Below are 57671 nucleotides of genomic sequence, written 5' to 3'. Positions count from 1 at the left end.
GGGGGGAGTGTCAGGTGAGGGATGTTTAGATTTGTTAAGGTCAATTCGCGAAAAGTGTCAACCGGCCTCCTAAGATTTCCTAAGGTTAAATGCGAGTTTTCCCGGAAAGTGTCAACCTATCCCAATCCGGAAAGATCCGCGCTGGTGGTATGTATGTCCTGCTGGCAAAAAGCAAAAGGTGGTGTGTGCTCCTGAATGCGCTTGGTGCTTGATGTAAATCAATCTGTTGCTCTGGAATGGCTTAATATTGGCCGTTATGATTGCCCTTTGCACAAAAAAAGGAATTGGCTGTGGATACGGTTGAGGAATTAAACGGAACATACTTCTACGCTGGAAAGTCGAATTTAAGTGCTGCCGAACTTCTATTTATGATTTTTTGTGAGAATACCGCTAGCCAATTTGGGATCGGCGTGGCTGATTTTGGTGCGGTGGTTGCCCTCGTATCGGGAAGAAACAATTTAGGTACGAGGGGCAAATTTGCCAATGCGACGAAAGGAACCTCTTACGCTTCAAAGGCTGCTCGAGCGGTATTTAAGAAAAGCAAATTCCCCTTTGGTATCTCGCTTCCTACTTGGTTAGGAGGCTATACACCGTGGACGGCTCGCCGTGTTATGGTTCGTAACATTGCGCCGTTTGTTGGGCGTTCAATTCCCCTGATTGGTCAAATTATCCTTGCTTCTGATGTGTCGCAAATCACCTACCGCACCATACGCGATTACAACACCATAGCGCGAGGTAACGATAAGTTATGGTAGACAGCATTGAGCAGCGCATTTATGAGCTTGTACGGCCTTACGCTGGAACGTATCTGTTCAATATAAAACGGGTGACATTAACGCCTGAGACTGATCTCGATACTGATTTGAGCATTGACGAACTTGAAGCCGAAGACCTGATGAATGACTTTTTCAAGAAATTCAATGTTGAACGGGGAGGGTTTAAAATCGAAACTTACTTTCCGAACCTTCCTTTTTCGTGGAATCCGTTCAAGAAAACGGAACCTGTCCCCGTACCTGATTTCACTATTGGCATGCTGATCGAATCAGCTAAAGCCGGGAAATGGTTATACGACTAATCGTAAGCAAGGAGCTTTATAAATGGCAGTACCAGTACACTTGTTTTTGACCGACGATGGCGGTGCAATGATCCGTGGATCTTCCGATGTACAAGACCGTGAAGGAAGTGTTGAGCTTCGAGGGTTACACCATATTTAACTATCCCTACCGACCCAATGACAGGGAAGGTGACGGGAACACGCCAGCATTCACCTTTCCAGTTTACCAAAGAGCTTGATAGCGCATCGCCGTATCTGTTTAAGGCGGCAGCGACCGGTCAGACGCTCAAATCAGCCGAATTCAAGTTTTATCACATTAACTACGCCGGACAAGAGGCGGAGTATTACCGGATTACTCTGGAAAATGTGAAAGTTATTTCGGTCAGTCCAGCTATGCATGATACGCGAGGCTGTCCGGGAACCGGCCATATGGAAGAAGTGGCCCTGAACTATGAAAAAATTACCCATCTGTATAAAGATGGTAATTTACTGGCTCATGATGCTTGGAATGAACGCCCTACCGCGTAGCGTTTGGAATTGATTAAAAATAGAGCGAATTAAGTAAGCACTTTGTTTTTTAATGTACACACGGGTGTACACAATTAGATGTGTTTATTAAAAAACTCTTTTATAACAATCGATAACTGGCTTATTTGCCATTCACATTAAAAAGCAAATAATCGTCGCTGACGTTGATAAAACCCGCGCCTGTCGCGGGTTTTTTGTTTTGCTCCAGCCGATGGTTTCCCTGTGTGATGTCAATGACTATTCGTTTTCTTCCAACTTTAAATCTAAGAAAGTAGACAATTGTCGAATTTTCATCTTAAAGTCCAGGGGTTGGTACTAGACAAAACTGGCTCCAGGTTATCAAATGGTTAAATAACCCTTCGCCGCATGTAAAAAAATCGGCCAGATACGTAACTGGTCGGCGTGCATTGCGGTGTTTATAAGCACAACGACATACCTTTTCGGGAGAATTATGCAATCCTCTGTTAATCAAAAAGAAAGCCGAACGTTCTTCGGCCATCCTTATCCGCTCGGTTCGCTGTTCTTCACCGAGATGTGGGAACGTTTCTCGTTTTACGGCATCCGTCCGTTACTGATCCTGTTTATGGCTGCGACCGTCTATGACGGGGGCATGGGACTGGCGCGTGAAAACGCCTCTGCGATTGTCGGTATCTTTGCCGGTACGATGTATCTCGCGGCATTGCCGGGCGGCTGGCTGGCGGATAACTGGCTCGGCCAGCAGAAAGCGGTCTGGTACGGCTCGATTCTGATTGCGCTCGGCCACCTGTCGATTGCGCTCTCTGCCGTGATGGGCGACAACCTGTTCTTTATCGGCCTGATGTTTATCGTGCTCGGTTCTGGCCTGTTCAAGACCTGTATCTCGGTCATGGTGGGGACGCTGTATAAAAAAGGCGATGCGCGTCGTGACGGCGGTTTCTCGCTGTTCTATATGGGCATCAATATGGGGTCGTTCATTGCGCCGCTGATCTCCGGCTGGCTGATTAAAAGCCACGGCTGGCACTGGGGCTTTGGTATCGGCGGCATCGGGATGCTGGTGGCGTTGATCATCTTCCGCGTGTTTGCCGTTCCGGCAATGAAACGCTACGACAGCGAAGTGGGGCTGGACTCCACCTGGAACAGCCCGGTAGTGAAGAGAAACGGCGTGGGCGCATGGCTGCTGGCGCTGGCAGTAGGCGTGGTGGTTATCGTTGCGCTGATCGCTCAGGGCGTGATTGTGATTAACCCGGTCGCGGTAGCCAGCATGCTGGTGTACGTGATTGCGGCGTCTGTTGCGCTCTACTTTATCTACCTGTTTGTTTTTGCGGGCCTGAACCGTAAAGAGCGCGCACGACTGCTGGTCTGCTTTATCCTGCTGGTTTCAGCCGCATTCTTCTGGTCTGCGTTTGAGCAAAAGCCGACCTCATTCAACCTGTTCGCCAACGACTACACTAACCGCATGATCGGCGATTTTGAGATCCCGGCCGTATGGTTCCAGTCGATCAACGCCCTGTTTATCATCCTGCTGGCGCCGGTGTTCAGCTGGGCATGGCCAAAGCTGGCGAGCATGAACATTCGCCCGAGCAGCATCACCAAGTTTGTTATCGGTATTCTGTGTGCGGCGGCGGGCTTTGGCCTGATGATGCTGGCGGCGCAGAACGTGCTGAATAACGGCGGGGCGGGCGTATCACCGTTCTGGCTGGTAGGCAGCATTCTGATGCTGACGCTGGGCGAGCTGTGCCTGAGCCCGATTGGTCTGGCGACCATGACGTTGCTGGCGCCGGAAAGAATGCGCGGTCAGATGATGGGGCTGTGGTTCTGTGCGAGCGCGCTGGGTAACCTGGCTGCGGGCCTGATTGGCGGCCATGTGAAGGCCGATCAGCTCGATATGCTGCCGGACCTCTTCGCGCGTTGCTCCGTCGCCCTGCTGATTTGCGCTGCGGTGCTGATCGTGCTTATTGTTCCGGTTCGTCGTATGCTGGAAAATACACAGACTAAAAATGAGCAGAAGCCGGTTACTAACGCCTGATGCAACATCCGACCTGGCCGGGGCGTGAGTGACGCCCCGGCAGTTCAACGAACGAGACGGGAACAGGCGTTCAGGGATTTATTGGTCATGGGCTTTGATGCTCAGCCCGCAACATATCAAAGGAGTTACCGTGTCGATTATCTGCCCGGGTTGCCATACAGAGCTGGAACCGCAAAACGGTGCGGCGCATTGCGACAGCTGCAATAAAGATATTGAACTTGAAGCGCGCTGCCCGGAGTGCCATAGGCCGCTCCAGGTGTTAAAAGCCTGCGGCGCGGTGGATTATTTCTGCCAGAATGGTCATGGGCTGATCTCTAAAAAGCGCGTGGAGTTTGTGCCGCTTTAATCCGTCTTTTTCCTGCGCGTTTTCTTCGCGGTCGTCACGCCTTTCACTTCGCTTTCCACCCAGCCGTCTGACAGCCGGGTGGTGAGCACATCACCGGCTTTCACCTGTCTGGTTTGCTTCAGCACCTTGCCGTCCGTCGCCGTGGTTACGCTATAACCGCGCGCCAGCGTGGAGAGTGGGCTGACGGCTTCAAGATGCGTTACCGCATTGCCAAAGCGTTCGCGTGTGGCGCTCAGACGTGCGCGCACGTTCTCGGCCAGACGATACTCCAACTGCTGAATACGCGTTTGCGCGCGATAAATTCGCGGCTGCGGGTTTTGCTGGTTTAAACGCTGGAGGACACGTTGCTGGCGCGAGGCCGCGCGCTTGAGTTGATTATCCAGCGCGAAGTTCATCCGCTGGCGCAATCTTTCCAGCATCGTCTGCTGGCGCGCCAGGCGCAGTTGCGGGTGTTGCTGCTGTAACCGGTGGAAAAGCTGCGTAAAACGGCGGTTGCGGTTTGCCAGATAGTAATCCATCGCCATCCCGAGGCGTTGTTGCGCGGACTGAATCTGGCGCAGCAACTCCTGCTGATTACGGCTGACTATCTCGGCGGCTGCGGAAGGCGTCGGCGCACGCAGGTCGGCAACAAAATCGGCGATGGTGACGTCGGTTTCATGGCCGACGGCGCTAACGACCGGAATGCGGCTGGCGAAAATCGCCCGCGCGACGCGTTCATCGTTAAAGCTCCACAGATCTTCCAGTGAACCGCCGCCGCGCCCGACGATCAGCACGTCGCATTCATTTCGGGCGTTAGCCCGTTCAATGGCGCGAACAATCTGGCCCGGCGCGTCATCACCCTGAACAGCGGTCGGGTAGATGATAACCGGCAGGGAGGGATCGCGGCGTTTCAGGACATGAAGAATGTCATGTAAAGCGGCACCGGTTTTTGAGGTGATCACCCCGACGCAGTGAGCGGGCGAGGGGAGCGGTTGTTTATACTGCTGATCGAACAGCCCTTCAGCCTGCAATTTTGCTTTCAGTAATTCATACTTCTGCTGGAGCAGGCCTTCACCCGCAGGCTGCATGCTTTCAACGATGATCTGATAGTCGCCGCGTGGCTCATACAGGGTGATATTGGCGCGAACCAGCACCTGTTGCCCGTGCTGCGGGCGAAAAGTGACGCGGCGGTTGCTGTTACGGAACATCGCGCAGCGTACCTGGGCGGTGTCATCCTTTAGCGTAAAGTACCAGTGACCGGAGGCGGGCTGCGTGAAATTAGAGATTTCACCGCTGATCCATACTTGCCCCATTTCCTGCTCAAGCAGCAGACGAACCGTCTGATTAAGGCGGCTTACGGTAAAGATTGAGGAGGTCTGAGAGGATAACATGTGAGCGGGATCAAATTCTAAATCAGCAAGTTATTCAGTCGATAGTAACCCGCCCACAGGGGATCGCAAGCATTATTTGCAAAAAAGTGTGGATGCAATCGGTTTCGCTCTGTATAATGCCACGGCAATATTTATCCACCCCCAGGTTAGAGATATTGCCCATGCTACGTATTGCTAAAGAAGCTCTGACGTTTGACGACGTCCTCCTCGTTCCCGCTCACTCCACCGTTCTGCCGAATACTGCCGACCTCAGCACGCAGTTGACGAAAACCATTCGTCTGAACATCCCTATGCTCTCCGCAGCAATGGATACCGTGACGGAAGCGCGCCTTGCAATTGCCCTGGCACAGGAAGGCGGCATCGGTTTTATCCACAAAAACATGTCTATCGAGCGTCAGGCGGAAGAAGTTCGCCGCGTGAAGAAACATGAATCCGGCGTGGTCACCGACCCGCAAACCGTTCTGCCAACCACCACGCTGCGTGAAGTGAAAGAATTGACTGAACGTAACGGTTTTGCTGGCTATCCAGTTGTTACCGAAGATAACGAGCTGGTCGGTATCATTACCGGTCGTGACGTGCGTTTTGTCACCGACCTGAGCCAGCCTGTCAGCGTGTATATGACGCCGAAAGAGCGCCTGGTCACGGTGCGCGAAGGTGAAGCGCGTGAAGTGGTTTTTGCCAAAATGCACGAAAAACGCGTTGAGAAAGCGCTGGTTGTGGATGACAGCTTCCATCTGATCGGCATGATCACCGTAAAAGATTTCCAGAAAGCGGAACGTAAACCGAACGCCTGTAAAGATGAGCAGGGTCGTCTGCGCGTTGGCGCGGCAGTCGGCGCGGGCGCGGGCAACGAAGAGCGCGTTGACGCGCTGGTTGCCGCAGGCGTTGACGTACTGCTGATCGACTCCTCTCACGGCCACTCCGAAGGCGTTCTGCAACGCATTCGTGAAACCCGCGCCAAATACCCGGATCTGCAAATCATCGGCGGTAACGTAGCAACCGGCGCAGGCGCGCGCGCGCTGGCAGACGCTGGCGTCAGCGCGGTGAAAGTGGGTATCGGTCCAGGCTCTATCTGTACGACCCGTATCGTCACTGGCGTAGGCGTTCCGCAGATCACCGCGGTTTCTGACGCAGTTGAAGCGCTGGAAGGTCTGGGCATTCCGGTTATCGCCGATGGTGGTATTCGTTTCTCCGGCGATATCGCCAAAGCGATCGCCGCAGGCGCAAGCGCGGTAATGGTCGGTTCCATGCTGGCGGGTACTGAAGAATCCCCGGGTGAAATCGAACTGTACCAGGGCCGTTCTTACAAATCCTACCGTGGTATGGGTTCTCTGGGCGCGATGTCCAAAGGCTCCTCTGACCGTTACTTCCAGAGCGATAACGCGGCAGACAAACTGGTGCCGGAAGGTATCGAAGGCCGCGTAGCGTATAAAGGTCGACTGAAAGAGATCATTCACCAGCAGATGGGCGGCCTGCGCTCCTGTATGGGTCTGACCGGCTGTGGTACTATCGACGCGCTGCGTACCAAAGCGGAGTTTGTACGCATCAGCGGTGCGGGTATTCAGGAAAGCCACGTTCATGACGTGACCATCACCAAAGAGTCCCCGAACTACCGTCTGGGCTCCTGATTTTCTTCGCCCGACCTCGTGTCGGGCGATTTATTTAATCTGTTTCACTTGCCTCGGAATTAGCGTCAATGACGGAAAATATTCATAAACATCGCATTCTCATCCTGGATTTTGGTTCTCAGTACACTCAGCTGGTTGCGCGTCGCGTGCGTGAACTCGGCGTTTACTGCGAACTGTGGGCGTGGGATGTTACGGAAGCACAAATTCGCGAATTCAACCCAAGCGGTATTATTCTTTCCGGCGGCCCGGAAAGCACCACTGAAGAAAACAGCCCGCGCGCGCCGGAGTATGTGTTTGAAGCTGGCGTGCCGGTATTCGGCGTGTGCTACGGCATGCAGACGATGGCGATGCAACTGGGCGGCCATGTTGAAGCATCCAATGAACGTGAATTCGGTTACGCGCAGGTGGAAGTGAGAACCGACAGCGCGCTGATTCGCGGCATTGAAGACTCCCTGACCGCAGACGGCAAGCCGCTGCTGGACGTGTGGATGAGCCACGGCGATAAAGTTACCGCTATCCCGTCTGACTTTGTTACCGTTGCCAGCACCGAAACCTGCCCGTTCGCCATTATGGCTAACGAGGAAAAACGTTTTTACGGCGTGCAGTTCCACCCGGAAGTCACGCACACCCGTCAGGGTATGCGCATGCTGGAACGCTTTGTGCGTGATATCTGCCAGTGTGAAGCGCTGTGGACTCCGGCGAAGATCATCGACGATGCGGTAAATCGCATCCGTGAACAGGTTGGCGACGACAAAGTGATCCTCGGCCTGTCTGGCGGCGTTGACTCTTCCGTTACCGCGATGCTGTTGCACCGTGCCATCGGTAAAAACCTGACCTGCGTATTCGTTGATAACGGCCTGCTGCGTCTGAACGAAGCCGAGCAGGTAATGGACATGTTCGGCGATCATTTTGGTCTCAACATTGTTCACGTTCCGGCGGAAGAACGTTTCCTGACCGCGCTGAAAGGCGAAAACGATCCAGAAGCGAAACGTAAGATCATCGGTCGCGTATTCGTTGAAGTCTTCGACGAAGAAGCGTTCAGACTGGAAGACGTGAAATGGCTGGCGCAGGGCACTATCTATCCTGACGTTATCGAGTCCGCCGCTTCCGCCACCGGTAAAGCACACGTCATCAAATCTCACCACAATGTGGGCGGCCTGCCGAAAGAGATGAAGATGGGTCTGGTTGAGCCGCTGAAAGAGCTGTTCAAAGACGAAGTGCGCAAGATTGGTCTGGAACTGGGCCTGCCGTACGACATGCTGTACCGTCACCCGTTCCCGGGGCCGGGTCTGGGCGTACGCGTACTGGGCGAAGTGAAGAAAGAGTACTGCGACCTGCTGCGTCGTGCGGATGCAATCTTCATCGAAGAGCTGCACAAAGCGGATCTGTACAACAAAGTGAGCCAGGCGTTCACCGTGTTCCTGCCGGTTCGTTCCGTTGGCGTAATGGGCGATGGCCGTAAATACGACTGGGTTGTCTCCCTGCGTGCGGTAGAAACCATCGACTTTATGACCGCGCACTGGGCGCACCTGCCGTATGATTTCCTCGGCCGCGTCTCTAACCGCATCATCAACGAAGTCAACGGCATCTCCCGCGTGGTGTATGACATCAGCGGTAAGCCGCCAGCAACGATTGAGTGGGAATAACCTCCCGCTTCATGACCACTGCGTTGTAATGAATAAAGACCCTCTGCCTGTGCAGGGGGTTTTTCTTTACCAGACTGAGGCACAGCGCTATCTGTCCGGCGAATGCATATGCAATCCAGAAAACAGTATGTTTATGTGAGCAGGAAAAGTTTAGCGTTGAGCAGGCGTCTCGACTGAGAGAGTGGACTGTTGAGCTTCTTTTTTATCCTGATGATGATGCCAGGCACCGATAGAAGAGTAGACGAAGCGTCCGAAGAAGAAGAGAAAACTGATAAACAGTACGATACGGGTCATTCGACTGTTAAATCGATGTCGTTTTCGCATACTGGTTGCCTGACTCACAAAAGGTTCCTTAGGGTATGCCCAGCATAGTGGGCGATGGGTACATTAAGGCACATTGTAAAGGAATGGTCAATTGTCGATTATGTAAAAATACGTCAGTTGATTTATCTCTTATTGTTATGGAAGATAATTTTAGTATTTACATTAATAATAAATTAATGATAACGAAGCAGAAAAAACGTAATTATTAGTTAATGAGAAGGAAATTGATTGATATATATCAAATGTTGCTTCCCGTTGATAACTAGAATCAAGACACATATTGTGACGTTGTTTTTATTATTATTTTAAAGTCAGGTGGGATGCCTGTCTGAAGCACCTTGCAGGAAGCGAGGGTTTTTGCTGAGCATCTATGAAACTAAATCAGACCTATATCAAAATCAGAGATAAATGGTGGGTGCTACCTCTCATTTTACCCTCTTTGCTGTTGCCCATATTAAGCATTGCCAATACCTACGCGCATACCAATACGGGTTCCGGCAATGTCACGCTTTTTTATCTTCCCTTGGCATTCACCATTAGCCTGATGTCATTTTTTGACTGGGCGGCATTACCAGGCATTGCGGTCGCAATCTTCTGGAATCGTTATCCGATAGTGGGATTGTATGAGACGCTCTCCATTATCGGACATTTCATTATCCCGGTCGTGCTCTGCTGGGGCGGGTATCGCGTGTTTACTCCCCGGCGTAATCAGGTGTCTCATGGCGATGCTCATCTGATGTTTCAGCGGATGTTCTGGCAGGTGTTTTGCCCGGCGACGTTATTTCTGGTGCTCTTTCAATTTGCCGCCTTCCTGGGAATGTATGCGAGCAAATCAAGCATGATGGGCGTAATGCCTTTTAATATCAATACATTGATTAACTATCAGGCTTTGCTGGTGGGAAATCTTATCGGCGTTCCGCTGTGTTATTTTATTATTCGCACTGTCCGCAATCCGCTATATCTGCGTGGATATTATGCGCAGCTGAAACAACAGTTTGATAAGAAAGTCACAAAGAAAGAGGTTGTTATCTGGTTGCTCGTGCTGACATTGCTCATGACAATGCTTTGCATGCCATTGAATGAAAATAGTTCAATATTTAGCACTAACTATACCTTGTCATTATTATTGCCGGTAATGCTATGGGGAGCGATGCGCTACGGTTATCGATTTATTTCGCTGATATGGTCGGCTGTTCTCATTACCGCAATTCATTATTACCAGAGCTACATGCCTTATTATTCCGGGTATGACACACAACTCACTATTACGTCTTCAAGCTACCTGGTTTTCTCTTTTATTGTGAGCTATATGGCGGTGCTGGCGACGCGCCAGAGAATCGTCAGCGGTCGGGCGCGTCGGCTCGCGTATCTTGATCCCGTCGTGCATTTGCCTAACCTGCGGGCGCTAAATCGCGCGCTGAAAAATTCGCCCTGGTCAGCACTCTGTTTTTTACGCGTGCCCGGCCTGGAATTACTGGGGAAGAACTATGGCGTTATGCTGCGGATTCAGTACAAGCAAAAGCTCTCCCACTGGATAAACACCTTGCTGGCGCCCGGTGAATGCGTGTATCAGCTGTCGGGGCATGATTTGATTCTGCGTCTGAATATGGAGTCGCATCAACAGCGCATTGAAGCGCTGGACAACCATATCAAGCAATTCCGTTTTATGTGGGATGATATGCCGCTCCAGCCGCAGATTGGGGTCAGCTACTGCTATGTGCGCTCTCCGGTCAGCCATATCTATCTGTTATTAGGCGAATTAAGCACCATCGCCGATCTTTCCCTGATGACCAACAAACCGGAGAATATGCAGCGGCGTGGCGCAATGCATTTGCAGCGGGACCTGAAAGATAAAGTGGCGATGATGAACCGCTTGCAGTATGCACTGGAGCACGATCATTTTTGCCTGATGGCGCAGCCGATTTCAGGCATTCGCGGCGATGTTTACCATGAAATACTGCTGCGACTGAAAGACGATAATGGCGGCATGATCAATCCCGATGGTTTTCTGCCCGTTGCTCACGAATTTGGCCTGTCGTCCAGCATCGATCTGTGGGTGATTGAAAATACCCTGCGCTTTATGGCGCAGAATCGGGATAAGCTGCCAGCCCACCGGTTTGCCATCAATCTGTCACCAACGTCGGTATGCCGCGCCCAGTTTCCGATTGATGTCAGTAACCTGCTGAGCCAGTACGAAGTTGAAGCGTGGCAACTGATCTTTGAAGTGACCGAAAGCAATGCGTTCACCAATGCCGAACAGGGTCAGGCAACGTTGTCACAGTTGCAACAGTTAGGTTGCCAGATAGCGATTGATGATTTTGGAACCGGTTATGCCAGTTATGCGCGGCTGAAAAATGTGAGCGCGAATATTCTCAAGATCGATGGCAGCTTTATTCGCAATATCGTCTCTAACAGTCTCGATTACCAGATTGTGGCGTCCATTTGCCATCTGGCGCGAATGAAGAATATGCAAGTGGTGGCGGAATATGTGGAAAGCGAAGAAATTCGTAGCGCGGTGAGCGCGTTGGGGATCGATTACCTTCAGGGCTATTTGCTTGGCGAACCCAGGCCGCTGGCGGCGACGCTGGAAGAGGTACAGGCACCATTGTCTGATGCCTGAGGCGAAATTACGCCGCGATAGTGGGCGAACTCTCTTCTTCGATTTTGAGACGCCAGCCCGTGACCGCTTCCCAGTATTGCTGCTCTTTTTCCAGATCGAGCAGGACGAGCGCGTTTTGGCTAAACCAGTCATGCGGGAAGCGCAACGTCCAGTGATTGTCGTCAGTTTTTAGCCGTAGCGTTGGCGGCGTTGTGGTGGCCTGGCGCTGATTATTCAGCAGAACGCCCAGGCGCAATAGCTGAATCAACGGCAGGAATTGTTTTTTCTTGAACAGCGTAAAGCGGGGCAAGTCATCCAGCTTAACGGCTTTACGATGATAACGGACTAATGTCGCCATCATCAGTTGCTGTTCCTGGTTAAAACCCGGCAAATCGCTGTTTTGCAGAATATAGGCAGAGTGGCGGTGCAGGCCGCTGTGGTTGATGTTCAGCCCCACCTCATGCAGCATTGCAGCCCACTTCAGTAACGCTTCCAGCTGTGGATGCGCCAGCTTTGGCTGTTGCGTCTGCCACTGTTCATACATCTGCATGGTTGTTTCCAGCACGCGCCGGGCCTGATCGCTGTCGATGTTATACTGATTCGCCAGGCTTTTGGCCGTACGGCTGCGCACATCCTGATGACGGAAGCGGCCTTCCATTTCGTACAGCACGCCTTCGCGCAGCGCCCCGTCGGAAAGGCGGAGTTCGCGGATTGCCAGCGCATCAAAAACGCCACACAGAATGGCCAGACCCGGAACAAAGACCGCTTTTCGCTCTTCAGACAGGCCCGGCAGGCTCAGTGCTTCAAAGGAGCGGTGCCTGAGCACTTCCGCCATCAGTTTATCCAGTCGTTCTGGCGTAATGAAGCCGTCCTTCTCACCCATTTCCAGCAGCACTTCATGGGCGGCTTTGATGGTGCCGGACGCGCCCAGCGCGACGTTCCAGCCCTGAATGCGGAACTGCCAGGTTAACGTCTCCAGTTTTTGCGCAGCGGCCATTCGGGCGCGCTGGAAATTTTCCGGGCTGATGGCGCCGCCAGGAAAATAGATCTGTGCGAAACTGACGCACCCCATGCGACGGCTTTCGACCAGTTTTGGCTCGAAGTTTTCGCCGATGACTAACTCCGTCGAGCCCCCGCCGATATCGATCACCAGCTTGCGGCCTTTTTCCGGCTGCGTATGCTCCACGCCCATAAAAATCAGGCGGGCTTCTTCGTTACCGGAAATGATTTCGATCGGGTAGGGGATGACCTTCTCCGCGCGCTTCAGAAAATCGGTGGCGTTCAGCGCCTGGCGCAGGGTATGGGTGCCTACGATACACACGCTTGACGGGGAAAATCCCTGTAGGCGTTCGGCGAATAACGATAAGCAGCTTAACCCGCGTTCTATCGCTTCTTCACTTAACATATTGTCTTCGCCGAGACCATCCGCCAGATGTACGCGCTGTTTCAGCCGACCGATGATCTGCATGGCGCCATCCACCACGCGGGCAATGACCATATGAAAACTGTTCGAACCGAGGTCGACCGCCGCGAACTCCTGCGGCCGGGGTGTCTTGTCATGTATTGGCATAGCGTTAGTCAGGTTGCTCGAGTGATTTGATGTAGTCGTAAATCGCCAGTTGCGACTGCACCTTGCGACGATTTCCGCGCGGCACGTAGCGATTACTCAGTTCTTTATCTATGTAGCGGGCTTTTACCGTGTCGCTAAACAGGATGTCAATAATATCCAGCACGCGTTGCTTAAGGCACGGGTCGAGCAGCGGCGCAGCAACTTCGATACGGTAATCGATATTTCTCGTCATCCAGTCAGCGGAGGAAAGATACACCTGCTTGTCGCCGCCGTTGGTAAAAATATAAACCCGGTCATGTTCGAGATAACGATCCACGATACTGATCACGCGGATATTGTCGCTAATGCCTTCCAGATTTGGAATCAGCGAACACATCCCACGAACCAGCAGATTGACCGGCACACCCGAGCTGGATGCGGCGTACAGACGGTCGACCAGCCCCTTGTCCACCAGGTTATTCAGCTTCAGCGTAATGCCGGAGGGGAGACCTTGCTGGGCGTTGGCGATTTCTTTATCGATCATCTCGTACAGCAGGCGTCGTGAGTTCTGCGGAGAGACCAGCAAATAGTCGAACGTCACCGGGCGGTAAGGGTTCTCGATAAAGTTGAACACGCGACGGACTTCGTTCGTGATACGCGCATCGGCGGTCAGTAAGGAATAGTCGGTGTACAGGCGTGCCGTTTTTTCGTTGAAGTTCCCTGTGCCGATGTGCGCATAACGCACCACCTCATCGCCTTCTTTACGCGAGATGAGGAACAGTTTGGCGTGAATTTTCAGGCCTGGCGCCGAGAAGATCACATGTACGCCTGCTTCGGTCAGCCGCTTCGCCCAGTGGATATTCGCCTCTTCATCGAATCGCGCCTGCAATTCCACCACCACGGTGACTTTCTTGCCGTTATGGGCGGCGTGAATCATCGAGTCGATGATGCGTGAATCCTTCGCCACACGGTAGATGTTGATTTTGATCGCCAGCACGCTGGGGTCAAAGGAGGCCTGGCGCAACAATTCCAGCACATGTTCGAAAGTGTGGTACGGATAATAGAGCAGAACGTCGCGCTCGCGAATGGCGTCGAACCCGTTGCGGAACTTCTCTTTATCAAACCAGAGATGGCGCAATCGCGGCAGCGGCTTGTTCACCAGATTGGCTTTGCCCACGTTGGGGAAGCTAATGAAGTCTTTGAAGTTGTGATACCGGCCGCCGGGTACGATGGAGTCGTAGCGGGAGATGGTCAGCTTTTCACGCAGCACTTCCACCAGCGCGTTTGGCATATCGCGCTGATAAACAAAACGCACCGGCTCGGCGGTCAGGCGTTGTTTCAGGCTGGAGGACATCAGCTCCATCAGGCTCGATTCCATCTCGTGCACCAAATCGTATTCGGCATCACGGGTCATCTTCATTGAGTAGGCATTCAGCGCGTCGTAGTCAAAGAAGCCTTTGAAGATGTCGTCCAGGCAGTAGCGCAAAATGTTATCCAGCAGGATCATCGGCTTACGGCGACGCGGCGCTTCCGGCGGCAGATTCACAAAACGCGGCACTTTGTCGGATGGAATTTCCAGCAGCGCGTAGCGGATAGCATCGCCACGAATAATCTCTACGGCCAGATAGGTGTAATCATCTTTCAGAAACTGAACTAAATCCGTCTCGCGATTGATCAGAATTGGCGTGATGTGTTGGCGTAAGTAGTGTTTAAAATAATGCCGCAGCCAGCTTTGCTGGTTGGCCGACAGTTGGCGTTCGTTGATTAAGAAGATCTGATTACGTGCCATTTCCAGCAGCAATTCGTTGTACAGGCTGTCGAATTCCTGGTCGGCTTTTAGTACCCGGGACTGGATCTTACCTAGCAGATGGCGAGAATGAGAATTAGAACCCTGTTCTTCGCTGATTATGATGCGACGTTTCAGTTCGGCGAAACGAACTTTATAGAACTCGTCAAGGTTATTGGAATAGATGCCCAGGAAGCGCATGCGTTCAATAAGCGGATTTGATTTATCCGCAGCTTCCTGGAGCACGCGTTCGTTGAACGCTAACCAACTTAGCTCTTTCTCGATGTATAGTTTTTCCTGACCCATTACAACTCACACTCCGTTTTATTCACGGGACACTGCCTGATTATTATGGCGAGCATTGCGCTCAGATGTCCAACTGTGCCAGAAAAATATGACAATAAACCGTCAGATAAGCAAAGAGATGAGGGGAATTCCTGAGGCGTAGGCCGGATAAAGTGTTGACGCGCCACCCGGCATTGAAACGTTGGATTGCCTGATGGCGCCGTCCTGCGAGGGAATGTTATTACTCGGCGGCATAGCCTTGCGGCGGCAGGCGATTGCCATCCAGCCAGGCGGCGTTATCACGCATTTCCAGACGGCCATCCACAAACCAACTGACGACCAGAGGATAGATAGCGTGTTCCTGCGTCTGAACGCGGGCCGTAATTTCATCTTCGCTGTCGCCTTCAAAGACCGGAATCTTCGCTTGCAGAATAACCGGGCCGCCGTCGAGTTCATCGGTAACAAAATGGACAGAGGTTCCGTGTTCTTCATCGCCGTTTTCCAGCGCCTGACGGTGCGTATGCAACCCCGGGTATTTTGGCAGCAGGGAAGGGTGAATATTGAGTAGACGCCCCTCATAGTGGGCGACGAACGCGGGGCTCAGGATGCGCATATAGCCCGCCAGCACCACGAGATCGGGGGCGTAAGCGTCTATTTCACGCATCAGTTCGCGGTCAAACGCTTCACGGCTGGCGAATTGATCGGCCGTTAACGCATGTGCCGGAATTCCGGCCTCACGCGCGCGTTCAAGGCCGAACGCGTCGGCCTTGTTGCTGAATACTGCCCGAAGGGTGCCTTTGATTTTTTTCTCTTTGCAGGCATCGATAATCGCCTGCAAATTGCTTCCGTTGCCGGAAATAAGCACCACAAGATTCATCATTGAATAACCACGCGCTGTTCGGAATCAGAAGCTTTAATGATACCGATTTTCCAGGCGTTTTCACCTTTTGCTTTCAGCAGGGCGAGGGCGTTATCCACTTCCGCTTCCGGCAGGGCGATCACCATCCCGACGCCGCAGTTGAAGGTGCGATACATTTCATGCTGGCTGACGTTGCCTGCGGTTTGCAGCCAGTTGAAGACGGCTGGCCATTGCCAGGAAGATTCGTCAATCACCGCCTGGGTGTTGTCCGGCAATACGCGAGGAATATTTTCCCAGAAACCGCCGCCGGTCAGGTGGGCGATGGCGTGCACATCGACTTTTTCAATCAGTTCCAGAATGGACTTCACATAAATGCGGGTTGGCGCCAGCAGGTGATCGGCTAACGGTTTGCCTTCCAGCTCGGTGTTTTCCGGGTCGCAGCCGCTGACTTCAACGATCTTGCGCACCAGAGAATAGCCGTTGGAGTGCGGGCCGCTGGAGCCAAGGGCAATCAGCACATCGCCATCGGCCACTTTGGAACCGTCGATAATTTCTGATTTTTCCACCACGCCGACGCAGAAACCGGCGACATCGTAATCTTCGCCATGATACATCCCTGGCATTTCAGCGGTTTCGCCGCCGACCAGCGCGCAGCCTGATTGCAGACAACCTTCGGCAATACCGTTGATCACGCTGGCGGCGGTATCGACGTCCAGCTTGCCGGTCGCGTAGTAATCCAGGAAGAACAGCGGCTCCGCGCCCTGAACGACCAGATCGTTGACGCACATCGCCACCAGGTCGATCCCGATGGTGTCGTGGCGTTTCAGATCCATCGCCAGACGCAGTTTTGTCCCTACGCCGTCAGTGCCGGAAACCAGTACAGGCTCACGATATTTTTGCGGCAATGCGCACAGCGCGCCGAAGCCACCCAAACCACCCATGACTTCCGGGCGGCGAGTTTTCTTCACTACGCCTTTGATTCGATCAACCAGAGCATTACCAGCGTCAATATCAACACCGGCATCTTTATAGCTAAGAGAGGTTTTGTCGGTCACTGCTTAGGTCCCCACGCGTTACTTGCGGTGAAAATTAAATTCGGCGCAATTCTAACAGGGAAAGCAAACGTTTGCGAGCCTGCTCTGCATCCGTTTTTATCTGCCGAATTTTTCAGCGTTTTACCGTTGTGTACCCATTTGTTTGAACTGCTCCACGAAAATGAAACCGGGTTCATTACCGTGCTTGAAACCTGCGCCAGTTATGCACAGTATCGTACTGAAACCGGTTTCTGTTTTGCTTCGGGTTGTCAGCGTAGCGGCGTTAACATTGCAATTACAATGAGGGAAACGTATGTCTGGATTTAAAGCGAATTTCATGTGGGGCGGCGCCGTTGCCGCTCACCAGTTAGAAGGCGGCTGGCAGGAAGGCGGAAAGGGGATTAGCGTGGCGGATGTGATGACCGCCGGTGCGCATGGCGTTCCGCGGGAAATTACCGACGGCGTGATCGCCGGGAAAAATTATCCTAACCATGAGGCTATCGATTTCTATCACCGCTACAAAGACGATATTAAGCTCTTTGCCGAGATGGGCTTTAAATGTTTTCGCACCTCTATCGCCTGGACGCGCATTTTCCCGCAGGGGGATGAATTACAGCCGAATGAAGCGGGTTTGCAGTTTTATGACGCCCTGTTTGATGAATGCCTGAAGTACGGTATTGAGCCGGTGATTACGCTGTCGCATTTTGAAATGCCTTACCATCTGGTCACGGAATATGGCGGCTGGCGTAACCGTAAGCTGATCGATTTCTTCGTGCGCTTCGCGAAAGTGGTATTTACCCGCTATCAGCACAAAGTGAAATACTGGATGACCTTCAATGAGATCAACAACCAGGCCAATTATCACGAAGATTTCGCGCCGTTCACCAACTCGGGGCTGAAATACCTGCCGGGCGAAGATCGTGAACCAGTGATGTATCAGGCGGCGCACTATGAGCTGGTCGCCAGCGCGCTGGCGGTGAAAGCGGCGCGGGAGATCAACCCGGCATTGCAGATTGGCTGCATGATCGCCATGTGTCCGATCTATCCGCTGACCTGCGCGCCGGACGATATGATGATGGCGATGAACGCGATGCACCGTCGCTACTGGTTTACGGATGTGCATGTGCGCGGGAAATATCCGCAGCATATCCTCAACTACTTTGCGCGTCGGGGCTTTGCGCTGGATATCACCGATGAAGATCGCACAGCCCTGTTACAGGGCTGTGTGGACTATATCGGTTTCAGCTATTACATGTCTTTTGCCACGAAAGCGACCGCAGATAACCCACAGCTCGATTACGACGAAACGAAAAGTCTGGTCTCCAATCCGTATGTGCAGAAGTCGGACTGGGGCTGGCAGATCGATCCTGTGGGGTTACGCTACTCGCTCAACTGGTTCTGGGATCACTACCAGCTACCGCTGTTTATTGTCGAGAACGGCTTTGGCGCGATAGATATTCAGCAGGCAGATGGTTCCGTTGACGATCGGTATCGTATCGACTATCTCGCAGCGCACATTCGTGAAATGAAAAAAGCCGTTGTGGAAGATGGCGTTGATTTGATGGGTTACACCCCGTGGGGCTGCATTGATTTGGTGTCGGCGGGGACGGGCGAGATGAAAAAACGTTATGGCTTTATCTATGTCGATAAAAATAATGACGGCAGCGGGACGTTAGCGCGCCATCCGAAGAGATCTTTTGCCTGGTATCAAAATGTAATTAAAAACAACGGAGAAAATATTTAAGATTCAATACGTTGTTATTCAGCCCCGCCATCTGTGCGGGGCGTGTTTTATACTCATTCTCCAGACGTATGTCACTTTGGTTGATCCATGTCAAGCATACGTTGTGTTGCGCCAGAGAGGAAAAGCGGTATAATCCGGCGATTTTTTTTGTGGTTGCCACTCGTCTGAGGAAAGGAGAAGAGTATGAAGATCGTGGAAGTCAAACACCCACTCGTCAAACACAAGCTGGGTCTGATGCGTGAAAACGACATTAGCACCAAACGCTTTCGTGAACTCGCCTCGGAAGTAGGCAGCCTGCTGACCTATGAAGCGACCGCAGACCTGGAAACCGAAACGGTAACCATCGACGGCTGGAATGGCCCGGTTGAAATCGAACAAATCAAAGGTAAAAAAATCACCGTGGTTCCTATCCTGCGTGCCGGTCTGGGCATGATGGAAGGCGTCCTGGAGCATGTGCCGAGCGCGCGTATCAGCGTGGTGGGCATCTACCGTAACGAAGAAACGCTGGAGCCCGTTCCGTACTTCCAGAAACTGGTATCCAACATCGATGAGCGTATGGCGCTGGTGGTTGACCCGATGCTGGCAACCGGCGGTTCAATGATTGCGACGATCGATCTGCTGAAAAACGCAGGCTGCCACAGCATTAAAGTGCTGGTGCTGGTTGCTGCGCCGGAAGGCATTGCGGCGCTGGAGAAAGCGCACCCGGATGTTGAGCTGTACACCGCATCGATTGATAAGGGACTTAACGAGCACGGATACATTATTCCGGGCCTCGGCGATGCCGGCGATAAGATCTTTGGTACGAAGTAATTGAATGAATAATAAAGAGCCGACTTTAAGAGTCGGCTTTTTTTTGAATAAAACACCCATAACATACAACACTCAGAGGAAAACACTATGACGCGCCGTGCTATCGGGGTAAGTGAAAGACCGCCGCTTTTACAGACAATCCCGCTTAGTTTGCAGCATTTGTTCGCCATGTTTGGCGCAACCGTGCTGGTGCCAGTCCTGTTTCATATCAACCCGGCTACCGTTCTGCTGTTTAACGGCATCGGTACGTTGCTGTATCTCTTTATTTGTAAAGGTAAAATTCCTGCATATTTAGGGTCGAGCTTTGCCTTTATTTCACCGGTTCTGCTGCTGTTGCCGCTGGGGTATGAAGTGGCGCTGGGTGGTTTTATCATGTGCGGCGTGCTGTTCTGCCTGGTCTCTTTTATCGTGAAGAAAGCCGGGACCGGCTGGCTGGACGTGATGTTCCCGCCTGCGGCGATGGGCGCAATCGTTGCCGTTATCGGTCTGGAACTGGCGGGCGTGGCTGCGGGAATGGCCGGGTTGCTGCCTGCTGAAGGGCAATCCCCGGATACCAAAACCATTACCATCTCCCTTGTGACCCTGGCGGTGACGGTCTTTGGCTCCGTGCTGTTCCGGGGTTTCCTGGCCATTATCCCGATCCTGATCGGCGTGCTGGCAGGCTATGCGCTGTCATTTGCGATGGGAGTGGTGGATACCGCGCCGATTGCCGAAGCGCACTGGTTCGCGCTGCCGACGTTCTATACGCCGCGCTTTGAATGGTTTGCCATTCTGACAATTCTGCCAGCGGCGCTGGTGGTGATTGCCGAACACGTAGGCCACCTGGTCGTGACGGCGAACATCGTTAAAAAGGATCTGGTTCGTGACCCTGGCCTGCATCGTTCGATGTTTGCCAACGGGTTATCAACGATGATTTCCGGGTTCTTCGGTTCTACGCCGAACACCACCTACGGTGAAAACATCGGTGTTATGGCGATCACCCGCGTGTACAGCACCTGGGTTATCGGCGGCGCAGCGATTTTTGCCATTCTGCTCTCCTGCGTGGGTAAACTGGCCGCTGCGATTCAGATAATCCCGCTGCCGGTAATGGGCGGCGTATCGCTGCTGTTGTACGGCGTGATCGGCGCATCCGGTATTCGCGTATTGATTGAATCAAAAGTCGATTACAACAAAGCGCAGAACCTGATCCTGACCTCGGTGATTTTGATCATCGGCGTCAGCGGCGCGAAAGTGCATATTGGCGCGGCGGAACTGAAAGGAATGGCGCTGGCGACCATTGTTGGGATCGGCCTGAGCCTGATCTTCAAACTGATCAGCGTTCTGCGCCCGGAAGAAGTGGTGCTGGATGCGAAAGACGCGGATACGCCGCAGCAATAATCCTGAAACCGGGCAGTGCTGCTGCCCGGTTCTATCGTGATGGAATTCTGTGGTAAACTCATCGCGATTTTATGGAATCCTGGATTGAGGTATCTCTGAACACTCCGGCACAGCTCTCTCTGCCACTTTATCTTCCTGACGACGAAACTTTCGCAAGTTTCTGGCCGGGGGATAACGCCTCTTTACTGGCTGCACTGCAAAACGTGCTGCGTCAGGAACATAGCGGATATATTTATCTCTGGTCGCGTGAAGGCGCGGGCCGTAGCCATCTGCTGCACGCGGCGTGTGCTGAACTGTCGCAACGCGGCGACGCGGTAGGCTATGTGCCGCTGGATAAGCGCACCTGGTTTGTACCGGAAGTGCTTGACGGCATGGAACATTTGTCGCTGGTGTGTATTGACAATATTGAATGTGTCGCCGGAGATGAACTGTGGGAAATGGCGATCTTTGATCTCTATAACCGCATCCTTGAGTCGGGAAAAACGCGCCTGCTGATCACCGGCGATCGTCCTCCACGTCAGTTAAAGCTGGGATTACCCGATCTGGCTTCTCGTCTGGACTGGGGGCAAATCTACAAGCTGCAACCGCTCTCTGATGAAGACAAACTCCAGGCGTTACAACTGCGCGCCAGACTGCGTGGGTTTGAACTGCCGGAAGATGTCGGGCGTTTTCTGTTGAAGCGGCTGGATCGCGAGATGCGTACGCTATTTATTACGCTGGATCAGCTCGATCACGCCTCAATCACCGCACAGCGTAAACTCACCATTCCTTTCGTTAAAGAGATTCTGACGCTGTAACGCTGCCGTTTTTGCCCGGTGGCCGGGCAAAAAACTCAGGCAATATCTTCCAGTAAGTGCTCAACCAGCAGTGGAATCGGCCTGCCGGACGCGACGCTTCTGCCGTTTTCTCGCCATAGCGCCGTACCGCTAATGTCCAGATGTGCCCACGGGATATCCGACGGGCAAAAATGATGCAGTAACCAGGCTGCGGAAGCGCTGATTGCCGCATTGTTCGTCGGCGTATTACAGAGATCGGCTATGGCGCTTTCGGTCTGCTTTTTCAGTCGTGCATCCAGAGGTAAAGACCAGACTTCATCTCCGCTCTGCCGTCCAGCCTCTGTTAGCGCCTGTCTTAACGCATCGTCCTGAGTCATCAGCCCGCTGAGTTCGTAGCCAAGCGCTTTCACCACCGCACCGGTCAAGGTTGCCATGTCGATGATATAACGGGCCTGCGGCTGTCGTTGGCTCGTCCATGCAATGGCGTCGGCCAGCACCAGCCGTCCTTCGGCGTCGGTGTTATTGATTTCCACTGTCATACCGTTGCAGGCGCGAGCAACGCTGCCAGGCTGCATTGCGTTCGGGCCGATCGCGTTTTCAGCCAGCGCCAGTACGCCCATTATGCGTACGGGCAGTTTTAACTCCGCAACCGTCAGGAGCAGTCCCAACACGTTGGCTGCGCCACACATGTCATATTTCATGGTGTACATACCCGCGCCCTCTTTCAACCACAGGCCACCGGTATCAAACGTTATCCCTTTACCTATATAGCAGCGTACCGGGCCGTCACTTATGCCGTTGTAATGAATGGCAAGCAAACGCGGTGGACAGGTCGCTCCTTTGCCAACCGCATGGAGCAGTCCGAGACCTTGTTCAACAATTTGTTGTTCATCAAGGACTTCACAGTGCAACGCAGGAAAAGAGGCGCACAGGGTTTGTGCCTCGTTGACCACGAACTGCGGCGTACAGCAATCGGAGGGGGTATCCGCCAGCCGCCTCGCAGAGACCATGCCGTTGGCAATGGCCTGCTGCTGCCTGAACATTTTTTCACGTTTCTCGTATTGTTCTGGCTGGCAGAACGCGGTGATATGGCGGATGCGAGTGGCGGTGGCATCCGTTTTTTTCAATTGTAAATCATTGAGCGTATACGCCTGATTAAACAAAAAACGCAGCAGCAGCGCCAGTACAGTGTCATTTATTTCGGTGACATCAATCAGCACATTTTCGCTGACTGGCGAGGCCAGCAGCGGTCGTATCGCATTGAGTAAACCTTCGGTCAGGCTGTCCTGCCAGAGCGCATCAGGCAACAGGGTAATTCGCGTAAAAGGCGCGCAGCCAAAGCGGGTATCCGCTACTTTATCTTGCGCCAGTACGCGCATTTCCGCGAGCAGAGCGGAATCCCGCAATAACGAACAGCCAGGAGGTGCGATAAGATGGCCTTGTGGTTGAACCTCTGCGGGTGAGCAAATCAGTTGGTATGAAATCATTTCTCTTCCTCGACTGGAGCACGTATCCGTGCGGCATAGTCTTGCATCCATTCTTCATCGACGGGGTGATAATGGGTTTTCTCGTGCTGGCGTTCGGCGCGAAATACGGTGAGCGGTTGGCGTGCGGTAGCGACAACGAACGAGAATGTTTTGATGTTAGTGGCTGCGCCAAACTCGCCTTTACGGTTCATGCAGACCACCGAGAGGTCGCCTGTGCGACCAAATCGCGACATCAATTTATCTTCCAGCTCAAACACGACAGAATCAGCCGCTTGTTGCGGTGTCATTCCCTGCGCCATGCGACGAACAATTTCATAGCTGGCGCAGCCTTTCATCAGATCTTCACCGACGCCCGTTGCCGTCGCCGCGCCGACTTCACTGTCGCAATAGAAGCCGGAACCAATAACCGGAGAGTCGCCAATGCGGCCGCGTTTTTTCATAAACAGGCCGCTGGTGGAGGTGGCAACGCTCATCGACCCCAGTTTATCCAGACCAATAATGCCGACCGTATCGTGGCCGTTATATGGACTTAAGCCTTTATCCAGCGTCTCCCGGCAGCGTTTTTGATAGTGCTGGATGGCTCTGTCGGTGAGCATGGTTTTATCCGCAAATCCCTGGCTCAGTGCCCATTCACGCGCACCCTGGCCAACCAGCAGACAGTTATAGCGCTGACGGCTTAACGCATGTGCGACGCGCACCGGGTTGGCAATATCCACCAGATTCCCGACCGCCCCAAACGCGAGGGTATCGCCGTCCATATAGGCGGCATCCAGTTCGACCTCGCCATTTTCAGTAGGCAGTCCGCCATAGCCCACGGATTTATAAAACGGAAAGTCCTCAACGGTTGCGACGGCGTCTACCACCGCCATTGCGACCGGGTTTCCCGCAGCCAGTGCAGACGCGGATTCCGCCACACCTTCAAGCGCCATTCGCCAGGTTGCGATAATTCCCCACATGGTTTACTCCTGTTTTGCAAGTGGTGCATCGGGCTGTGTTACGGCAGCCAGTTCCGCCGCGCGGTACTGTTTATCGACGATCCGCATAAAGGGCAGATACAGCATTGCGCCAATCAGCAGGTTAATGAGCTGCATGACGCTGCCGCTAATATGTCCGGTAACGATAAAACCGCTAATGACTGGCGGCAGCGTCCACGGAATAAAGACGCCCGTGGTGACGGCGACCGCGCCGAGCTTCATCGCGGTATACTGTACGGTGACCAGCACCAGCGGCACCAAGTTGAAGGGGATCAGCATTATCGGATTCATTATCACCGGCAGACCGAACAGAATCGGTTCGTTGATGTTGAACACAGACGCTCCGGCACCGAGCCGCGCCACTTCCCGCATGTTTTTACTGCGCGCAAAGAAAAGCATGGCTAACACCAGAGACAACGTTGCGCCCGCGCCGCCCATCCAAATCATGTCAAAAAACTGTTCCGTAATGATGTGTGGGGGTGTGGTGCCAGCCTGAATAGCCGCAATGTTGTCGGTCTGGTTTTCCATCCATAGCGGGCGGATGATGCCGTTAACCATTGAGCCGGAGTTAATACCGACCGACCACAAAATAGTGATGCTGAACACTGTCATCAGCGCGCCAAAGTAAGAGGTGCCGTAATGACGAACCGGTGTGGCGACCACTTCGTAAATAAACTGATGGATGGTCTGGTAATGGGTGTTTTCAAACAAGATGCGAATGCTCAGTACCAGTATCATGACCAGTAAAGCGGGGATCAGCGCGGCAAAAGATTCTTGCACCGCCGGTGGCACACCTTCTGGCATTTTGATCACCAGATTTTTACGCTTTAGCCAGCAGAAAAGTTCAGTCCACAGCAGCGAACCGATCATCGCGACGAACAATCCTTTTGTGCCAATCCACTCTACGGGGATCACGGTAATACCGCCGTTTTCCGCCACTTTGATAAACGGTGTAAGGATCAGAAAACAGACCAGCGCCAGAATGCCGCAGGAGATGCGATCTTCGCCGTAGTGTTCCGCCAGACGAAATGCGACCAGGAAACTGATAAACAGCGACATCGTTGAGAACACCGCGTTAAACGGGATCTCAATAATCGCACTCCAGCTCTCACCAAAAGCCTGAGACATAAACTGCTGATAGTTTTGATTCGGAAACGAAGAGATCACCAGCAGAATAGAGCCGACGATAATAAACGGCATAAACGAAACGTATGCGCCACGAATCGCGCCGAGATGCCGCTGCTGAGCGGTTTTCGCCGCCAGAGGCATCAGTTTTGCTTCAAGAAATCCCAGAACATTGTTCATTGTGAACTCCGTACAAGATTAACTCACGTTGTGTGTGCTATGCATGAGGATTATCTGCGAAGGCGTGTGAACGAAAGGTGAAATAGCTCACAATGTGATCGCGATTAGCATATAAATCTCATAAGATTAATTATCTAAAAATCGACAGGGATTCTTGCGATGGAAATAAAATTGCACGCCAATGCCACTACCACACCGCGTATTCGTCGCTATCTTCAGCAGTCTGAAAAAAGCGATAGAGAGCTTGCCGCCGAGCTTGGGATTTCTGTTACGACAGTAAGGCGATGGCGACATCGTGATCGGGTTAGTGATGGGCAAACTACGCCGAAGACGATATACAAAGCGATGAGACAAGAGCAGGTTGTTTTGGTGAACGCCTTGCGCGACGCAACAGGTGCGCCGCTGGATGACCTCTTATTGTTGGTGAACGAGGTGCTGGGCATTGTTGTGTCGCGCGCGACGTTGAATCGTTATCTTAAACCGGCGACACCTCAGCGACAGCGGGCGTCGTTACAAGGGAAAAAAGCGTTAAAATCCGGGATGCTGCCGAATCATCTGGCGCTGTATCACCTTCCACTCTCGTTGCATATGGACGACGGTGGCGAACATCATTTGTTCTGGGCGCGCGAGCCGATGAGCGGCTGGTGCTTTGCCCGACTGTATGCGGGTATTTCACCGCAGCGGGTCGTGGTCTGGCTGGATGAATTGCTGGAAACCTGCCCGGCTGATATACAATCTATTGAGACAAATATTTCTGATCGCATATGCCCGCAGCTAAAAACGCACCTGGCGACGCGCGGCATGTCATGCCAAATAACCGGTACGATGCCCGGTTGGGTGCCGGTGACGGTACCGCTAAATGAGATTGTTCCCCGGCTAAATAGTGAATCTGCCAGCGAGTTGCTTATCCGCTTATGTGAATGCTACAACCGTGGTAAGACACAGAAAAAACTGGGGGATTGTACGCCGCAGGACTTTCTGGAAGCGCTGCGGCGCATGGATTAGCTCACGATTTCCAACACCTGCTCCGGCGGGCGGCCAATACGCGCCTGACCGTTGGCGACGACAATCGGTCGCTCCATCAGTTTCGGGTTTTCCACCATCGCCTGAATCAGCGCCTCTTCGCTCAGATGGCTGTCGGCCAGATTGAGTGACTTGTAGAGATCTTCTTTCTGGCGCATCAGTTCGCGTGCGCTGGACATCCCTAACATACGCAGCAGTTCACGCAGCGTCGCCGCGTCGGCAGGTGTTTCCAGGTAAAGCACCACTTCCGGTTCAACGCCGTTGGATTTCAGCAGGCTCAGCGTGTCGCGACTCTTTGAACAACGCGGGTTGTGGTAGATTTTTACTGCATCAGACATGATTTCTCCTTTCGCGCGAACTGTAGGCCGGATAAAACGCGATAGCGTCGCCACCCGGCAACAGAACGAATACTACATTTTGGTGTATGGCTTAAAGCGTTCCTGCAACTGGCGCAGCTGGTCGATACGGGCATCGTAACGCGCCTGTTGCTGGCTGCCCAGCTTGACCTGAGAACTTGCGCTGCTGAGCATAGAGATCGCCTGATCCAGTCGCCCGGCCAGCGCATAGCCTTCGGCGCGCGCCGCCAGCTCCTGATCGCGGTTATTGAGCGCCGCTTCAGCCTGCGCCAGGAGATCCCAGCCGTTGCCGTCGTCTTTATTGTTGAAAGTGTAGCGATTGAGGATGGTCGTGGCTTCTCGGGCTTGCCCGCCCTGTAAATAAGCATTCGCCAGGTTTAGCTGCAATACCGGGTTTGCGCGCAGATCGCGGGCATTTTTCAGACGGTTAATCGCTTCGCTGGTTTTCTTCTGCCCCAGATCGATATCGGTCGCCAGGTCGAGATACCACGCGTTATTCGGTTCAGCCGTCAGCAACGGTTGCAGCGCTTTGCGAGCTTCGTCGTACTTGCTGGCTTCCATCGCCTGTAGCGCCCGGCCATATTGCGCCGCACGCTGTTGGCGCACGTTTCCTTTTTCCCATGCGTCGAGCAGGTCGCTGGTAAGCTGATTACGGCCAGAATTGTACATCCCCAGCGTACGCGCCTTCGCCAGATAAAAATCTTCAGACGATTCCACTACCACCGGGCGCATCTGGTTTGCACGGTTGCGGGCATCCGCCAGACGGCTTTCCGGCAAGGGGTGCGTCAGCAAAATTTCGGGAGGACGCGTGGAGTAGCGCGCCTGGTCGAGCAGTTTTTCCAGGAACGTCGGCATCGCTTGCGGATCGAACCCTGAACGTTGCAGCACCTGAATACCGATTCGGTCTGCTTCCTGTTCGTTTTGTTGAGTGAAGCTGATCATCCCCTGACGCGTTCCCGCCAGCGTACCGGTCAGCGCCGCCATACCGGCCTGTGGGCTGGCCATCGCCAGAAGAATAGAGCCTAAGGCGCCGACCCAGGTCAGCGGAGCGCTGCGCTTTTGATCTTCCATCGCGCGCGCCAGATGGCGTTGGGTTACGTGGGAGATTTCGTGCGCCATCACCGAGGCTAACTGACTTTCGTTGTCGGAATAGCGAAAGAGCGCGGAATGCAGCACAACGTTGCCGCCGAAAAAGGCGAAGGCGTTAATTTCGTCGTTGTTAATCAAAAAGAAATGGAACGGGGTTTTCACGGAGTCCGCATGAGAGACTAAACGCATCCCCAGCGCGTTGATGTACTGACTCAACAGCGGATCGTTGATCAACGGCGCGCTGCCGCGCAACTGGCGAACGTAATAGTCGCCCATTTGCATTTCCTGACCGATAGAAAGCGTGCTTCCTGCTGAGGTCCCCATATCCGGTAGCGTGTCTGCGGAATCTGCAAACGCGGGGGCTACCTGACCGATAGTCAGCGCAGCGATGAGGGTAGCAACCAGGTTTTTCTTCAACAGCCTGAACATAGACCTCTGTCCTGTTTTCTTTAATATAGCCATTTGACCGATGCCGCGACGTATCGTTCCGCCACGCCAGCACAGGGAGTGTAACTGCGAAACCCGGTGGTGAATACCCCGCTCAAATGACTTTTCAGTTTCCTGAATCAGCAACAAAAAGCGAAGTCTTTTTTGTGACATTTAGATACAATTCGGGATCGCAATCCCGCTATTGAGGTTCAGGGAACGGTTTCTATGCTTGAGATGTTGATGCAGTGGTATCGCCGTCGTTTTAGCGACCCGGAGGCGATCGCCTTGCTGGTTATCCTGGTTGCCGGTTTTGGCATCCTTTTCTTTTTCAGTGGGCTTCTGGCGCCGTTGCTGGTGGCTATTGTCCTCGCTTACCTGCTGGAGTGGCCTACGGTTCGTCTGGAGGCGATTGGCTGCTCCCGGCGTTGGGCCACCTCAATCGTACTGATTGTGTTTGTCGGCATTTTACTGCTGATGGCGTTTGTCGTGATGCCGGTGGCCTGGCAGCAGGGGATCTATTTGATTCGCGATATGCCGGGCATGCTCAATAAGCTCTCTGATTATGCCGCCACGCTACCCCGTCGTTACCCGGCGCTGATGGATGCCGGGATCATTGATGCGATGGCGGAAAACATGCGCACCCGGATGCTGACGTTAGGCGATTCGGTCGTGAAATACTCCCTGGCCTCTCTGGTCGGGTTGCTGACGCTGGCGGTGTATCTGGTGCTGGTGCCGCTGATGGTCTTCTTCCTGATCAAAGATAAAGAGCAGATGCTGAATGCCGTGCGCCGGGTGCTGCCGCGCAATCGCGGGCTGGCCGGGCAGGTCTGGATGGAGATGAACCAGCAGATCACCAACTATATTCGCGGCAAAGTGCTGGAGATGGTGGTGGTTGGCGTAGCGACCTGGCTTGGCTTCCTGCTCTTTGGTCTCAATTACTCGCTGCTGCTGGCGGTTCTGGTTGGATTCTCGGTATTAATCCCCTACATCGGCGCGTTCGTGGTGACCATTCCGGTGATTGGCGTGGCGTTATTCCAGTTTGGCCTCGGAACGGAGTTCTGGAGCTGCTTCGCCGTGTATCTGATCATTCAGGCGCTGGATGGAAACCTGCTGGTGCCGGTACTGTTTTCAGAAGCCGTCAACCTGCACCCGCTGGTGATTATTCTGTCGGTGGTGATTTTCGGCGGCCTGTGGGGCTTCTGGGGCGTGTTCTTCGCCATCCCGCTGGCGACGTTAATTAAAGCCGTGGTACATGCCTGGCCGGACGGACAGGTCAGCGACGGTTAAGCACGATTATCACTCTGCCCGGTGGCGCAACGTCATCGGGCGTTCCACGTTTTATCCGCTTTCTCCTTTCCTGAACGTTTTCCGAATGTGCTGTCCCGCCCTCCTTTTTTGCTTTCAACTTACCGGTATAGATGGTTTTTTAATCTCACAAGGACAAGACCAACCGGAGAAAAAAATGGGTCATCAGATGCACACGCAGCAAAAAGTGGGGTGGGGCGGTTATCTCGCCTTTTTTATTACCATTATCCTTTTTTCAGGCATGTTCGCGAAAAGTACGGAATGGTGGCGAGTGTTTGATTTTACCGTGCTCAATGGCGCGTTTGGCCTGGTTAACGCGGCAGGCGACACGGCGGTTTCATTTCGCGGCACTGGCGGTACCGGGGCGAGAGACGGCTTTTTATTCGCACTGGAGCTGGCGCCATCGGTTATTTTATCGCTCGGCATTATTTCCGTGACGGAAGGGCTGGGCGGACTGCGCGCCGCACAGCAGTTGATGACGCCGATACTCAGGCCGATTCTGGGCATCCCCGGCATTTGCTCTCTGGCGCTTATCGCCAATTTACAAAATACGGATGCCGCCGCCGGGATGACCAAAGAGCTGGCGGAAGAGGGGGTGATTACCGAACAGGAACGGGCAATTTTCGCCTGCTGGCAGACAAGCGGCAGCGCGATTCTGACGAACTACTTCTCATCAGGCGCCGCGCTATTTGCCACGATAACCGTACCGGTTATTACGCCGCTGGCGGTCATTTTAGTCTTCAAATTTATCGGTGCGAACCTGTTGCGGGTGTGGATCGCGCAGCTTGAACATCGTCGTATGAAACAGGAGGCCTGAAATGAGCGCACAGGTACGTAAAAACGTCATGGATCTGTTTATCGACGGCGCGCGGCGCGGTTTTACCATCGCCACCACCAGCCTGTTGCCCAACGTCGTCATGGCCTTTGTCATTATTCAGGCGCTGAAGGTGACGGGGTTGCTGGATATCGTCGGGCGAGTGTGTGAACCGGTAATGGCGCTATGGGGTTTGCCGGGAGAATCGGCGACCGTTCTGCTGGCTGCGGTGATGAGTATGGGCGGCGGCGTGGGCGTCTGCGCCAGTCTGGTGGTTACTGGCGCGCTGTCCGGTCACGATGCCACTGTGCTGTTACCCGCCATTTACCTGATGGGCAACCCGGTTCAGAATGTAGGGCGCTGCCTGGGAACGGCGGGCGTTCATCCGCGTTATTACCCGCATATTATTGCGGTGTGCGTGATTAATGCCCTGGTCTCTATTTGGGTAATGCAGGCTATTGTTTAAAAAGGACTATCATGGACTGTTCCATTCTTAATCTGACGCTTTTTCAGCGCGGACACGTATATGCCCCGGACGATCTGGGCCAGCAGGACATTCTGGTTGCCAACGGCAAAATTGTCGCTATTGCGCCGACTATCGCTGCGGAAGACTTCCCCGGTTGCCAGCAGGTCGATCTCCACGGTGATATCGTCTGCCCGGGATTTATCGATCAGCATGTTCATCTCATCGGCGGTGGCGGCGAAGCCGGGCCGCATACCCGTACGCCAGAGGTGCGGCTGTCACGGTTGCTTGAAGCTGGTATTACCTCCGTTGTCGGGCTGCTGGGAACGGACGGCATCACCCGTCATCCTGAATCTCTGCTGGCGAAAACGCGTGCGCTGGAATATGAAGGAATCAGCGCATGGATGTTAACGGGGGCGTATTCTCTGCCTTCGCCAACCATCACCGGGAGCGTCGATCGCGATGTGGCGTTGATTGATAAAGTGATTGGCGTGAAATGCGCCGTCTCCGATCATCGTTCTTCTGCGCCGAATTCCGCCGCGCTGGCGACAATGGCGGCGCAGTCCCGCGTGGGGGGATTATTGGGCCAGAAGCCGGGAATCAGCGTCTTTCATATGGGCGACAGCCCACACATGCTGGAACCGCTGTACGATATTCTCGCCAACGCCGATGTCCCTATCACGAAACTGCTGCCGACGCATGTTAACCGTGCCGAACCGCTGTTCCAGGCGGCGCTGGAGTACGCGCTTGATGGCGGCTACATCGATATTACCAGCAGCATTGATGAACCGATCGATCCGGCGACGGCCATCGTGACAGCCTTGCGCCATGAGGTTCCGCTGTCGCGCATTACCCTGAGTTCTGATGGCAACGGCAGCCAGCCGGAATTTGATGAGCATGGGAATTTGACGGGCATTGGCGTGGCGGGTTTTGAGTCGCTGATCGGCACGCTGCGTCAGTTAGTTACGCAGCATAAACTGCCGCTGGAGCAGGCGCTGCGTCCGCTTACCCGCACCGTTGCGGAATTTCTCGGCTTTGAGCATAAAGGACGTCTGGCGGCAGGCTGTGACGCCGACATTCTGGTGCTGAATCAGGCGCTGGAAGTCAGCTATCTGTGGGCGAAAGGCAAAGCGGTGGTGAAAGACGGTAAAGCGTGCGTGAAAGGAACGTTTGAATAAACGACACGTATGCCGGATGGCGGCGTAAACGCCTTATCCGGCCTACGGGGTTGTGCGAATCAGGCCTGATAAGACGCGTTAGCGTCTTATCAGGCTTTATCCGGCAAAACGCAAATCAGGCGTTTTCTTTCAGCCAGTTCAGCACTACATCGTGGTGGTTACTGGTTTTAAAGTCGTCAAATACGTGTTCGATCTTGCCGTCAGCGTCGATCAGGAAGCTGATGCGATGGATGCCGTCGTAGGTTTTCCCCATAAAGGATTTTTCCCCCCAGACGCCGAATTGCTCGCAGACCTGATGATCCTCATCGGACAGGAGCGTAAAGTTAAGCAGCTCTTTTTCGGCGAAACGAGACAGTTTTTCAGGTTTATCGGTGCTGATCCCCAACACGTCTACGCCTGCTTTTTTCAGATCGTCCATGTTATCGCGTAAACCACAGGCCTGTACGGTACAGCCGGGCGTCATGGCTTTAGGGTAGAAATACACCAGTACGCGCTGTCCCTGGAAGTCGGTCAAATTTACTTGTTCTCCGTCTTGATCCGGCAAGCTAAATTTCGGTGCGATGTCACCGGCTTTCAGTGGATTCATTACTTAACTCCATCCTGTTCATCATGTTGTGAGTAATTAACAACGTTAATACTGCCTTGCGCATTGAGTTCTGTACATAGTGCTTTAAAGGCATGCTCAATATTTACGGCATCATGGGATGCCGGACTGTGCGCGGTGATTTGAACAAACAGCTGTGCAGCCTTTTCATTTTCAGCAGGTTGCGTGCGGGAGACCAGCTCAGCGATGTTCATCTGATGGCTGTCGAAAAGCGCGGTAAAACGTTCAATTAAATGCGGAGAATCTTCCACCTCGACTTGTACCCATACCGTTGCGGGCATGGCCGGACGGGGGCGAGCGGTGGTGCGCTTCATCACAATCAATAAATCCAGCTCTGCGCCTTTCAACGGCAAGGTTGATTCAATCAGGGTGATGGCGTTCCAGGAACCAGACAGCAGCATGATAAACGTGAATTCATCGCCCAGCATGGCCAGTCGGCTGTCTTCGATATTGCAGCCGCAACTGCTGACATGGCGGGTGATAGTATTCACAATTCCCGGGCGATCGGCACCCAGCGCAGTGATAACCAGGTAATGTTGTGATGACGATGTCAAACCGGTTCTTCCTTTGAGAGGTGAGGTAATCATAAGGAAAGCATAAAAAAAACCTGCATACAATAATCAGAAGGGCTATGGTCTCTTGCTTTTATTGTCGTACCAAACGTACCATTGAGAAACTTGTTTGCACAGAGGATGGCCCATGTTCACGGGAAGTATTGTCGCGCTTGTTACACCGATGGATGAAAAAGGTAATGTCTGCCGGTCAAGCCTGAAAAAACTGATTGATTATCATGTCGCCAGCGGTACCTCGGCGATTGTTTCTGTTGGCACCACCGGCGAATCCGCCACGCTGAGCCATGACGAGCATGGCGATGTGGTCATGATGACGCTGGAGCTGGCGGACGGGCGTATTCCGGTTATCGCCGGAACGGGCGCGAACGCGACGGCGGAGGCCATTAGCCTGACGCAGCGTTTCAACGACAGCGGCGTTGTCGGTTGCCTGACAGTGACGCCTTACTACAACCGCCCGACTCAGGAAGGTCTGTTCCAGCATTTCAAAGCCATCGCTGAACATACTGACCTGCCGCAAATTCTGTATAATGTGCCGTCCCGTACAGGCTGCGATATGCTGCCGGAAACCGTCGGCCGTCTGGCGAAAGTAAAAAATATTGTCGCAATCAAAGAGGCGACAGGGAACTTAAGTCGGGTTCACCAGATCAAAGAGCTGGTTTCAGACGATTTTATTCTGCTCAGCGGTGATGATGCGACCGGGTTGGACTTCATACAGCTCGGCGGTCATGGCGTGATTTCCGTTACCGCGAACGTTGCGGCGCGTGATATGGCGGAAATGTGCAAACTGGCGGCGGAAGGTCGTTTTGCCGACGCGCGGGTGATTAATCAGCGTCTGATGCCGTTACATAACAAACTATTTGTCGAACCCAATCCGATCCCGGTGAAATGGGCATGTAAGGAGTTGGGACTTGTGGCGACCGATACGCTGCGCTTGCCGATGACGCCGATCACCGATACGGGTCGTGAGATTGTCAAAGCGGCGCTCAAGCATGCCGGTTTGCTGTAAAGTTTAGGGAGATTTGATGGCTTACTCAGTACAAAAGTCGCGCCTGGCCAGGGTTGCGGGTGTTTCGCTCATTATGCTGCTCGCGGCCTGTAGCTCTGACTCGCGCTACAAGCGCCAGGTGAGCGGTGATGAATCCTATCTGGAAGCCGCGCCGCTTGCTGAACTTCATGCGCCAGCAGGGATGATTCTGCCGGTAACGACGGGCGACTATAACATTCCGGTGACCAACGGCAGCGGCGCTGTCGGCAAAGCGCTGGACATTCGTCCGCCTGCTCAGCCGTTAGCGCTGGTGACCGGCGCGCGTACCCAGTTTACGGGCGATACCGCAACCTTGCTGGTGGAAAATGGTCGCAATACCAACCTGTGGCCGCAGGTTGTCAGCGTGATTCAGTCCAAAAACTACACGATTGAAAAACGTGATGACGCCAGCCAGACCCTGACGACCGATTGGGTTGAATGGAACCGTCTGGATGAAGACCAGCAGTACCGTGGACGTTATCAAATCTCGGTGAAACCGCAGGGTTATCAGCAGGCTGTAACGGTGAAACTGGTGAATCTGGAACAGGCTGGCAAGCCTGCCGCAGATGCCGCTTCGCTACAGCGTTATAGCGCTGAGATGATGAACGTAATCTCGGCGGGTCTGGATAAAACCGCCACCGACGCTGCGAACGCCGCGCAAAACCGTTCTGCCGCCACGATGGATGTGCAGAGCGCCGCAGATGACACCGGTTTGCCAATGCTGGTCGTCCGTGGGCCGTTCAACGTGGTGTGGCAGCGTCTGCCAGCCGCGCTTGAAAAAGTGGGCATGAAAGTGACCGACAGCACGCGTTCTCAGGGCAGCCTGGCAGTGACCTACAAACCGCTGTCTGACAGCGGCTGGCAGGATCTGGGCGCAACCGATCCGGGTCTGTCGTCTGGCGACTATAAATTGCAGGTGGGCGATTTAGACAACCGCAGTAGCCTACAGTTTATCGATCCGAAGGGGCATACCCTGACGCAGAGCCAGAACGACGCGCTGGTTGCCGTCTTCCAGGCAGCGTTCAGCAAGTAAAAATTGAGGGGCTGGAGCAATCCAGCCCTTTTTTCTGATATGATACGCAAACGTGTGCGTCAGCAGAAAAACGCAATTTTTACCGTAATTTCGCCCCCAGGCTGTAGGTCGGATAAGGCAACGCCGCCATCCGGCAAAGTGTGGCAGAAAATGAATTTTTATCGTTAATTCACACCAGGAGTAATAAAGATGCAAAAGCAAGCTGAGTTGTATCGTGGTAAAGCGAAGACCGTATACAGCACGGAAAACCCGGACCTGTTGGTGCTCGAATTCCGCAATGATACGTCAGCAGGGGATGGCGCGCGCATTGAACAGTTTGATCGCAAAGGGATGGTGAACAACAAGTTTAACCATTTCATCATGACCAAACTGGCAGAAGCGGGCATCCCGACCCAGATGGAGCAGCTGCTGTCCGATACCGAGTGTCTGGTGAAAAAGCTGGATATGGTGCCGGTCGAGTGCGTGGTGCGTAACCGTGCGGCTGGTTCTCTGGTCAAGCGTCTGGGCATTGAAGAAGGCATCGAACTGAACCCGCCGCTGTTCGACCTGTTCCTGAAAAACGATGCGATGCACGATCCGATGGTCAACGATTCTTACTGCGAAACCTTCGGCTGGGTGAGCAAAGAGAATCTGGCGCGCATGAAAGAGCTGACCTACAAAGCCAACGACGTGCTGAAAAAGCTGTTTGACGATGCCGGTCTGATCCTGGTCGATTTCAAACTGGAGTTTGGTCTGTACAAAGGCGAAGTAGTGCTGGGCGATGAATTTTCCCCGGACGGCAGCCGCCTGTGGGACAAAGAGACGCTGGATAAAATGGACAAAGACCGTTTCCGCCAGAGTCTGGGCGGCCTGATCGAAGCCTATGAAACCGTCGCACGTCGCCTGGGCGTGCAGTTAGATTAATTCTTCCCCCGTCAGCATCAACCGGAGAGTCAACGCTCTCCGGTTTTTCTCTACCACCATTATTCTAATGGTAATCTTGCGCTGAACCGCCTACGATCATCATCATAATGAATAGTATGTTGAGGTGATTATGCGCTGGCAAGGGCGTCGTGAAAGTGACAATGTAGAAGACAGACGCAATAGCTCCGGCGGCCCGTCAATGGGCGGGCCGGGTTTTCGTTTGCCCAGCGGCAAAGGCGGAATTATTCTGCTGATTGTCGTGCTGGTGGCGGGCTATTACGGGGTGGATCTTACCGGTTTAATGACCGGGCAGCCGATTTCTCAGCAGGAAACGACGCGTTCGATCAGTCCAAATGACGACGAGGCCGCGAAGTTTACCTCCGTCATTCTGGCGACCACAGAAGATACCTGGAGCCAGCAGTTTGAGAAAATGGGGCGCACATATCAGCAGCCTAAGCTGGTGATGTACCGTGGCGCGACGCGCACAGGATGCGGTGCGGGCCAGTCCGTGATGGGGCCGTTCTATTGCCCGGCGGATGGCACGGTCTACATCGATCTTTCCTTCTACGATGACATGAAAAACAAACTGGGCGCGGATGGCGATTTTGCCCAGGGTTACGTTATCGCCCACGAAGTGGGGCACCATGTGCAAAAACTGTTGGGCATCGAACCGAAGGTCCGTCAGCTGCAACAGACCGCATCGCAAGCGGAAGTGAACCGACTCTCCGTACGTATGGAGCTACAGGCGGATTGCTTCGCGGGCGTCTGGGGGCACAACATGCAGCAACAGGGCGTGCTGGAATCCGGCGATCTGGAAGAAGCGTTGAATGCGGCGCAGGCGATTGGCGACGATCGTCTGCAACAACAAAGTCAGGGACGCGTGGTGCCGGACAGCTTCACTCACGGCACTTCCGAGCAGCGCTATACCTGGTTTAAACGCGGTTTTGATAGCGGCGATCCGGCACAATGTAATACCTTCGGCAAAGGTTTTTAACATACCGGGGCAGGGATGTCTGACAATGACGCATTGCGGGCGCTAACCGCACAAATGGCGCAGGAAGGGATTCGTCGGCTGCTGGTGCTCAGCGGCGATGCGTCCTGGTGTCGTGAACGGGCGCTGGCGCTGCGAGAAGCATTGGCTGGCGACTGGCTGTGGGTGGCAACCGATGCGCCCGCCGCGCCGCACTGTACGCCGCAGGCGTTACAAACGCTACTGGGACGCGAGTTCCGCCACGCGGTTTTTGATGCGCAGTTGGGGTTTGATGCCTCGGCATTCGCGGCGCTGAGCGGCACGCTGCGAGCCGGAAGCTGGCTGGTGCTGCTGACGCCGCCGTATTCTGCATGGGAATCCCGTCCCGATGCGGATTCGCTGCGCTGGAGCGACTGCCCGCAGCCTGTTGCAACGCCACATTTTATCCAGCACCTCAAACGCGTGATGTCCCGTGACGAGCAGGCGCTGCACTGGCAGCAGTCTCAACCGTTTTCATGGCCGCGCTTTCCTGCCCGTCCCCACTGGCGACCCGCTACGGGTGAACCACAGCCTGAGCAGGCCGCGATTTTGCGGCATCTGCTGCGGATGCCGCCCGGCGTGGCCGCCGTTACGGCGGCGCGAGGGCGGGGTAAATCGGCGCTGGCCGGGCAGTTAATTTCGCGGATGAGCGGGACGGCTATTGTAACTGCGCCATCGAGAGCGGCGACGGACGTGCTGGCGCAGTTTGCCGGTGAGAAATTTCGCTTTCTCGCTCCTGATGCGCTGTTGGCGGGCACGGAAACGGCCGACTGGCTGATTGTCGATGAAGCGGCGGCAATCCCCGCGCCGCTGCTGCATCGCCTGGCGTCACGTTTTTCACGCATATTGTTGACCACCACCGTTCAGGGTTATGAAGGGACGGGACGCGGTTTTCTGCTGAAGTTCTGCGCCCGTTTTCCTCATCTCCGGCGTTTTGAACTGCGACAGCCTGTTCGCTGGGCGCAGGGGTGCCCGCTGGAACAATGGGTCGGCGAAGCGCTGATATTCGACGACGAGACGTTTGCCTATGCGCCGCAGGGGGCGATTCGGTTCTCCGCTTTTACGCAGGCGCTCTGGCATACCGGGCCGGCGCAGCCGCTGGCGGTGTATCAGCTGCTTTCCGGCGCGCACTACCGCACCTCTCCGCTCGATCTGCGCCGTATGATGGATGCGCCGGGGCAGCATTTTCTCGGCGCTTTTACGGCTGAACGAGTGGCGGGGGCCGCCTGGCTGGTGGAAGAGGGCGGACTATCGGCCGCGACGAGCCAGGCCGTGTGGGCGGGCTATCGTCGCCCGCGCGGAAATCTTGTCGCGCAGTCGTTGGCCGCTCATGGCGGCGATCCGCTGGCGGCGACGCTGACCGGGCGTCGGGTGAGCCGTATTGCCGTCCACCCGGCCCGCCAGCGGGAAGGGATTGGGCAGCAGCTAATCGCTGAGGCATACGGCGGCGCCAGCCGATGCGACTATCTCTCCGTCAGTTTTGGTTATACCGCCGAACTCTGGCGATTCTGGCAGCGTTGCGGTTTTGTGCTGGTGCGGATGGGGAACCACAAGGAGGCGAGCAGCGGCTGTTATACGGCGATGGCTTTGCTGCCCATCAGCGCGGCTGGCGCGCGGCTGGCGCACCGCGAGCACCAGCGTTTGCGCCGGGATGCGGAGATACTGGCTCGCTGGAACGGCGAAGCGATCCCGGTTATCCCGCTGAAAGCGTCTACGCTTAATGATGATGACTGGGATGAACTGGCGGGCTTTGCGTTTGCCCATCGACCGTTGCTCACGTCGTTAGGCAGTCTGAGTCGACTGCTTGAGCGCTGCGAGCTGGCGCTCCCCGCGCTGCGTGGACGCCTGGAGGAGAAGTGCAGCGACGCGAATCTGTGTATCCGGCTGGGTTTGCCTGGGCGTAAAGCGCTGCTTGTCGCCCAGCGCCGGGAAGTCGCCCATGCGCTTACCGCGCTGGATGACGAACGGGCGCAGCGGTTACGCGAACGCGTTTTGCAATGGCAATTTTTTCACTAACTCCTTCAATTTCCTGGCATGGTCATTGTGATTAAGCGGCGTAGAATCTGTTCTATCAGTTAAGGAGATCGCCATGAAACATGACCATTTTGTTGTTCAAAGCCCCGATAAACCCGCGAAACAACTGCTGTTGCTGTTTCATGGCGTGGGCGATAACCCAGTCTCAATGGGAGAAATTGGCTCCTGGTTCGCACCGTTATTTCCAGAGGCGCTGGTGGTCAGCATTGGCGGCGCGGAACCTTGTGGCCCGGCGCCTGGGAGTCAGTGGTTTTCGGTTCAGGATGTGACGGAAGAGAACCGCCAGGCGCGGGTTGATGCGATTATGCCGGTGTTTATCGAGACGGTTCGCTACTGGCAGAAACAGAGCGGCGTTGGGCCGGAGGCTACCGCGCTGATTGGGTTTTCGCAGGGGGCGATTATGTCTCTTGAGAGCATCAAGGCCGAGCCGGGTCTGGCATCGCGCGTGATTGCTTTCAACGGACGCTACGCCAGCTTGCCGGAAACCGCCACGACCGCCACAACGGTACATTTGATTCACGGCGGTGAAGACCGGGTGATTGAGTTATCTCATGCGGTTGCCGCACAGGAAGCGTTAGTCCGTGCCGGAGGCGATGTGACGCTGGATATCGTCGAGGATTTAGGCCATGCGATTGACGATCGCAGTATGCAGTTTGCGCTCGACCATTTGCGCTATACCGTGCCGAAACACTACTTTGATGAAGCGTTGAGCGGCGGTAAGCCGAATGATGATGATATTATCGAAATGATATAAGCCGGAACTGAACCGTAGGCCGGATAGGGCGAAGCCGCCATCCGGCATTCAGACGGTATGTTGCCTGATGGCGACACGCTTATCAGGCCTACAGGTTTATCTGACTATTTCTTTGGCTGATCTTTCTTCGGCCAGTCGTCGTCATCGTCCCACTTATCGTTAAAATCACGATGCGGGGGCAGCTCCGGTTTATTGGCGAGGAATTTTTTGTGATCGACCCGCTTGAGGTCTTTGATCACATTGATCAGTACGCCCACCAAAAACACCAGCACCAGAATCCACCAATATTTTGCCAGCCAGTCCATGCTTATTTCCTCTTACAGGAACACGCGTCAGGCGACGAGTTGTTCCATAATACGTTGATACATGCGGGCAAGCAGTTGCAGATCGGCTGCATTAACACATTCATTAATTTTATGAATGGTGGCGTTGACCGGCCCGAGTTCGACTACCTGCGCCCCCATACGCGCAATAAAGCGCCCGTCGGACGTTCCACCCGTAGTGAGTAACTGCGGTTTTATCTCATTATAGTGCTCAATGGCGTTCACCACCGCATCCACCAGCTTGCCGCGCGCCGTCAGGAACGGCTGGCCGGAAAGCCACCAGTCCACCGTGTAGCGTAATTGATGTTTATCCAGCAGCGCGTGAACGCGCTCTTTGAGAGTCTCATCGGTCAGTTCGGTGCTGAAGCGGAAATTGAACTGAATAAACAGCTCGCCCGGAATGACGTTATTGCTGCCGGTGCCAGCCTGAATGTTGGCAATCTGCATACTGGTCGCCGGGAAAAATTCATTTCCCTGATCCCACTCGATCGCCACCAGTTCATTCAACATCGGCGCTGCGCGATGCACCGGGTTATCCGCCAGATGGGGATAAGCGACGTGCCCCTGCACACCGTGGATCGTCAGGTTACAGGTCAGCGACCCGCGACGGCCATTCTTGACCACATCACCGACGATTTCAGTGCTGGACGGTTCGCCGACCAGGCAATAATCCAGACGTTCGTTACGCGCCATCAGCGTTTCGACCACCTTCACGGTGCCGTTTTTCGCGCTGGCTTCTTCATCCGAGGTGATAAGGAACGCCAGACGCCCCTGATGATCTGGATGCTGGGCGACGAAACGTTCAGCCGCAACGACCATCGCCGCCAGAGAGCCTTTCATGTCCGCCGCACCACGGCCAAACAGCATTCCGTCGCGGATTGTCGGTTCAAAAGGCGGGTTGATCCAGCGATCGACATCACCCGCTGGTACGACATCGGTATGCCCGGCAAAGGCCAGCGTTTCGCCTTGTCCGCGCCATGCCCAAAAATTCTGTGTATCGCCAAAATCCATATGCTCAACGGTAAAACCGATTGCACGCAGGCGTTCAATCATTAACGCCTGGCATCCTGCGTCATCTGGACTCAGGGAAGGGCGGCGAATAAGCTGCTGTGTCAGCTCAATAACCGGGCACGACATAGACTACACCTCATCAAAAAACTGCTGATAACTGGATTCGCTAAAACCCAGCAGCATAGGCTTCCCGGTCGCGCAGAGCAATGGGCGTTTGATAATTGCTGGCATTTCAGTCATTAATGCTGCGGCGGACGCCGCATCCGTGATGCCGTTACGCGTGGCTTCATCAAGTTTACGCCATGTCGTTCCGCGCGTATTCAGCAAGGGCTGCCAGCCTGACTCCGCAATAAACGTATTCAATAACGCGGCATCGATTCCGTCTGCGCGGTAATCGTGAAAGCGGTAGTCAATACCGTGAGCCTCCAGCCAGCGTCGCGCCTTTTTAATCGTGTCACAATTTTTGATGCCGTAGACGGTGATCATGTTGAATCCTTTTACGCGAATTACGAATAATTAAGCAATATTATCGTGGTATCCGTCAGTGCGGAACTGCCATATACCGGTTATTTATCATGACATAATAAACGGTAAATATAACATTGTTGAACTCTTGTGAATAATAATTCTGAAATGTTGCTTAATAAGCATCTCATCGGGAAGTATAAATCCAGTGAGCTGCAATAGGCTGTTTCTTAACTGAAATGAGCGCGGTTTTCAGAAGTGGATTAATGTTTCAAAATATTGCAGTAAGTCACATAAAATTTATGGTTACAGGGTCATAGTAATGCCATGAACCCCATTCACCGGAGGATGTAATCACTGCAATCGGTTAAATTATCTTCTCTTGAGGATAATGTTTTCGTAGAATAGCCATAATAATAAGAGAGGTTGTTATGATTGAACGTGAACTGGGGAACTGGAAAGATTTTATCGAAGTTATGCTTCGCAAATAAATTTCTGGAAGATATCCTGATCCTGAAAAGGATAAGAAAAAGGCGACTCAAAGTAAGTCGCCTTTTTTGTGCCTTATTCCGGCTTCGGTTTCAGCGGGAAGCGGCGACGTACCAGCACAAAGAACAGCGGTACGAAGTAAATCGCCAGAATGGTGGCTGAGATCATCCCGCCCATGACGCCTGTCCCGACGGCATGCTGGCTCCCGGAACCCGCCCCGTTGCTAATCGCCATCGGCAGCACCCCGAAAATAAAGGCCAGAGAGGTCATCAGAATTGGGCGTAAACGCTGGCGGCAGGCATGCAGCGTGGCATCCAGCAGATCGTGGCCTTTCTCGTTCATCTCATTGGCGAATTCGACAATCAGGATCGCGTTTTTCGCGGAAAGGCCGATCACCGTTAGCAACCCGACCTGGAAGTAAACGTCATTTTCCAGTCCGCGCATCCAGGTGGCGAGCAGCGCGCCAATGACGCCCAGCGGCACCACCAGCATAACCGAGAACGGCACCGACCAGCTTTCATACAGCGCGGCCAGACACAGGAAAACGACCAGCAGCGAAATGGCGTACAGCGCAGGCGCCTGCGCGCCAGAGAGGCGTTCCTGATAAGACATCGCCGTCCATTCAAGCCCAAACCCCGTTGGCAACTGGCGAACCAGCGACTCCATTACATCCATTGCCGTACCGGTACTGATGCCAGGCGCCGCTTCGCCGACAATTTCGACCGCCGAGTAGCCGTTATAGCGCTCCAGACGCGGAGAGCCCGTTTCCCAGCGTGACGTCGCAAAGGCGGAGAAAGGCACCATGCCGCCGTCTTTATTACGCACATACCAGAGATTGATATCGTCCGGCAGCATGCGGTATTTCGCCGCCGCCTGTACATAGACCTTCTTCACGCGGCCCCGGTCCATAAAGTCATTGACGTAACTGGAGCCCCATGCGGTTTGCAGCGTGTCGTTGATGTCGTCGATAGAGACGCCCAGCGCCTGGGCTTTGCGCTGGTCGATATCAATTTGCAACTGTGGACTGTCGTCCAGACCATTGTGACGCACGCGGGTCAGCGAACTGTCCTGCGCCGCCAGCTCAATCAACCGATCGCGCGCGGCCATTAAGGCATCGTGACCGGCGCCCGCGTGGTCCTGAAGTTCCATATCAAACCCTGCGGAACTGCCCAGACCGCTGATTGCCGGTGGACTGCTGGCGTAAACGCGCGCTTCTTTAATCTTGTTAAAGGCTTTCGTGGCGCGTTCAATAATGGCAAACGAGGTGCCGGTTGTGGCGTTGCGTTCGTCCCAGTCTTTTAAGCGGACAAACATGCGCGCCACGTTTTGACCGTTCCCGCCAGGCCCCGATCCCACCGTCGAGAAGACGGACATGACGTTGTCTTTCTCCTGGGTGAAGTAATATTTTTCAACTTCCTGCACCACTTTTAAGGTCTGCTGCTGCGTGGAGCCGCTTGGCAACTGTACCGAGGTAATAAACATCCCGCGATCTTCCTGCGGCAAGAAGGAGGTCGGCAAACGCAGGAACAGCACCACCATCGCGCCGAGCAACAGAACGTAGATCAGTATCCAGCGCAGGCTGCGATGCAGGATCTTCGCAACGCCTTTCTCGTAGCGTTCAGCGTTGCGGTTGAACGTCCGGTTAAACCAGCCGAAGAAGCCTTTCTGTCCGTGATGCTCGCCTTTGTGCAGGGGTTTTAGCAGCGTGGCGCACAGGGCGGGCGTCAGGATCATCGCCACCAGCACGGAGAGCACCATCGCGGCGACAATCGTGATGGAGAACTGGCGATAGATAGCCCCGGTCGTACCGCCAAAGAAAGCCATCGGCACAAATACGGCTGACAGCACCATCGCGATACCGACCAGCGCCCCTTGTATCTGCCCCATCGATTTTCTGGTGGCTTCGCGCGGCGAAAGACCTTCCTCGCTCATGATGCGCTCGACGTTTTCCACCACCACGATGGCGTCATCGACCAGCAGGCCGATCGCCAGCACCATCGCGAACATCGTCAGCGTGTTAATGCTGTAGTCGAAGGCATACAGGACGGAGAACGTCCCCATCAATACCACCGGTACGGCGATAGTGGGGATCAGCGTGGCGCGGAAGTTTTGCAGGAACAGGTACATCACCAGGAACACCAGCGCGATGGCTTCCAGCAGGGTTTTCACCACATCGATAATCGAGGCTTTGACGAAGGAGGTGGTTTCATACGCCACCTTATACTCCAGACCGTGCGGGAAGTATTCGGCCAGCTCGTCCAGGCGGTTAAGCACCAGTTTGGCGGTTTCCATTTCGTTGGCGCCAGAGGCCAGTTTTACCCCCAGACCGGAGGCCGGATTACCGTTGAAGCGGCTGAGATAATCATATTTTTCAGCGCCCATTTCGACGGTCGCCACATCGCCCAGCTTGACCTCTGAACCATCCTGGTTGACGCGCAGCGTGATATCACGAAACTGCTCGGGCGTTTGCAGCAGCGACTGGGCGTTGATTGTCGCATTGAGCGCCTGCCTGTCGACCGAAGGCGTGCCGCCAAGCTGCCCGACGGCAATTTGCGCGTTCTGTGATTCGATAGCATCCGTGACATCTTTTGCGGTCATCTGGTAGCTGTTGAGTTTGGCCGGGTCCAGCCAGATACGCATCGAATATTGCGAACCGTAGGCGTCGATATCCCCCACGCCGTTTACGCGGCTGAGCGGGTCCTGGATATTACTGGCGACATAGTCGGCGATGTCCTGTTTATCCATTGAGCCGTCGGTGGAGACAAACGCAATGGTCAGGATGTTGGTGTCCCCGGTTTTACGGACCGTGACGCCCTGGTTCTGTACCGCCTGCGGCAATTTACGCATTGCCGATTGCAGCTGGTTTTGTACCTGCTGGACGGCTTCATCGGGGTCGGTTCCGGCCACAAAACTGAGCGTCACCGTTGCCTGGCCCGTCCCGCTGCTTTGCGACGACATATACATCAGATTATCGAGGCCGGTCATATTCTGTTCGATAACCTGAGTGACGGTATTTTCCAGCGTCTGCGCGGATGCCCCCGGATAATTCGCGGTAATGCGGACGTTTGGCGGCGCCAGGTCGGGATATTGCTCTACGGGCAAAGAGAGAATGGCCAGGGTGCCCGTCAGACACAACAGGATTGCCAGCACCCAGGCAAAAATGGGGCGATCGATAAAGAAATTCGCCATTAAAGGAGGACCTCGTGTTTCTGCGTATAATTATTGGGTATGACCTGCTTCACTGTAGCGGCAAGGTACGTGTCAAACGTGGAGAAAAAAAGAAGATAATGTAAATTATCATGCACGTTTACAGCATACATTTTGTGCCAGTGCCGCCCTGTCTGTATTCCCGCCGTGCGGTGCTTTGCCGTTCTTTACGCTAATTGACCCTCTTCATCTTCCGATGAGCGAAAACTGATGCTGACCAGCGTCCCGCCCCCTGACGGTTGCGAGAAATTCAGCGTGCCGCTAAGTCTTTCCGCACGCTCGCGCATAATGTTCAGACCGTAGTGCCCCGTTGGTTCGTTCGGTTCGCCAATGCCGACGCCGTTATCCCGAATATAGACCGTATGGTTGCCATCGGGGGCGGTGACGCAGCTAACGGCGATCTCCGTGGCGCTGGCGTGTTTAATCGCATTCAGCACCGCCTCGCGAACGATTTGTAACAGGTGCACCTGCATTTGCGCATCCAGCGCCAGCGTCGGTAAACGGCAATCCAGCGTCAGTTTCGCAGAGGTCTGGCTTTGCAGGGTATCCAGCATTTCATGCAGCGCAGAAGGTAAGTCGGCCTGCTGTAAGGTCAGGCGGAAGGTGGTCAGCAGCTCGCGCAACTGACGATAAGCGTCGTTCAGCGCCCGGGAGAAATCCGCCATGATGCTTTGCGCAGGGAGGTTATCTTCTGGAATTGAGCGCTTCAGCAGCGTCAACTGAATGCGCAAATAGGAGAGCACCTGCGCCAGTGAGTCATGCAGCTCGCGGGCGATAGTCGCGCGCTCTTCCATCAGCAGCAGTTGCTGGAAATGTTTTTGCGCCTGATTAAAGTACAAACCGCGCCCCAGCATGGTCGATACGCTGTGCAGCAGCGGGGTGGAGGCGCTGACGTTGGGGCTTTGCCAGTGCAGTTCGCCGTAGACCGTTTCCTGCATCGTGACCGGCAGAATCTGCATGGGCAAATCAGCGCTTTCCGTTCCTTCGCTGATCCGCCAGTTATCGCCCACGGTTAATTCCAGATAGTACGCGGCGTCATGTTCGCGGACGATCTGTAGAATATGGCGGAAACAGTGAACGTCGATTTGGCTGGTATTGAGCGCCTGTGAGCACTGGTACAGCACTTCCAGACGGCGGTTGGCTTCGTGCAGATCGTGGGTTTTTTCTTCTACCGAAGCTTCGAGAGAGCGGTACAGCTTATGCAACTCGCTCGACATCTGGCTAAATGTTTTGGCCAGCAGCCCCAGCTCATTCGGCAAGTGGGTATTCAGCGGCGGGATGTCGAACTGACCATGTTCAATGTGCTGGCTGGCGGCGACCAGTTGGTTAAGCGGCTGGACTACCTGCTGGCGAATACGCCGCAGGGTGAAAAAGACCAGCGTGAAGATCCCGATGCCGCCCGCCAGCGATATGCCGACCACCAGCATCACCTTGCGCTCGGCATAGTGTTGCAGCGCCAGAACGAAGAGATCGATCTGATCGACATAGTTATTGATATTGGCGCGATACCATTTTATATCCGCATCTACCAGCCTCGTGTTCATCTCCAGCCAGTTCGCATGCAGTTGCCCGTAACGGCTTTTAACCGTCTGTGGGACGTACCAGGCGTTCAGGTTACTTAACGCGGGAGAGTTGAGCGCTTGCTGAAAAAGCTGACGGTGCGCGTTCAATTGCGGACTGCCGCTTTGCAGATCGTAACCCAGTCGGTAGCTCTGCATACGCAGTGAACCGGCCACGTTAATGGCCTCGGCATCCCGCAAACTGCTCGCCAGCGTCAGCAGGGCGATACCGGTTGAGAGAATCGACAGCAGCACAATGTAAAAAAAGGCCCGGGCCAGGCTGGCCGAGACAGGGCGTTTGACGACCACGCGCGTAATCCCCGAAAAATATGCTCACAGTGAACGGATAAATATTGGCATTGGCAAGTGTAACTGAAACGCAATTTCACCAGCGATGAAATAAATTGATCTGCCACAGGTTCTGGATAAATAGTTGTGCGTCCTGGGCAAATGAACATTGCCGACCCCTTCGGCGTCGGTTAATAACATTCATATAAAGAATAAGGTTTTTGCCACCAAAACAGAAGGACGCCATGAATCGTTTTATTATGGCCAATAGCCAACAGTGCCTGGGATGCCATGCCTGTGAGGTCGCTTGCGTAATGGCCCACAATGATGAGCAACACGTACTGCACCAGCGGCATTTTCAGCCCCGAATTACGGTGATCAAACATCAGCATCAGCGCAGCGCGGTAACCTGCCACCACTGCGAGGATGCGCCTTGCGCCCGGAGTTGCCCAAATGGCGCAATCCGTCATGTCAAAGACAGCGTTCAGGTCAACCAGCAAAAATGTATCGGCTGTAAATCCTGCGTGGTTGCCTGTCCCTTCGGCACAATGCAGATAATCCTTACACCAACAGGTCAGGATCAGGTCAAAGCCACAGCGCACAAATGCGATTTGTGTCTGGATCGCGAAGACGGCCCGGCCTGTGTTGAAAACTGCCCGGCAGATGCGTTGCAGCTGGTAACGGAGGCGTCGCTGACCCGGCTGTCGAAAGCGCGGCGTCTGCGCACCGCGCGTCAGGAAAATCAGCCCTGGCATGCCTGTGCGACGGGAGTCACTCCTTATGCGCTCAATAAAGTTGAACAGATGCGGGCGACGCCCCCACGCGGCGAGCCGGATAAGCTGGCGATTGACGCGCGAAAAACCAGCTTTGATGAAATCTACCTGCCGTTTCGTACCGCGCAGGCTGAACGCGAAGCGGCCCGTTGCCTGAAGTGCGGTGAACACAGTATCTGCGAGTGGACGTGTCCGCTGCACAACCATATTCCGCAGTGGATTGAGCTGGTAAAAGCGGGAAACATTGACGATGCGGTGGCGCTGTCGCACCAGACTAACTGCCTGCCGGAAATTACCGGGCGCGTATGCCCGCAGGACAGGCTGTGCGAAGGCGCCTGTACGGTGCGCGATGAGTATGGCGCGGTGACGATCGGCAATATTGAACGCTACATTTCCGACCGGGCGCTGGACAAAGGCTGGCGGCCAGACCTGAGCGGCGTTCAGCAGCAGGATAAACGTGTGGCGATTATTGGCGCGGGCCCGGCCGGGCTGGCCTGCGCAGATGTGCTGGCGCGTCATGGCGTGAGCACGACCGTGTTCGATCGCCACCCTGAAATTGGCGGCCTGCTGACCTTTGGCATTCCCTCTTTTAAGCTGGATAAATCACTGCTGGCGCGCCGTCGCGAAATCTTCAGCGCGATGGGAATTCATTTTGAACTGAACTGCGAAGTCGGCAAAGACGTCAGACTGGCGTCGCTGCTGGATGAGTACGATGCGGTTTTTGTCGGCGTCGGCACATACCGTTCCATGAAGGCCGACCTGCCAAATGAAGATGCGCCGGGCGTATATGATGCGCTGCCGTTCCTGATTGCCAACACGAAACAGGTTATGGGGCTGGATGAATTGCCTGACGAACCTTTTATCGACACCGCCGGGCTTAATGTTGTGGTGCTGGGCGGCGGCGATACCGCGATGGACTGCGTGCGTACCGCGCTGCGTCATGGCGCAAGCCAGGTGACCTGCGCATATCGTCGCGACGAGGCGAATATGCCGGGGTCGAAAAAAGAGGTAAAAAACGCACGGGAAGAGGGGGCGCACTTTGAATTTAACGTACAGCCGGTTGAACTGGTGCTGAATGCCGACGGTTGCGTCAGCGGCGTGCGTTTTTTACGTACTCAGCTTGGCGAACCCGATGCGCAGGGGCGTCGCCGCCCGATGCCCATCGCGGGCAGCGAGTTTGTCATGCCCGCTGATGCGGTAATTATGGCGTTTGGTTTTCATCCGCATGGTATGCCGTGGCTGGAAGCGCACGGTGTGAAAGTGGACGACTGGGGGCGCATTGCGGCAAATGTCGAAAGCGCGTTCCGTTACCAGACCAGTAATCCTAAAATCTTCGCGGGCGGTGACGCCGTGCGCGGCGCCGATCTGGTGGTGACGGCGATGGCGGAAGGGCGTCACGCCGCGCAGGGGATTATTCAGTGGCTGGGGATCATGCAAACCGGATAAGTCTCCATTCGGCGCGAGCAGCATGATAGCGCGCAGACAAAACCGGCCTTGCGGCGTAAGATTACCTGTCTTCTTACGCTGTGGAGCCGGTATGTCGCAAAAAATTACTCTCATCAAAGACAAAGTTCTCTCTGATAACTACTTTATCCTGCGCAATATTACCTACGATCTGACCCGTAAAAATGGCGATGTGATTCGCCATAAGCGCGAGGTTTACGATCGCGGCAATGGCGCAACGATCCTGCTGTATAACCGCGAAAAACAAACCGTGGTGCTCATCCGCCAGTTTCGCGTTGCCACCTGGGTGAACGGCAATGAAAGCGGCCAGTTGATAGAAACCTGCGCCGGGCTGCTGGATAACGACGAGCCGGAAGCGTGCATTCGCAAAGAAGCGATTGAAGAGACCGGCTATGAAGTGGGTGAGGTGCGTAAACTGTTTGAGTTATACATGTCGCCTGGCGGCGTGACGGAACTGATTCACTTCTTCATTGCAGAATACAGCGACAGTCAGCGGGCAAACGCAGGCGGCGGTGTGGAAGATGAAGATATTGAGGTACTGGAACTGCCATTAACACAGGCGCTGGCGATGATCAAAACCGGTGAGATACGAGACGGTAAGACCGTGTTATTGCTCAATTATTTGCATTCTTCCTCGCTAATGGATTGATAAATAAGGTTTATATTTCTTTACATAATGATGCCGCTATCCGACAAATCTGATTGAGCCACAGGAGTCGCGCAAGGAAGATACCGCCTAAAGCCGTTTCGTTTTTCTTCTGGGGTTGTACCGTCCATGCGCAATCGCGTTATTTTCGTTTTCCTGCTCGGCCTGCTGCCGACGTCGCTGACGTGGGCGGCGCCAGCGCAGCAGACTTTTTCTGACTGGCAGGTCACCTGTAACAATCAGAATTTTTGCGTGGCGCGTAATACCGGCGAACATCGCGGGCTGGTGATGACCTTAAGCCGCAGCGCCGGGGCGCATACCGATGCGGTACTTCGCATTGATTTGGGGGGGCTGACCTCGCCCGGTGCGAAAGAGGCGGAGATTGCGCCGCGTCTGCTGCTGGATGAAAAACCGCTGCCGCTAAATGCCGGGCAATGGCGTATCACGCCCTGGCATCTGATGACGGACGACACCGCCACCATTGCCGCGTTTTTACAGACCATTCAGGAAGCCCAGGCGATTACTCTGAAAAAGGGAAAACAGACGATTTCTCTGGTGGGGCTTAAAGCTGCGCTGTTGTTTATCGACGCACAGCAAAAACGCGTTGGCAGCGAAACGGCGTGGATTGATAAAGGGAATGATCCACCGCTCAGCGTGCCGCCCGCGCCAGCGCTGAAAGGCGTGGCTATCGTCAACCCAACGCCGACGCCGCTCTCTTATGATGAACGCAACGATCTGCTGGATTACGGTAACTGGCGGATGAACAGTATTCACTGCTCGCTTGACCCGATGCGCCGGGAAGTGCGCGTCGCGGCCCTGACCGATGACAAAGCCCTGCTGATGACCGGTTGCGAAGCCGGAGCCTATAATACGGTCGATCTCGCGTGGATTGTCTCACGCAAAAAACCATTCGCCTCCCGCGCCGTACGGTTGCGTTTACCCTTTAACTCCGGGGCTGAAAGCAATGATATGGAGCTGATGAACGCGGTTTTTGACGAGAAATCCCGGGAATTAATCACGCTGGCAAAAGGGCGTGGGTTGGCCGATTGCGGTATCCAGACGCGCTGGCGTTTTGACGGCCAGCGTTTTCGTTTGGTGCGTTATGCCGAAGAGCCAAGCTGCGATAACTGGCATGGGCCAGATGCCTGGCCCACGTTGTGGATCACACGTTAGGGGCGCCCGGTGGCGCTAACGCTTACCGGGCCTACGGACTGTTTTGTAGGCCGGATAAGACGCATCGCGTCGCCATCCGGCTTCCGACCCACTCATCCATTTTTACGCTTTAAGCACCTTATGCGCTTTTTCGACGATATTCTCGACCGTAAAGCCGAAATAAGGGAACAGTTTTTCGGCCGGGGCCGATTCGCCATATCCCGTCATCCCGACAATCGCGCCTTTCAGCCCGACATATTTGTACCAGTAGTCGGCAATGCCCGCCTCAATCGCCACGCGAGCGGCAACGTTCGACGGCAGCACGGATTCGCGATACGCCTCATCCTGAGCATCAAAAATATCCGTCGAAGGCAGGGACACCACCCGGACGTTATGGCCTTCTCCGGTCAGCTTTTCCGCCGCCAGCAGGGTGATTTCCATTTCAGACCCGGTGGCAATCAGGATCACATCCGGCTTACCGCCGCTGTCTTTCAGCACATAACCACCACGGGCGATCTCCTTCACCTGCTCCGGGGTACGCTCCACCTGCGCCAGATTCTGCCTTGAGAGAATCAGCGCCGTCGGGCCGGTATGGCGCTCAACCGCCAGCTTCCAGCCGACTGCCGCCTCAACCTGATCGCACGGACGCCAGGTGCTGAAATTTGGCGTCAGACGCAGGCTGGCCAGCTGCTCCACGGCCTGGTGCGTCGGCCCATCTTCACCCAGCCCGATGGAGTCGTGGGTATAAACCATGATCTGCCGGGCTTTCATCAACGCCGCCATTCGCGCCGCGTTACGGGCGTATTCCACAAACATCAGGAAGGTCGCGGTGTAAGGCACAAATCCGCCGTGGTGGGCAATGCCGTTGGCAATGGCCGTCATACCAAATTCGCGCACGCCGTAGTGAATGTAATTCCCGGCCGGATCTTCTTTCAGCGACGTCGAACCTTTCCAGATAGTCAGGTTACTGGGCGCGAGATCCGCCGAGCCGCCGAGCAGTTCCGGCAGTATTGGGCCGTAGGCGTTCAGCGTATTTTGCGATGCCTTGCGGGTGGCGATTTTGGCCGGGTTGGCCTGCAATTCAGCAATGTATTTTCGCGTCGTGGTTTCCCAGGACTCTGGCAACTCGCCGCGCATTCGTCGGGTAAACGTTCTTGCCAGATCGGGATATGCTTTCTGATACGCTGCGAACTTCTCCTGCCATGCCTGCTGCGCTTTTTCACCTTTTTCACGCGCATCCCAGGCTCGGTAAATCTCTTTCGGGATCTCAAAAGCAGGGTGATGCCAGCCCAGTTTCTGGCGGGTCAGCGCCACCTCTTCTTCTCCCAGCGCTGCGCCGTGAGACTCCTCTTTCCCAGCTTTATTCGGTGAGCCGAAGCCGATTACCGTCCGGCAAATAATCAACGACGGTTTGTCTTTTACACTCTGCGCTTCAAGAATCGCTTTCTTCACGGCTTCGGGATCGTGTCCGTCGATTTCATGCACTACATGCCAGTGATACGCTTCGAACCGTTTGGCGGTATCGTCGGTAAACCAGCCTTCGGTTTCGCCATCAATTGAGATGCCGTTGTGATCGTAGAAGCCGATTAGCTTGCCCAGCCCCAGCGTACCCGCCAGCGAGCAGACTTCGTGCGAAATCCCCTCCATCAGGCAGCCATCGCCCATAAAGACATACGTGTAGTGATCGACGATGTCATGATCGGGCTGATTAAACTGCGCGGCCAGCGTGCGTTCGGCAATCGCCAGGCCGACGGCGTTCGCCAGTCCCTGACCCAATGGCCCGGTGGTGGTTTCAACGCCTGGCGTATAGCCGATTTCCGGGTGTCCCGGCGTTTTTGAATGGAGCTGACGGAAGTTTTTCAGCTCCTCGATTGGCAGATCGTAGCCGGTCAGGTGCAGCAGGCTGTAGAGCAGCATTGACGCGTGGCCGTTGGAAAGAATAAAGCGATCGCGGTCATACCAGGTGGGGTCGGTCGGGTTGTGGCGGAGAAAATCATTCCACAACACTTCAGCAATATCCGCCATGCCCATTGGCGCGCCGGGATGACCGGAATTGGCTTTTTGTACGGCATCCATACTGAGCGCACGAATGGCATTGGCAAGGTCTTTTCGGGACATAAATCACTCCGTGGCAAGGTTTACAGTTTGGCGGCGAGCAGGTCTTCCAGTTTGCGTTGGTCAACGGCGAACAGGCGGATACCTTCCGACAGTTTCTCAACGGCCATCGCGTCCTGATTATGTTCCCAGCGGAATTCCGCTTCGGTCATCGGGGTCGGGCGATGGAACGTCTGCGATGACGGCACCAGTTTGCGGATCACCAGCTCTTCTTTTTCTTGTAGCGCTTTCAGTAGGTTGGGAGAAATGGTCAGGCGGTCGCAGCCTGTCAGCGCCAGGATTTGCTCGGTGCGACGGAAACTGGCCCCCATGACGATGGTTTCGTAGCGGTGACGTTTGAAGTAGTCATAGATATTACGTACCGATTTCACCCCCGGATCTTCTTCCACGACGTAGGGGTCCATCGGGCTGTGCGCCTGATACCAGTCATAGATACGCCCGACAAACGGCGAAACCAGAAAAACGCCCGCTTCCGCGCAGGCGCGCGCCTGTGCAAAAGAGAACAGCAGCGTCAGGTTACAGTTGATGCCTTCTTTCTCCAGCTCTTCCGCCGCCCGTATCCCTTCCCAGGTTGACGCGAGCTTAATTAAAATGCGCGATTTTTCCACGCCCTGCTGCTGGTAGAGATCAACCAGGTGGCGGGCCTTCTGCATACTTTTTTCTTTATCGAAGGATAAGCGCGCGTCCACTTCCGTAGAGACCCGTCCGGGGACGATTTTCAGAATTTCCGCACCGAAATTGACGGCCAGTTTATCGCTGGCCTCGGCGACCTGCTGCTCCTGGGTTTTACCGCGTTTCTTGCCCCAGGCGATCGCGTCATCAATCAAATGGCTGTATTGCGCAAGGCCAGCCGCTTTTAGCAGCAGCGAGGGATTGGTGGTGGCGTCCTGAGGCTGATAATGGCGAATGGATTCGATATCGCCGCTGTCTGCCACGACAGTGGTGAATTGTTTGATGCCGTCTAACTGGTTCATAGGAAATACTCCTTGAAAAGTAAAGCGTTAGGTGAGTGCGTTGATTCACACTTCTGAGAAATTCATGCAGTACACAACAAAAAAGCATAGCAGACAGGCATGGTAATGCGGGTTTAAGCGGGTAACATGGATGCTATAAATTGATAACAAATTCTTTCTTTGAGTAGTGAGAGTATGGCTACCTTCAAAGTTTATGCCGCGCAGGGAGGTGATAATGTGCGGCGCACCAGAGGTTACCCGCGCCACTTTTTTGATCGATACGTGAAAGGAACAACAAGATGGATGACCAATTAAAACAAAGCGCCCTCGATTTCCACGAATTTCCCGTTCCAGGTAAAATCCAGGTTTCCCCGACCAAGCCCCTTGCCACACAGCGCGATCTGGCGCTGGCCTATTCGCCTGGCGTAGCGGCGCCGTGTCTTGAAATTGAAAAAGACCCGCTGGCGGCTTACAAATACACCGCTCGCGGCAATCTGGTCGCGGTGGTCTCTAACGGAACGGCGGTGCTCGGCCTGGGCAACATCGGCGCGCTGGCCGGTAAACCAGTAATGGAAGGTAAGGGCGTTCTGTTTAAGAAATTCGCGGGCATCGACGTGTTTGATATTGAAGTCGATGAACATAACCCGGATAAATTCATTGATGTCGTTGCCGCGCTGGAGCCGACGTTCGGCGGGATTAACCTCGAAGATATTAAAGCGCCTGAATGTTTCTATATCGAGCAGAAACTGCGTGAGCGCATGAATATTCCGGTATTCCATGATGACCAGCACGGAACGGCGATTATCAGCACCGCCGCGATTCTTAACGGCCTGCGCGTGGTGGAAAAAAATATCTCTGACGTGCGGATGGTGGTTTCCGGGGCAGGGGCGGCGGCAATCGCCTGTATGAACCTGCTGGTGGCGTTGGGGATGCAGAAACACAATATCGTGGTCTGTGACTCGAAAGGCGTTATCTATAAAGATCGCGAACCCAACATGGTGGAGACCAAAGCGGCCTATGCGGTGGTGGATGACGGCAAACGCACGCTGGATGATGTGATCGACGGGGCGGACATTTTCCTGGGCTGCTCCGGCCCGAAAGTGCTGACCCAGGAGATGGTGAAAAAAATGGCGCGTGCGCCGATGATCCTGGCGCTGGCGAACCCGGAGCCGGAAATTCTGCCGCCGCTGGCGAAAGAGGTGCGTTCAGACGCCATCATCTGTACCGGACGTTCCGACTATCCGAACCAGGTCAACAATGTGCTCTGCTTCCCGTTCATCTTCCGTGGCGCGCTGGATGTCGGCGCAACCGCGATCAACGAAGAGATGAAACTGGCGGCGGTACACGCCATTGCTGAACTGGCGCACGCCGAACAAAGTGAAGTGGTCGCTTCCGCCTATGGCGATCAGGATTTGAGCTTCGGCCCGGAATACATCATTCCAAAACCGTTCGACCCGCGCCTGATTGTGAAGATTGCGCCTGCCGTGGCGAAAGCGGCGATGGACTCCGGCGTGGCGACGCGGCCGATCGCTGATTTCGATGCCTACATCGATAAGCTGACCGAATTTGTCTACAAAACCAACCTGTTCATGAAGCCAATCTTCTCTCTGGCCCGTAAAGCGCCGAAGCGCGTGGTGCTGGCGGAAGGGGAAGAGGCGCGTGTCCTGCATGCGACGCAGGAGCTGATTACGTTAGGTCTGGCGAAACCGATCCTGATTGGTCGTCCGAGCGTGATCGAAATGCGCATTCAGAAGCTGGGGCTACAGATCAAATCGGGTGTGGATTTCGAGATCGTTAACAATGAATCCGATCCGCGCTTCAAAGAGTACTGGGGTGAATACTATAAGATCATGAAACGCCGTGGCGTGACGCAGGAACAGGCGCAGCGGGCGGTGATCAGCAATACCACGGTGATTGGCGCGATCATGGTTCTGCGCGGTGAAGCGGATGCGATGATCTGCGGCACCATCGGCGAATACCACGAACACTTCAGCGTGGTGCAGGAACTGTTTGGCTACCGTGAGGGCGTCCACGCGGCGGGGGCGATGAACGCCTTGCTGTTGCCGAGCGGCAACACCTTTATCGCCGACACCTATGTCAATGACGATCCGACGCCGGAGCAACTGGCGGAAATTACGTTAATGGCTGCGGAAACGGTGCGCCGCTTTGGTATTGAGCCGAAGGTGGCGCTGTTGTCGCACTCCAACTTTGGTTCGTCTAAGTCTGTCGCTGCTTGCAAAATGCGTCAGACGCTGGAGTTAGTACGCGAGCGCGCGCCTGAGCTGATGATCGACGGCGAAATGCACGGTGATGCCGCGCTGGTTGAAAGTATTCGCAACGACAGGATGCCGGACAGCCCGCTGAAAGGGGCGGCGAATATTTTAATTATGCCTAACGTGGAGGCCGCGCGTATTAGTTACAACTTACTGCGTGTCTCCAGCTCGGAAGGCGTGACGGTAGGGCCGGTATTGATGGGCGTTGCCAAACCGGTGCATGTATTAACGCCGATCGCTTCTGTTCGCCGTATCGTTAATATGGTGGCGCTGGCGGTGGTCGAAGCGCAAACGCAGCCACTGTAATTTCACTTTAATTCATTCCGGCGCGGGGTTCCCCGCGCTTTTTTATTTCCTCCTTTCTTAGTGATCTACTTCACCTTTTAAATCTGCTTGCCGAATTTTGTTATTTACTCTGACAAAAAATTGCCACGATGAGGTCAGTTTCAGCGGAGGCGGTGAGCAATGGATAAAGAACGCATTATTCAGGAATTTGTGCCGGGGAAACAGGTCACGCTGGCGCATCTGATTGCCCACCCGGGTGAAGAACTGGCGAAAAAGATCGGCGTTCCCGAAGCGGGCGCCATCGGCATCATGACGCTAACGCCAGGGGAAACGGCGATGATCGCGGGCGATTTAGCCATGAAAGCCGCCGATGTTCATATCGGTTTTCTCGATAGATTCAGCGGCGCGCTGGTGATTTATGGCTCCGTTGGCGCCGTCGAGGAAGCCTTATTGCAAACGGTCAGCGGGCTGGGACGCTTATTAAATTTCACGTTGTGCGAATTAACAAAAAGTTAATTGGGGGGCGGTAATGAAACGTATTGCGTTTGTCGGCACCGTTGGCGCGGGGAAAACAACGCTTTTTAACGCCTTG

Annotated in this window: 49 protein-coding genes and 2 pseudogenes (1 of these 51 running past the window's edge); 31 read left to right on the top strand and 20 right to left on the bottom strand. The window is 54.4% G+C overall.

Annotated features, from left to right (window positions below; genetic code table 11):
• Positions 1-290 precede the first annotated feature (290 nt).
• The 5 genes and pseudogenes from OGW17_RS20935 to OGW17_RS20915 all read left to right on the top strand — a co-directional run bounded on the left by OGW17_RS20935 (position 291) and on the right by OGW17_RS20915 (position 3933).
• On the top strand, positions 291-755 hold the full coding sequence (locus tag OGW17_RS20935) for an STM2901 family protein (protein WP_071258062.1): 465 nt from the start codon (positions 291-293) through the stop codon (positions 753-755).
• Positions 749-1075, top strand: a complete 327-nt coding sequence (locus OGW17_RS20930) for a DUF1493 family protein (RefSeq protein ID WP_071258060.1) — start codon at positions 749-751, stop codon at positions 1073-1075. Before OGW17_RS20935 ends, OGW17_RS20930 begins: the two co-directional genes overlap by 7 nt.
• Before the next feature lie 22 nt (positions 1076-1097).
• A pseudogene (locus OGW17_RS20925) lies at positions 1098-1582 on the top strand (Hcp family type VI secretion system effector).
• Positions 1583-2033: 451 nt separating this feature from the next.
• Positions 2034-3587, top strand: a complete 1554-nt coding sequence (locus OGW17_RS20920; protein WP_012131270.1) for a peptide MFS transporter — start codon at positions 2034-2036, stop codon at positions 3585-3587.
• A 130-nt stretch (positions 3588-3717) separates the two neighbouring features.
• A complete protein-coding gene (locus OGW17_RS20915) occupies positions 3718-3933 on the top strand; it encodes a zinc ribbon domain-containing protein (protein ID WP_071258090.1) in 216 nt (71 codons plus the stop codon).
• On the opposite strand, the gene xseA is transcribed toward OGW17_RS20915, so the two are convergent.
• Positions 3930-5303: an exodeoxyribonuclease VII large subunit gene (gene xseA, locus OGW17_RS20910; protein ID WP_071258058.1), complete on the bottom strand. Its 1374-nt coding sequence runs from the start codon at positions 5301-5303 to the stop codon at positions 3930-3932. The genes OGW17_RS20915 and xseA overlap by 4 nt on opposite strands.
• A gap of 161 nt (positions 5304-5464) precedes the next feature.
• Here xseA and guaB point away from each other — a divergent pair, with 161 nt between their 5' ends.
• Positions 5465-6931 carry an IMP dehydrogenase gene (gene guaB, locus OGW17_RS20905; protein WP_012131273.1) on the top strand — a complete coding sequence of 489 codons (1467 nt, stop codon included), beginning with the start codon at positions 5465-5467 and terminating at the stop codon, positions 6929-6931.
• Positions 6932-6999: 68 nt separating this feature from the next.
• Positions 7000-8577: a glutamine-hydrolyzing GMP synthase gene (gene guaA, locus OGW17_RS20900; RefSeq protein ID WP_058667885.1), complete on the top strand. Its 1578-nt coding sequence runs from the start codon at positions 7000-7002 to the stop codon at positions 8575-8577.
• Between the two features lie 150 nt (positions 8578-8727).
• Here guaA and OGW17_RS20895 read toward each other — a convergent pair whose 3' ends face one another.
• Complete coding sequence (locus OGW17_RS20895) at positions 8728-8919, bottom strand: YfgG family protein (RefSeq protein WP_012131276.1); 192 nt, start codon at positions 8917-8919, stop codon at positions 8728-8730.
• Positions 8920-9038: 119 nt separating this feature from the next.
• On the opposite strand from OGW17_RS20895, the pseudogene OGW17_RS21690 reads away from it, so the two are divergent.
• Both OGW17_RS21690 and OGW17_RS20890 read left to right on the top strand, forming a co-directional pair.
• Positions 9039-9107: pseudogene (locus OGW17_RS21690) on the top strand (hypothetical protein); the annotation flags it as partial.
• Positions 9108-9271: 164 nt separating this feature from the next.
• Complete coding sequence (locus OGW17_RS20890; protein ID WP_071258057.1) at positions 9272-11521, top strand: sensor domain-containing phosphodiesterase; 2250 nt, start codon at positions 9272-9274, stop codon at positions 11519-11521.
• Positions 11522-11528: 7 nt separating this feature from the next.
• Here OGW17_RS20890 and ppx read toward each other — a convergent pair whose 3' ends face one another.
• From ppx to purM, 4 genes are all read right to left on the bottom strand, one after another.
• Complete coding sequence (gene ppx, locus OGW17_RS20885; RefSeq protein ID WP_012131279.1) at positions 11529-13070, bottom strand: exopolyphosphatase; 1542 nt, start codon at positions 13068-13070, stop codon at positions 11529-11531.
• 4 nt (positions 13071-13074) lie between these two features.
• Positions 13075-15141, bottom strand: a complete 2067-nt coding sequence (gene ppk1 / locus OGW17_RS20880; RefSeq protein WP_012131280.1) for a polyphosphate kinase 1 — start codon at positions 15139-15141, stop codon at positions 13075-13077.
• Positions 15142-15361: 220 nt separating this feature from the next.
• Entirely contained in the window at positions 15362-15997 is a 636-nt protein-coding gene (gene purN / locus OGW17_RS20875; RefSeq protein ID WP_077956824.1) for a phosphoribosylglycinamide formyltransferase, read from the bottom strand.
• Positions 15997-17034 (bottom strand): phosphoribosylformylglycinamidine cyclo-ligase, encoded by a 1038-nt coding sequence (gene purM / locus OGW17_RS20870; protein ID WP_024130122.1) that lies wholly within the window; start codon positions 17032-17034, stop codon positions 15997-15999. The genes purN and purM overlap by 1 nt, the downstream gene beginning before the upstream one ends.
• A gap of 292 nt (positions 17035-17326) precedes the next feature.
• Here purM and OGW17_RS20865 point away from each other — a divergent pair, with 292 nt between their 5' ends.
• The 4 genes from OGW17_RS20865 to OGW17_RS20850 all read left to right on the top strand — a co-directional run bounded on the left by OGW17_RS20865 (position 17327) and on the right by OGW17_RS20850 (position 21741).
• Positions 17327-18757 (top strand): 6-phospho-beta-glucosidase, encoded by a 1431-nt coding sequence (locus OGW17_RS20865; protein WP_071258054.1) that lies wholly within the window; start codon positions 17327-17329, stop codon positions 18755-18757.
• Positions 18758-18940: 183 nt separating this feature from the next.
• Entirely contained in the window at positions 18941-19567 is a 627-nt protein-coding gene (gene upp / locus OGW17_RS20860) for a uracil phosphoribosyltransferase (RefSeq protein ID WP_012131286.1), read from the top strand.
• Positions 19568-19654: 87 nt separating this feature from the next.
• Positions 19655-20944 (top strand): uracil permease, encoded by a 1290-nt coding sequence (gene uraA, locus OGW17_RS20855; RefSeq protein ID WP_012131287.1) that lies wholly within the window; start codon positions 19655-19657, stop codon positions 20942-20944.
• Positions 20945-21039: 95 nt separating this feature from the next.
• Positions 21040-21741: a DnaA inactivator Hda gene (locus tag OGW17_RS20850; protein WP_213164963.1), complete on the top strand. Its 702-nt coding sequence runs from the start codon at positions 21040-21042 to the stop codon at positions 21739-21741.
• A 35-nt stretch (positions 21742-21776) separates the two neighbouring features.
• Here the strand turns inward: OGW17_RS20850 and OGW17_RS20845 are convergent, their stop codons facing one another.
• From OGW17_RS20845 to celB, 3 genes are read right to left on the bottom strand one after another with little or no spacing between them, the layout of a single operon-like run.
• Positions 21777-23207 carry a leucyl aminopeptidase family protein gene (locus OGW17_RS20845; protein WP_071258053.1) on the bottom strand — a complete coding sequence of 477 codons (1431 nt, stop codon included), beginning with the start codon at positions 23205-23207 and terminating at the stop codon, positions 21777-21779.
• The gene (locus tag OGW17_RS20840; RefSeq protein WP_012131290.1) at positions 23204-24163 is read right to left on the bottom strand and encodes a glycosylasparaginase; all 960 of its coding nucleotides are present in this window, start codon (positions 24161-24163) and stop codon (positions 23204-23206) included. Before OGW17_RS20840 ends, OGW17_RS20845 begins: the two co-directional genes overlap by 4 nt.
• Before the next feature lie 3 nt (positions 24164-24166).
• Positions 24167-25486 carry a PTS cellobiose transporter subunit IIC gene (gene celB, locus OGW17_RS20835; protein WP_047462068.1) on the bottom strand — a complete coding sequence of 440 codons (1320 nt, stop codon included), beginning with the start codon at positions 25484-25486 and terminating at the stop codon, positions 24167-24169.
• Between the two features lie 159 nt (positions 25487-25645).
• Here celB and OGW17_RS20830 point away from each other — a divergent pair, with 159 nt between their 5' ends.
• A complete protein-coding gene (locus OGW17_RS20830; RefSeq protein ID WP_071258052.1) occupies positions 25646-26491 on the top strand; it encodes a helix-turn-helix domain-containing protein in 846 nt (281 codons plus the stop codon).
• Here OGW17_RS20830 and arsC read toward each other — a convergent pair.
• Both arsC and bepA read right to left on the bottom strand, forming a co-directional pair.
• Positions 26488-26847 carry an arsenate reductase (glutaredoxin) gene (gene arsC / locus OGW17_RS20825; protein WP_012131294.1) on the bottom strand — a complete coding sequence of 120 codons (360 nt, stop codon included), beginning with the start codon at positions 26845-26847 and terminating at the stop codon, positions 26488-26490. The two genes, OGW17_RS20830 and arsC, sit on opposite strands and share 4 nt — an antisense overlap.
• Positions 26848-26919: 72 nt before the next feature.
• Positions 26920-28383 (bottom strand): beta-barrel assembly-enhancing protease, encoded by a 1464-nt coding sequence (gene bepA / locus OGW17_RS20820; protein WP_024130125.1) that lies wholly within the window; start codon positions 28381-28383, stop codon positions 26920-26922.
• A 225-nt stretch (positions 28384-28608) separates the two neighbouring features.
• On the opposite strand from bepA, the gene OGW17_RS20815 reads away from it, so the two are divergent.
• The 4 genes from OGW17_RS20815 to iadA all read left to right on the top strand — a co-directional run bounded on the left by OGW17_RS20815 (position 28609) and on the right by iadA (position 32143).
• On the top strand, positions 28609-29670 hold the full coding sequence (locus OGW17_RS20815; protein ID WP_012131296.1) for an AI-2E family transporter: 1062 nt from the start codon (positions 28609-28611) through the stop codon (positions 29668-29670).
• 175 nt (positions 29671-29845) lie between these two features.
• The gene (locus OGW17_RS20810; RefSeq protein ID WP_024130126.1) at positions 29846-30505 is read left to right on the top strand and encodes a nucleoside recognition domain-containing protein; all 660 of its coding nucleotides are present in this window, start codon (positions 29846-29848) and stop codon (positions 30503-30505) included.
• 1 nt (position 30506) lies between these two features.
• Positions 30507-30968: a YjiG family protein gene (locus OGW17_RS20805; protein WP_047462074.1), complete on the top strand. Its 462-nt coding sequence runs from the start codon at positions 30507-30509 to the stop codon at positions 30966-30968.
• A gap of 11 nt (positions 30969-30979) precedes the next feature.
• The gene (iadA, locus tag OGW17_RS20800; RefSeq protein ID WP_071258051.1) at positions 30980-32143 is read left to right on the top strand and encodes a beta-aspartyl-peptidase; all 1164 of its coding nucleotides are present in this window, start codon (positions 30980-30982) and stop codon (positions 32141-32143) included.
• A 115-nt stretch (positions 32144-32258) separates the two neighbouring features.
• On the opposite strand, the gene bcp is transcribed toward iadA, so the two are convergent.
• Both bcp and OGW17_RS20790 read right to left on the bottom strand, forming a co-directional pair.
• Entirely contained in the window at positions 32259-32729 is a 471-nt protein-coding gene (bcp, locus tag OGW17_RS20795; protein ID WP_012131300.1) for a thioredoxin-dependent thiol peroxidase, read from the bottom strand.
• Positions 32729-33301 (bottom strand): glycine cleavage system transcriptional repressor, encoded by a 573-nt coding sequence (locus tag OGW17_RS20790; protein WP_024130128.1) that lies wholly within the window; start codon positions 33299-33301, stop codon positions 32729-32731. Before OGW17_RS20790 ends, bcp begins: the two co-directional genes overlap by 1 nt.
• 145 nt (positions 33302-33446) lie before the next feature.
• Here OGW17_RS20790 and dapA point away from each other — a divergent pair, with 145 nt between their 5' ends.
• The 6 genes from dapA to ypfH all read left to right on the top strand — a co-directional run bounded on the left by dapA (position 33447) and on the right by ypfH (position 40076).
• Positions 33447-34325 (top strand): 4-hydroxy-tetrahydrodipicolinate synthase, encoded by an 879-nt coding sequence (dapA, locus tag OGW17_RS20785; RefSeq protein ID WP_012131302.1) that lies wholly within the window; start codon positions 33447-33449, stop codon positions 34323-34325.
• Positions 34326-34341: 16 nt separating this feature from the next.
• Positions 34342-35376, top strand: a complete 1035-nt coding sequence (bamC, locus tag OGW17_RS20780) for an outer membrane protein assembly factor BamC (protein ID WP_012131303.1) — start codon at positions 34342-34344, stop codon at positions 35374-35376.
• A gap of 189 nt (positions 35377-35565) precedes the next feature.
• Positions 35566-36279: a phosphoribosylaminoimidazolesuccinocarboxamide synthase gene (purC, locus tag OGW17_RS20775; RefSeq protein WP_012131304.1), complete on the top strand. Its 714-nt coding sequence runs from the start codon at positions 35566-35568 to the stop codon at positions 36277-36279.
• Between the two features lie 130 nt (positions 36280-36409).
• Positions 36410-37273, top strand: coding sequence for a KPN_02809 family neutral zinc metallopeptidase (ypfJ, locus tag OGW17_RS20770; protein ID WP_071258049.1), 864 nt, complete (start codon positions 36410-36412; stop codon positions 37271-37273).
• A gap of 15 nt (positions 37274-37288) precedes the next feature.
• Positions 37289-39304: a tRNA(Met) cytidine acetyltransferase TmcA gene (locus tag OGW17_RS20765; RefSeq protein WP_071258047.1), complete on the top strand. Its 2016-nt coding sequence runs from the start codon at positions 37289-37291 to the stop codon at positions 39302-39304.
• Positions 39305-39377: 73 nt separating this feature from the next.
• Positions 39378-40076 (top strand): esterase, encoded by a 699-nt coding sequence (gene ypfH / locus OGW17_RS20760; RefSeq protein ID WP_071258045.1) that lies wholly within the window; start codon positions 39378-39380, stop codon positions 40074-40076.
• Between the two features lie 104 nt (positions 40077-40180).
• On the opposite strand, the gene OGW17_RS20755 is transcribed toward ypfH, so the two are convergent.
• Genes OGW17_RS20755 through OGW17_RS20745 form a run of 3 tightly spaced genes read right to left on the bottom strand, consistent with a single transcriptional unit; the run spans position 40181 to position 41896 of the window.
• A complete protein-coding gene (locus tag OGW17_RS20755) occupies positions 40181-40381 on the bottom strand; it encodes a YpfN family protein (RefSeq protein ID WP_012131308.1) in 201 nt (66 codons plus the stop codon).
• A 27-nt stretch (positions 40382-40408) separates the two neighbouring features.
• Positions 40409-41536, bottom strand: coding sequence for a succinyl-diaminopimelate desuccinylase (gene dapE / locus OGW17_RS20750; protein WP_012131309.1), 1128 nt, complete (start codon positions 41534-41536; stop codon positions 40409-40411).
• 3 nt (positions 41537-41539) lie between these two features.
• Positions 41540-41896: an ArsC family reductase gene (locus OGW17_RS20745; RefSeq protein ID WP_012131310.1), complete on the bottom strand. Its 357-nt coding sequence runs from the start codon at positions 41894-41896 to the stop codon at positions 41540-41542.
• Between the two features lie 410 nt (positions 41897-42306).
• Between OGW17_RS20745 and ypfM the strand changes: the two genes are divergently transcribed.
• Positions 42307-42366, top strand: a complete 60-nt coding sequence (gene ypfM, locus OGW17_RS20740) for a protein YpfM (protein ID WP_001386977.1) — start codon at positions 42307-42309, stop codon at positions 42364-42366.
• Between the two features lie 73 nt (positions 42367-42439).
• On the opposite strand, the gene acrD is transcribed toward ypfM, so the two are convergent.
• Both acrD and narQ read right to left on the bottom strand, forming a co-directional pair.
• Positions 42440-45553, bottom strand: coding sequence for a multidrug efflux RND transporter permease AcrD (gene acrD / locus OGW17_RS20735; protein ID WP_049009703.1), 3114 nt, complete (start codon positions 45551-45553; stop codon positions 42440-42442).
• Positions 45554-45738: 185 nt separating this feature from the next.
• The gene (gene narQ / locus OGW17_RS20730; RefSeq protein WP_071258044.1) at positions 45739-47439 is read right to left on the bottom strand and encodes a nitrate/nitrite two-component system sensor histidine kinase NarQ; all 1701 of its coding nucleotides are present in this window, start codon (positions 47437-47439) and stop codon (positions 45739-45741) included.
• Between the two features lie 224 nt (positions 47440-47663).
• Between narQ and aegA the strand changes: the two genes are divergently transcribed.
• The 3 genes from aegA (at position 47664) to OGW17_RS20715 (ending at position 51474) form a co-directional block, all read left to right on the top strand.
• Entirely contained in the window at positions 47664-49637 is a 1974-nt protein-coding gene (gene aegA / locus OGW17_RS20725; RefSeq protein ID WP_071258043.1) for a formate-dependent uric acid utilization protein AegA, read from the top strand.
• Between the two features lie 91 nt (positions 49638-49728).
• Positions 49729-50304, top strand: coding sequence for a GDP-mannose pyrophosphatase NudK (gene nudK / locus OGW17_RS20720; RefSeq protein WP_049009707.1), 576 nt, complete (start codon positions 49729-49731; stop codon positions 50302-50304).
• A gap of 126 nt (positions 50305-50430) precedes the next feature.
• Positions 50431-51474, top strand: coding sequence for a DUF1176 domain-containing protein (locus OGW17_RS20715; protein ID WP_058667861.1), 1044 nt, complete (start codon positions 50431-50433; stop codon positions 51472-51474).
• Positions 51475-51576: 102 nt separating this feature from the next.
• Here OGW17_RS20715 and tkt read toward each other — a convergent pair whose 3' ends face one another.
• On the bottom strand, positions 51577-53571 hold the full coding sequence (tkt, locus tag OGW17_RS20710) for a transketolase (RefSeq protein ID WP_058667858.1): 1995 nt from the start codon (positions 53569-53571) through the stop codon (positions 51577-51579).
• Positions 53572-53591: 20 nt separating this feature from the next.
• The gene (gene tal, locus OGW17_RS20705) at positions 53592-54542 is read right to left on the bottom strand and encodes a transaldolase (RefSeq protein WP_047462108.1); all 951 of its coding nucleotides are present in this window, start codon (positions 54540-54542) and stop codon (positions 53592-53594) included.
• A gap of 278 nt (positions 54543-54820) precedes the next feature.
• On the opposite strand from tal, the gene maeB reads away from it, so the two are divergent.
• From maeB to eutP, 3 genes are all read left to right on the top strand, one after another.
• Positions 54821-57100, top strand: a complete 2280-nt coding sequence (gene maeB, locus OGW17_RS20700) for an NADP-dependent oxaloacetate-decarboxylating malate dehydrogenase (protein ID WP_012131325.1) — start codon at positions 54821-54823, stop codon at positions 57098-57100.
• A gap of 159 nt (positions 57101-57259) precedes the next feature.
• On the top strand, positions 57260-57595 hold the full coding sequence (gene eutS / locus OGW17_RS20695; protein ID WP_012131326.1) for an ethanolamine utilization microcompartment protein EutS: 336 nt from the start codon (positions 57260-57262) through the stop codon (positions 57593-57595).
• 13 nt (positions 57596-57608) lie between these two features.
• Positions 57609-57671, top strand: partial view of an ethanolamine utilization acetate kinase EutP gene (eutP, locus tag OGW17_RS20690; protein ID WP_012131327.1) — the 5' portion only. Its footprint extends 417 nt past the window's final position; the window shows 63 of its 480 coding nt (coding positions 1-63); it begins with the start codon at positions 57609-57611; its stop codon lies beyond the right edge, outside the window.

It is taken from the genome of Citrobacter sp. CK181, assembly GCF_030333595.1.
Lineage (GTDB): Bacteria > Pseudomonadota > Gammaproteobacteria > Enterobacterales > Enterobacteriaceae > Citrobacter_B > Citrobacter_B koseri.
Note: the sequence above shows the minus strand (reverse complement) of the source record. Positions and strands in the feature narration are given on the sequence as shown.

What these genes read in the sequence shown, in the direction of transcription:
- OGW17_RS20930 (WP_071258060.1), top strand. Translation starts at nt 749, where the DNA reads ATGGTAGACAGCATTGAGCAGCGCATTTATGAGCTTGTACGGCCTTAC.
- OGW17_RS20920 (WP_012131270.1), top strand. Translation starts at nt 2,034, where the DNA reads ATGCAATCCTCTGTTAATCAAAAAGAAAGCCGAACGTTCTTCGGCCAT.
- xseA (WP_071258058.1), bottom strand. Translation starts at nt 5,303, where the DNA reads ATGTTATCCTCTCAGACCTCCTCAATCTTTACCGTAAGCCGCCTTAAT.
- guaB (WP_012131273.1), top strand. Translation starts at nt 5,465, where the DNA reads ATGCTACGTATTGCTAAAGAAGCTCTGACGTTTGACGACGTCCTCCTC.
- guaA (WP_058667885.1), top strand. Translation starts at nt 7,000, where the DNA reads ATGACGGAAAATATTCATAAACATCGCATTCTCATCCTGGATTTTGGT.
- OGW17_RS20890 (WP_071258057.1), top strand. Translation starts at nt 9,272, where the DNA reads ATGAAACTAAATCAGACCTATATCAAAATCAGAGATAAATGGTGGGTG.
- ppx (WP_012131279.1), bottom strand. Translation starts at nt 13,070, where the DNA reads ATGCCAATACATGACAAGACACCCCGGCCGCAGGAGTTCGCGGCGGTC.
- ppk1 (WP_012131280.1), bottom strand. Translation starts at nt 15,141, where the DNA reads ATGGGTCAGGAAAAACTATACATCGAGAAAGAGCTAAGTTGGTTAGCG.
- purN (WP_077956824.1), bottom strand. Translation starts at nt 15,997, where the DNA reads ATGAATCTTGTGGTGCTTATTTCCGGCAACGGAAGCAATTTGCAGGCG.
- OGW17_RS20865 (WP_071258054.1), top strand. Translation starts at nt 17,327, where the DNA reads ATGTCTGGATTTAAAGCGAATTTCATGTGGGGCGGCGCCGTTGCCGCT.
- upp (WP_012131286.1), top strand. Translation starts at nt 18,941, where the DNA reads ATGAAGATCGTGGAAGTCAAACACCCACTCGTCAAACACAAGCTGGGT.
- uraA (WP_012131287.1), top strand. Translation starts at nt 19,655, where the DNA reads ATGACGCGCCGTGCTATCGGGGTAAGTGAAAGACCGCCGCTTTTACAG.
- OGW17_RS20845 (WP_071258053.1), bottom strand. Translation starts at nt 23,207, where the DNA reads ATGATTTCATACCAACTGATTTGCTCACCCGCAGAGGTTCAACCACAA.
- OGW17_RS20840 (WP_012131290.1), bottom strand. Translation starts at nt 24,163, where the DNA reads ATGTGGGGAATTATCGCAACCTGGCGAATGGCGCTTGAAGGTGTGGCG.
- celB (WP_047462068.1), bottom strand. Translation starts at nt 25,486, where the DNA reads ATGAACAATGTTCTGGGATTTCTTGAAGCAAAACTGATGCCTCTGGCG.
- OGW17_RS20830 (WP_071258052.1), top strand. Translation starts at nt 25,646, where the DNA reads ATGGAAATAAAATTGCACGCCAATGCCACTACCACACCGCGTATTCGT.
- arsC (WP_012131294.1), bottom strand. Translation starts at nt 26,847, where the DNA reads ATGTCTGATGCAGTAAAAATCTACCACAACCCGCGTTGTTCAAAGAGT.
- bepA (WP_024130125.1), bottom strand. Translation starts at nt 28,383, where the DNA reads ATGTTCAGGCTGTTGAAGAAAAACCTGGTTGCTACCCTCATCGCTGCG.
- OGW17_RS20815 (WP_012131296.1), top strand. Translation starts at nt 28,609, where the DNA reads ATGCTTGAGATGTTGATGCAGTGGTATCGCCGTCGTTTTAGCGACCCG.
- OGW17_RS20810 (WP_024130126.1), top strand. Translation starts at nt 29,846, where the DNA reads ATGGGTCATCAGATGCACACGCAGCAAAAAGTGGGGTGGGGCGGTTAT.
- OGW17_RS20805 (WP_047462074.1), top strand. Translation starts at nt 30,507, where the DNA reads ATGAGCGCACAGGTACGTAAAAACGTCATGGATCTGTTTATCGACGGC.
- iadA (WP_071258051.1), top strand. Translation starts at nt 30,980, where the DNA reads ATGGACTGTTCCATTCTTAATCTGACGCTTTTTCAGCGCGGACACGTA.
- bcp (WP_012131300.1), bottom strand. Translation starts at nt 32,729, where the DNA reads ATGAATCCACTGAAAGCCGGTGACATCGCACCGAAATTTAGCTTGCCG.
- dapA (WP_012131302.1), top strand. Translation starts at nt 33,447, where the DNA reads ATGTTCACGGGAAGTATTGTCGCGCTTGTTACACCGATGGATGAAAAA.
- bamC (WP_012131303.1), top strand. Translation starts at nt 34,342, where the DNA reads ATGGCTTACTCAGTACAAAAGTCGCGCCTGGCCAGGGTTGCGGGTGTT.
- purC (WP_012131304.1), top strand. Translation starts at nt 35,566, where the DNA reads ATGCAAAAGCAAGCTGAGTTGTATCGTGGTAAAGCGAAGACCGTATAC.
- ypfJ (WP_071258049.1), top strand. Translation starts at nt 36,410, where the DNA reads ATGCGCTGGCAAGGGCGTCGTGAAAGTGACAATGTAGAAGACAGACGC.
- OGW17_RS20765 (WP_071258047.1), top strand. Translation starts at nt 37,289, where the DNA reads ATGTCTGACAATGACGCATTGCGGGCGCTAACCGCACAAATGGCGCAG.
- ypfH (WP_071258045.1), top strand. Translation starts at nt 39,378, where the DNA reads ATGAAACATGACCATTTTGTTGTTCAAAGCCCCGATAAACCCGCGAAA.
- OGW17_RS20755 (WP_012131308.1), bottom strand. Translation starts at nt 40,381, where the DNA reads ATGGACTGGCTGGCAAAATATTGGTGGATTCTGGTGCTGGTGTTTTTG.
- dapE (WP_012131309.1), bottom strand. Translation starts at nt 41,536, where the DNA reads ATGTCGTGCCCGGTTATTGAGCTGACACAGCAGCTTATTCGCCGCCCT.
- OGW17_RS20745 (WP_012131310.1), bottom strand. Translation starts at nt 41,896, where the DNA reads ATGATCACCGTCTACGGCATCAAAAATTGTGACACGATTAAAAAGGCG.
- acrD (WP_049009703.1), bottom strand. Translation starts at nt 45,553, where the DNA reads ATGGCGAATTTCTTTATCGATCGCCCCATTTTTGCCTGGGTGCTGGCA.
- aegA (WP_071258043.1), top strand. Translation starts at nt 47,664, where the DNA reads ATGAATCGTTTTATTATGGCCAATAGCCAACAGTGCCTGGGATGCCAT.
- nudK (WP_049009707.1), top strand. Translation starts at nt 49,729, where the DNA reads ATGTCGCAAAAAATTACTCTCATCAAAGACAAAGTTCTCTCTGATAAC.
- OGW17_RS20715 (WP_058667861.1), top strand. Translation starts at nt 50,431, where the DNA reads ATGCGCAATCGCGTTATTTTCGTTTTCCTGCTCGGCCTGCTGCCGACG.
- tkt (WP_058667858.1), bottom strand. Translation starts at nt 53,571, where the DNA reads ATGTCCCGAAAAGACCTTGCCAATGCCATTCGTGCGCTCAGTATGGAT.
- tal (WP_047462108.1), bottom strand. Translation starts at nt 54,542, where the DNA reads ATGAACCAGTTAGACGGCATCAAACAATTCACCACTGTCGTGGCAGAC.
- maeB (WP_012131325.1), top strand. Translation starts at nt 54,821, where the DNA reads ATGGATGACCAATTAAAACAAAGCGCCCTCGATTTCCACGAATTTCCC.
- eutS (WP_012131326.1), top strand. Translation starts at nt 57,260, where the DNA reads ATGGATAAAGAACGCATTATTCAGGAATTTGTGCCGGGGAAACAGGTC.